We start from the raw sequence: 57,671 nt of genomic DNA, 5'->3' as shown, positions 1-57,671 counted from the left end.
GCCGGCCGAGGGAGCGCTCAATGAGGTAGCGCTCCACCTCCTCCAGCGTCATCTCCTCCAACCGAGCCTGGCCCTCGCGACCGCCCCCCGCGCGCCGCAAGAGGAAGTCCTCCGCCGTCACCTCGTCCGTGCCGGCCATGAGCAGCGCACGCTCCACCGCGTGCTCCAACTCGCGCACATTGCCGGGCCATGAATAGGCCATCAGCGCGTCCAGCGCGGACGGCGACAGCTTCAGGCCCGAGCGCCCGTAACGATGCCCGTGAACGCTGAGGAAGTGCGCGGCCAGCAGGGCGATGTCCTCGCGGCGCTCCCTCAACGGCGGCAAGTGGACCTCCACCGTGTTGAGCCGATAGAGCAGGTCCTCGCGGAAGCGGCCCTCTTCCACCGCCTTGGACAGGTCCACGTTCGTCGCGGAGACGACGCGCACCGACACCCGGCGCACCTTGGAGGAGCCCACCGGGTGCAGCTCGCCCGTCTGGAGCACGCGCAGCAGCTTGGCCTGCTGCGTGAGCGGCATGTTGCCAATCTCATCCAGGAAGAGCGTTCCCCCGTCGGCCAGCTCGAAGCAGCCGATGCGGTCCGTCTTCGCGTCGGTGAAGGCGCCCTTCACGTGGCCGAACAGCTCACTCTCGAAGATGCCCTCGGACAGGCCTCCCGAGTTGACGGCGACGAAGGGCCGCTCGGGACGGCCCGAGGCCGCGTGGACCCACCGCGCCACCACTTCCTTGCCCGTGCCGTGCTCGCCGGTGATGAGGACGTTGGCCCCCGAGGGTGCCACGCGCTCCACCATGCGGCGGATGGGCTGCATCGCCCGCGACTCGCCGACGAAGGTCGGACGCTCCCCACCCTTGCGCAGGTGGGTGTTCTCCTCCTCCAACCGGCGGGAGCGGCGCAGCGCCCGGCCCAGCTCGAGCTGAGTGCGCAGCGTGGCCAGCAGCCGCGTGTTGTCCCAGGGCTTCTGCACGTAGTCGCGCGCCCCGCCGCGCATGGCCTCCACCGCGCCCTCCACGCTGCCCCACGCCGTCATCACCACCACCGGCAGCGAGGGGTCCAACTGGCGCACGCGCGCGAGCAGATCCAACCCCTCGCGCCCGGACGTGGTGTCCCGCGCGTAGTTGAGATCCATCAGCAGCACATCCACATCCTCGGACTCCAACGTGGCCAGGACGCCGGCCGGGGACTGGGCGGAGTGGAGGGCGTACCCATCGCGCTTGAGCAGGAAGCGCAACGCCTCCAGCACGTCGGCCTGGTCATCGGCAATGAGGATGCGCGGCTGCGGCGCGCTGGCTGGGGCGGGCTCGGACACGGCGGATACCTGGGAGGAAGAGACTCTGCCAGAAGCAGCGGGCAGGAGGGAAAACGGAGTGGTCCGGCGCGCGCGCGGCCCCGGTCTGGGAGGGAAAGTGAGGGAGCGGGCAGGTGCAGACCCTCCCTCCTGAAGGGCTCGCGAGTGCACCGCCTGGCCATCCAGGAAGTACTGGCCCTGCCACTCGGCGTCGAGCATGCCCAGGATGGACAGCAGCGTGGACTTGCCCGCGCCGGAGGGGCCCCTCAGCGTGACGAACTCACCGGGCTGGATGTCCAGCTCGATGCGTCGCAACACCCACGTCCGGCCTCCCGGCAGGGGATAGGACTTCTCGACGTCGCGAAGGGAGATGAGGGGTTCGGGCATGGTGTTCGTTGCTCCAGCTCAATCGGCGCGAAGCGTCTGAGCGGGGTCGACCTGCACCGCGCGTTGCGCCGGCACCCAGCTCGCGAGCACGGCCACCCCGGCGAGCACCACCGCCGTCGCGCCGAACGTCAGCGGATCCGTCGCCTCCACCCCTTGCAGCAGACTACCGAGCAGCCGGGTGAGAATGCCCGCGGCCACCGCGCCCAGGAGCACGCCAATCCCCGCCAGGCGCACGCCGTAGCCCACCACCAGGCGTACGACGTCCATCTGCCGGGCCCCGAGCGCCATGCGGATGCCCATCTCGCGCGTCCGCAGCGCCACCGTGTACGACATGACGCTGTAGATGCCGATGCTCGCGAGCACCAGGGCCAGCGCGGCGAACAGGACCACCAGCCCGAGGACGAACTGGCGCTGCTCCAGCGCTCCCTCCACCTGCGAGTCCATGGACTCCACCGCGGCCAGGGCCTGATCCGGATCGATCGACTTGAACTCCTGCCGCACCAGGGGCACCAGCGCATCCGCGCGCCCATCACCGCGGACGGCCACCGTCAGCGAGCGTCCGACGAGCGGGAGGATGTTGTCCGGGAGCTGCTGATAGGGAACGTAGAACTGGAAGGGCGCTGGCTCCTTCTCTCCGGGGCCATAGGCCGCGGTGTGCTTCGCCACCCCGACGATCTCGAAGACCTGATCGCCACCGAAGCTGATCCGCTCGCCCACCGCGCTGCGGCCGGGGAAGAAACGCCGGGCCAGCGCCTCGTCCACCACCACCACCTGGGGGCTCCCCTTGCGATCACCCGACTGGAACCCGCGTCCCTCGAGGATCGGCGTGCCCATGGCCTCGAAGTAGTTGGAGGCGGTGATGAAGTAGGCCGCCAGCGGCGCATCTCCCGGAGCAGGCTCCGGCTGACCCACGATCCTGAAACTCGTCTCGGAGAAACCGACCACGGGCATCCCGTTGGAATACGTCGCCGCGCGCACGCCGGGCAGCGACTGCAGCCGCTCGAGCACCTGCTCGGGAAAGGTCCGCAGCGCGTCCGCTCCGGGGAAGCGGCTCTCCGGCGCGGACATGCGCAGGGTCAGCAGCCCCTCGGGCCGGATGCCCAGATCCACGCGGCTGATCTGCACGAACGTCCGCGCCAGCAGCCCTGCCCCCACCAGCAGCATCAGGGCCAACGCCACCTCGGCCACCACGAGCGCATCGCGCGCGCGCCCCCGGAACCGCGAGGCCCCGACCCCCGTGTCCTTGAGCGTCTCCACCAGCGACACCTGGCTGGCCCGGAGCGCCGGGAAGATGCCGAGCAGCACTCCCACTCCGAGCGACAGCGCCAGGGTGAAGCCGAGCACCCACCCATCCACCGAGAAGCTCGTGGCCTCGGGGATGCTGGCCGGCCGTGAGGCCGCGAGCAGGTCCACGCCCCACAGCGCGAGCACCAGTCCGAGCCCGCCACCCACCAGCGACAACAACGCGGACTCCACCAGCATCTGGCGGATCAACCGGCCCCGCCCGGCCCCGAGCGAGGCGCGGATGACCAGCTCGCGCTGGCGCGCCGTGCTCCGGGCGAGCAGCAGGTTCACCACGTTGATGGCGGCGATCAGCAGCACGAAGCCCACCGCGGCCATGAGGGCCAGCAGGCTCGGACGCAGGTCCTCCACCAGGTTCTCGTGGAGGAGCTGGGCCCGCGGCAGCACCTTGCCGTTGGAGCTCGGATAGGCCTCCTGCAGCGCGCGGCCGATGCCCTCGAGGTCTGCCCGGGCCTGATCCACCGTCACCCCGGGCTTGAGCCGCCCCAGCACGTAGAGCCCCGGGTGGCTGCCCCGCTGCTCGAAGAACTGGGCGTCCGAGCGGGACAGGGGCACCCAGATGTCCCGCTCCGAGGAGAAGCGGAAGCCGGCCGGCAGCACCCCCACCACGGTGTGGGGCACGCCGTTGAGGGTCAGGGTCTTGCCGACGATGCCCGGGTCCTGGCCGAAGCGCCGCACCCAGAAGCCATGGTTGAGCAGGGCCACGGGCGGTCCCCCGCGCGTGTCCTCCTCGGGAAGGAAGTTGCGCCCCAGCGCGGGCTGCACCCCCAGCATCGGAAACAGTGAGGCGCTCACCAGCCGGGCGGTGACACGCTCGGGGATGTCCACCCCGGTGAGGTCATACCCCCCGGATCGGAAGCCGGCCAGGTCCGTGAAGCTCTTCTGGCGCTCCCTCCAGTCCTGGAAGTTGGGAAGGCTGACGCTCATCTCCGGGAAGGTGGGAGTGCCCTCCCAGATGAAGACGAGCTTCTCCGGATCTTGGAACGGCAGAGGCCGCAGCAGCACGCCATTCACCACGCTGAAGATGGCGGTGTTGGCACCGATACCGAGCGCCAGCGTGAGCACCGCAGCCACCGTGAAGGCCGGGCTCTTGCGGAGCAGCCGCAGCGCGAAGCGAGCGTCCTGGAGGAAGGTTTCCATAAGGGGTTCCCGGGGAGGGACTTCGGGGGGCACCGCGGCTCAGCGGAGGCGCTCGTCCTGGACGACGCGGCCGTCGAAGAGGCTCACCATGCGCGTGCCGAGCCGCGCCTGGTTCGGATCGTGCGTCACCATGATGAGGGTGGCACCGCCCTTGTGGAGCTCGGAGAGCAGCTGCATCACCTGCTCGCCATTCTTGGAGTCGAGGTTACCGGTGGGCTCGTCGGCCAGGAGGATGAGCGGATCCCCCGCCACGGCGCGCGCCACGGCCACGCGCTGCTGCTGACCGCCGGAGAGCTGCCCCGGCATGTGTCGCGCCCGGTGGCCCATGCCCACCCGCTCCAGCGCCCGCTCCACCCGCTGGCGGCGCTCGTCCGCCGCCATGCCGCGGTAGGTGAGAGGCAGCTCTACGTTCTCGTAGACGGACAGATCGCCAATGAGGTTGAAGCTCTGGAAGATGAAGCCGATGTGCTGGTTGCGCACCAGCGCCCGCTCGGCCGGGGACAGGTCCAACACCGACCGGCCATCCAGCAGGTAGGTGCCCTTGGAGGCCGTGTCCAGCAGCCCCAGCAGCGCCAGCAGCGTCGTCTTCCCCGAGCCCGAGGGCCCCACGATGGAGACCCACTCGCCGGGCCGCACCATGAAGTGGACGTCGGAGAGCGCGTGCGTCTCCACCTCCTCCGTCTCGAAGACCTTCGTAATGCCCTCGAGCTGCAGGAGGGCCTTCTGCTGAGCCATCGAAGGGGTTTCCACCGGGGCCGTCTCCTGAACTTGAGCCGAAGTCACCGTCATCATCGCAGCCTCACTCGCTCCACCGCGTCCCATGCGGTCATGTCCGAGAGCACCACCTGGTCTCCCTCGGCGAGGCCCTGAACGACCTCGATGGAATTCACTGAGCCCCGGCCGAGCTGCACCGGAACTCGCACCGCCTCGTCACTGCCCGGCACCAGCTTGAAGAGCGACACCGTGGCGTTGGGCTGAGCGCCCGCGGGCCGGCCCATGGAGAGCACCTGGCCCAGCCGCTCCAGCTCCACCGTGCCCTCCACGGTGAGATCCGGCCGCGCGCCCTTGGGCAGCTCACCCGTGAGCGACACCTCCACGCGCACCGTGCCCTGACTGGCCGCCGGGGCGATGCGCGCCACCACGCCCTCCACCACCCCGTTGCGCGTGTCCACCTCGGCGCGCTGGCCCACCTGGATGTCCCGAGCCTGCGTCTCCGCGATGCGCAGCTCCGCCTTCAGCCGCTCGGGCTTCACCACCTTGGCCAGTACGGTGCCCGGCGTCACCCATTGCCCCAGCTCCAGCGGCAGCTCCGACAGCACTCCACCCTCCCCCGCCTTCACCTGCATGGACTCCACCTGCGTCCGCCGGAAGCGCGCCACCGCCTTCAGCCGCTCGATCTGCCCCCGCTGCGCCGCGAGCTGCTCGCCCGTGCTCGACTGGAGCACCGCGAGGCGCTGGCGCTCCAGGTTCAGCCGCGTGGTCATCTCGCCCGCCTTGCCCTTCACCTGCTGGACCTCCAGCTTCGGCACGAAGGAGCGATCCATCAGCGCCACGGTGGCCTGAGCCTGGCTCTCGGCGTTGGTGGCCTCGGTCTCCAGGGTGGCGATGGTGGCCGCCTGGGAGATGCGCTGCGTCTCCAGGTTGGTGCGCAGGGAGATGAGCTCGGCCTCCGCACTGGCGAGCTGGCGCTCGGCCTCCAGGGCCTGGAGTTGGACGTCCGGGTTGGACAGCTCGAGCAGCAGCGTCCCCGGTTCCACGGGTGTACCGGGCCGGACGTGGATGCGCTCGACGCGGCCCGCGGTGTCGGCGGTGAGCCAGCGGATGTGCTCGGGAACCAGCGTGCCCGCGCCCTTGACCTGGCGGATCATCGGCCCGCGCTTCACCGTGTCGAGCCACACGGTGCCGCGCTCCACCGAGGGCGCGGCGGCCCGGAGCCGGGACAGGCCCATCGTCACTCCAATGAGCACGAGTGCGCCGAGGCCCGCGAGGACCCAGGGCTTGCGACGGGACTTGGGTTTCTTGGGAATGTCCACGTCCGGGCCCTTGAGCGAAGGTCGTGCCAGGACCCGGCGCGCTCACAAGCCCTTGAAATCATTCGGACGACCGGGGGGCTCCCTAGGGGGGCTGCCCGGTTGTGGAAAGCGCCGTCCCAGGAACGAACACCGCGGGAGCACCCTCACCGTCCGGCCGGGCCCGCGTGATGAAACGATGATGAAGAGCGGAGCCCCGCATGAGGCACCATGCGGGCCGCATCTGGATGATGGGTTGCGTCTCCCGTTGTCCGAGGTGGCCCCGACGATGAAGCACGTCCTGAGAAGTGCCCTCTGCTGTGTCCTGCTGCTGCTCTCCGCGCCGGCCCTGGCCGATAGCGTCATCATCGGCACGGTCTCCTCCGCCGAAACGAAGAAGCCCATCCCGGACGTGGTGGTCACCGCGAACTCCCCCAACCTCCAGGGCGAGCAGGTCGCCGTGACGGACGCGCAGGGCAACTACCGCATCCCCCAGCTTCCACCGGGCGTCTACACCCTGCGGTTCTACAGGGAGATGTACCGCCCATTCGCGCGCGCGGACATCAAGCTGCCCCTGGATCGCACCATCCGCGTGAACGTGGAACTCCTGCCCGAAAGCTTCTCCGAGGAGATCGTGGTGACGGGCGGCAGTCCACCGCTGCTCGACTTCGGCGCCATCGGGAGGGGCATCAGCGACTTCTTCGGAGGCCGCAGGAACTCCAACCCGCCTCCGCCTCCCAGTACCCCGCCCTCCACCAGCGCCTCCCCGGCGGCTCCACCCACCGAGCGCACCACGTCGCTGCCCCAGCAGCCCTTCTCGGACATGTACTTCAAGAGCTACGGGGTGAATCCGACCATCGATACCGAGGAGGAGCGCTTCTCCACCTTCTCCGTGGACGTGGACCGGGCGTCCTATGCACTGGCGCGCGGATACCTGGAGCGGGGGGCGATGCCCGACGAGCAGGCGGTGCGGGTGGAGGAGTTCGTCAACAGCTTTGACTACGGCTACCGGAGCGACCCGGAGTCCCCCTTCAGCGTGCACGTGGAGGGCTTCCCCTCGCCCAACCGCAAGGGCTACCACGTGGTGCACATCGGGCTGAAGGCGCGCGAGGTGAGCCGCCAGCAGCGCAAGCCCACCCACCTCGTCTTCGTCATCGACGTGTCCGGCTCCATGAACATCGAGAACCGGCTCGGGCTGGTGAAGCAGGCGCTGCGGCTGCTGGTGAACGAGCTCGACGAGCGTGACCGGGTGTCCATCGCCGTCTACGGCTCCACCGCGCACCTGGTGATCGGTCCCACGAGCGCCGCCGAGAAGCACAAGCTGATGGAGGCCATCGACGAGTTCTACTCCGACGGCTCCACCAACGCCCAGGCGGGCATCGAGCTGGGTTATTCGATCGCCTCGGAGCACGTCCTCAAGGGTGGCATCAACCGCGTCATCCTGTGCTCGGACGGGGTCGCCAACAACGGCATCACCGACGCAGACGGTATCTGGGAGCGGGTGCGTGCGCAGGCCGCGAAGGGCATCACCCTGACCACCATCGGCTTCGGCATGGGCAACTACAATGACGTGCTGATGGAGCGGCTGGCCCAGGTGGGCGAAGGCAACTACGCGTACGTGGACCAGCTGGAAGAGGCGCGCCGCATCTTCGTGCAGAACCTCACCGGCACCCTCCAGGTGGTGGCCAAGGACGTGAAGCTCCAGCTCGAGTTCGACCGCAAGGCCGTGGCTCGCTACCGGCTGGTGGGCTACGAGAACCGGATGCTCACCAAGGAGCAGTTCGCCGATGACCGGGTGGACGCGGGCGAGGTGGGCGCGGGCCATAGCGTCACCGCCATCTACGAGGTGAAGCTGCGCGAGCCCACCGACACCTTCGCCGCCCTGCGCATCCGGTACAAGGAGCCGGAGGGGGGCGACTCCCGGGAGCTGGAGAAGCAGTTGCCCTCCAGCGTCCTGCGGCCGGCCTATGGCCGCACCGCGCCCCCCACGCGCCTGTCCTATGTGGCGGCCGCCTTCGCCGAGAAGCTGCGCGGCTCCTACTGGATTCGCACGCTCTCCTGGGAGCAGCTCCACGCCCTGTGGGAGGCGCTCGACGAGCCCTTGCGCGACCGGCCGGATGTGAAGGAGCTCGGCGCACTCATCCGCAAGGCCCAGGGACTCGACCGGCGCACGGATCGCTTCGAGCAGCTCACGCCGGTGGTCTCCATGGACTTCGACCGCGTCCCGGTCATCAAGTAAAGAGCCCCCATGTTCCGCAGGCTGCTTCCCACCCTCTCCGCGCTCGTGCTCGGCCTCGCCGGGCTCGGGTGGGGCCTGTGGCAGCTCCAGCGCATCTTCGCCACCGAGCGCGAGGATGCCCGGGCCTCGCTCCATTCCCGGCGCGAGGCCCTCGAGCAATACGCCCTCGTCTCCCTGCGCCAGACGCTGAGGGAGAAGCTGGAGGAGGCACGGCCCGCCCTGGAGCTCGCCGCGGCCGACCCGCTCGCCCCTGCCCAGGGTCTCTACCTGCGCGAGCGCGGGGAGCAGCTTCTGCCGCGGCTGGCCCTCCATGACCCGGCGGAGGACTCCCCCGCCCGCGACCGGTACACGCGGCTGCGCGCGGGCAAGGAGGTCCCCGAGGAGGAGGACGAGCCCTGGACGGAGCGGCTCGCCCTGATGGGCACATTGGAGAGAGCACTCGAGCGCCGGGACGTGCGAAGCACCACCGATGCACTCGTGGCCTACCTCCAGCACCGCGTCCGATACGTGCTGGCTTCTACGCGGGACGTGCCCAGCTTCCTGGTGGTGCTCGAAGCCCTCGCGGAGCGGGCAACCCCGGAGCATCTCCTCATGCAGTCCCTGCTCCATCATGGAATGGAGGACGGCCAGGGCCACCGGATGGAGGGGCTGCAACGGCTGTTGCTCCTCAAGCGCTCGCGCTTCACCCGTGCCGACTTCTACTTCTTGCACGAGCGCGTGGTGGAGCTGTCCAGGCGGACGGGGACGCCGGTGATCGAATTCGAGGCGCGCACCGCGGAGCTGGCCGCCACGCCCCTGCCCCTGCCCGGCTCGCTCCCCGGCCCGGTGCTGGTGCGCTCCGGCTGGTACCTGGAGCCGAAGGACAAGGACCATGTCCGGGGCGTGGCCGTGGCTCCCGCGGCCCTCCTGGACATCCTCACCCAGGAGATGCGCGAGCGCGGGCTGCTCGGCCCCGAGGGACATGTGAGTCTGCTCGGAACGGAGGAGGTGCTGCCGCTGGCGAACCTGCCCCTCGGGGTGGAGACGCCGCTGTGGGAGGAGGAGGAGAAGGCCCTGGAGCAGCGCTACCGGTTGAAGACAGGCATGGTGGTGCTGTGCGCGGCGCTGGCGTTGACCATCGCCGGGCTCTCCTTCGTGGCCCAGCACCGCAAGTACCGCTTCGTGGAGCTCAAGAGCGACTTCGTGGCCACCGTGTCGCACGAGCTGCGCACCCCGTTGGCCTCCATCCGGCTGCTCGCCGAGACGCTCGAGTGGCGGCTCGCGCAGGGGGCCGAGACGAAGGACTACCCCGCGCGCATCATCCACGAGGCGGACGGGCTGGGATTCCTGGTGGAGAACCTGCTGTCCTTCAATCGGATCGACAAGGGCCGGTGGGTGCCGCACCTGTCCGTGGTGCGGCTGGACGAGCTGGTGGCCACGCTGCGCAGGGACCTGGAGGCCTGGGCGCGGGTGCCGGTGGAGCTGACGGCCGACGTGGGAGAGCGCGAGCTGCTCGCGGACCCGCAGTTGATGAGGCTGCTGCTGGCGAACCTGGCGCGCAACGCATGTGCCTACAACACGCGCAACCCCGTGTGCCTGCGCGTGGAGTCGCTCGCGGATGGGCGGGTGCGCTTCTCGGACAACGGCGTGGGCATTCCCGAGGCCGAGTGGGAGCGCATCTTCGGCGAGTTCTACCGGCTGCGCGGCCAGGGACGGGAGGTGCCCGGCAGCGGCCTCGGCCTGGCGCTGTGCCGGCGAATTCTGCGGCTGCACGGGGGAGACCTCCGCGTGGCAGCCTCCAGTCCCGAGGGAACCACCTTTGAGCTCACCTTTGCGGAGCGGCGCTGAATGAACTCCCCTACTCCCGCCATCCTCCTGGTGGAGGACGATCTCAACCTGCGGCTCGCGCTGCGCGACAACCTGGAGAACCAGGGGGGCTACAGCGTGGAGGAGGCCACCACCGTGGCCGAGGCTCGCGCGCGCCTGGGCCGGCGCACCTTCCAGCTCATCCTGCTCGACGTGATGCTGCCGGATGGGGACGGCTACACGCTGTGCCGGACGCTTCGCCAGGAGGGGGTGACGACGCCGGTGCTGATGCTCACCGCGCGCACGCTCGAGGACGACGTGGTGCGGGGCTTCGAGGCGGGGGCGCAGGACTACCTGGGCAAGCCCTACCGCCTGCGCGAGCTGCTGGCGCGAGTGGGGGCGCTGGTGCGGCGAGGCGGCGGCGTGCCCGTGCAGATGCTGCGCTTCGCGGGCTACCGGATGGACCTGGACCGGCGAAAGGTGGAGAGCCCCGAGGGGAAGACGGTGGAGCTGACGCGCACCGAGTTCGACCTGCTCGCCTTCTTCGTGCGCGAGCGCGAGCGCGTGCTGCGCCGGGATGAGATCCTCGACGCGGTGTGGGGCCGCGACGTGGTGGTGGACCCGCACACGGTGGACAACTTCGTCTCCAGCCTCAAGCGCAAGCTGGGGTGGAACAGCGCCTCGCGCTTCGCCCTCCAGACCGTGCGCGGCGTGGGCTACCGCATGGAGATCGAGGGCTCCTGAAGTCCTCGTGAATCTGAGAGTGACCAGGACCACTCAAGGCAGGTTGCCAGGCTCACTCGTGAAGAGGGCATGGAAGAGCGTCGTATGCGGAGGCTCCTTCCACTCCACAAAGAGCGGAACGGGGGTTTCGGCGATTTCGCGAGGGAGCGCGCTGACACCGAAGGTTGCTTCGATCTTCCTCGCCATGATGTCAGCCGGAAATCGCATACCGGGCGGGAGCGGCTCGAAATCTATCCGTGGATGACGTCGCGCCCCTCCAATGCGTTCGTACTCTACGCCGTAGATGATGTAGACAGGTGCCACGATGCTGACGCAACCAACCACGACCTGGTTGGAAGGCGGCAGGTGAGTTCCTGTTACTGGGTACGCGACACAACGCAAGCTGGCATCGGCCGTTGTAACGACATTTCCGATAGTGAATCCAGGAAGCGCTTGCTGGAGGTCAGACAAGAATGCCTTCCAGCGCTCCACCTTCCCAAGTTCCTGCTCCCATAGAGCCTGAAGCCTTTCGGTCTCAGGGCTGTTCTCTTGCCTGAGATAATAGTCCTTATCCGAACGCCAGTAGCGTCGCGCAATATCGAGGAGTTGGTCCGCTGAAAGAGGCATCGGCTCAGGGGCTGAACTCACCAAATATAACAGGCTTCGTCTTCTTGTCGCACACTCTCGTAACCCGAGCCCCTCCGATGGCAGCATTCAGCGGTACGCCATAGGCCGTCTTGAATTGTTCGCACAAAATGCCGAGCGGAGGATCTGGCTCTCTTGTTGCCACGCCCAGAACACTGAGCGCGGCTTCGTTGGCGCAATCTGCCGCGATGCGCTGCGCTAGAGGAATCGAGACAGGGCCATCTATGTTTTCGATGGGTACTTCAACACCGAATTTACAAAAAAAGAAGTCTCCCGTGGTTCCGTTCCTGATCTTCGCGTGGACACATGCAGCGCGCCAGCCATCCGGACCAGGGAGGGCCTTCTCAACAACCGTGACGAACTGAAAATGGACTGGCTGTATCCGTCCAGTAACACACCCTGAAAGGAGCGAAAGCAATAGGACCAGCACATGGGGCCGCGCGCTCTGCCCAAGCATGTTCAAGGCTTCGCCCTCCGATACACACGATGGACTCCGAGATCTGAGGCACGGCGGTAACAGCCATCGGCATCAGCCAGAATCAGTCATCACGCATGGCAGGGTACGACGCCTCTCGGCGCGAGGATAAGCCAACTCCTCACGACGTTGAGGTTGTCAACACAAGCTACCCCGAACGCAGTGCCGTCACCGAATCCACTGAGGTGGCGCGCCGTGCGGGCAGCTCGCTGGCCAGCAGCGCACCCATGCCCACCACCCCCCCAGGCCGCGCGCACATCCCGACCCCAGAACCGCAGATACCGCCTTCACCCCGCCTCTGCCGCCTTCGACATGCGGCCCCTCCCCTTGAACGTCAAGGGAAGCCCGCCGACCCGTCGGGGCGGGTAGCATGGGAAGCCGTGAGCACGGCTGGCACCCTCCTCTTCCTGTTCCTGTTGGCCCTGCTCCTCGCGGGGATGCTGTCCATTGTCTTCCACACGCTGAGGACGGGCATCTCTCCCATGCCCACCTCGGGCAAGGTGCGCCGTCAGCTGCTCTCCCTCTTGCCCCAGGAGCTCGAGGGCACGCTGCTGGAGCTCGGCTCCGGTTGGGGGACGCTCGCCTTCGCGCTGGCGGACCACTGTCCTCGCGCCCGAGTGGTGGCCTTCGAGTCGTCCCCTCTTCCGTATGCCTTCTCGCGGCTGCGCCAGCGCTTCTCCCCGCGCACCAACCTCCAGCTCGTGCGCGAGGACTTCTTCCAAACCTCCTTCTCGGAGGCCTCAGCTGTCGTCTGCTACCTCTACCCTGGAGCCATGAGCCGCCTGGCGCCCAAGCTGTCCGCGGAGCTCGCTCCCGGCACGCGCATCCTCAGTCACACCTTCGCGCTCCGCGGGTGGAAGCCCCTGCGCACGCTCGTCGTCGACGACCTGTACCGCACTCCCATCTACCTCTACGAAGTGCCGGCCCGGGAAGGTTGAGCCCCCCTTCCTTTCCTCGGAAGTCATGCCGCCGACCCGCCCTGTCCGGTCCTCCGCTCCAGTCAGACCCACCGGATACGATTCCCTCCATCGCCGCAAGACAACCGCGGCGCGCAAAGGGAGGGACTCGTGGCGGACATCGCGGACGGCGCCCAGCTCGAGGTGCAGGGCTCTGGTTCCAAGCCGTACATCCTGAAGAACACCGGTGGCGTGTACTCGTGCTCGTGCCCGGCGTGGCGCAACCAGTCCATCGCCATCGAGCGGCGGACGTGCAAGCACCTGCGCAAGGTCCGGGGGGATGCGGCGGAGGACGCTCGGGTGGGCGCCGCGGGTGACACCAACGCTCCGGCCCGGCCGGCGGCTCGCAACGTCCGCCCGAAGTCCGGCGCGAACGCGAGCGCGGAGTCCGACGCCGTCACCACCCCGGCGCTGCTGCTGGCCCACTCGTGGGAGAACGATGTCGACCTGACGGGCTGGTGGATGAGTGAGAAGCTCGACGGCGTACGCGCCTATTGGGACGGCAAGCAGTTCTACTCCCGCCAGGGCAATCCGTTCCTCGCCCCCGACTGGTTCACCGCGAAGCTGCCGGACCATCCACTCGACGGAGAGCTGTTCGGCGGGCGCAAGAAGTTCCAGCGCACGGTGAGCATCGTGCGGCGGCAGGATCGGAGTGATGACTGGAAGGAGGTGGCCTTCGTCATCTTCGACGCGCCGAAGCTGGCCGCGCCCTTCGAGGAGCGGCTCGCGCACTGCCAGCAGTTCGTAGAGGACGTGGCGCCCCCATACGCCGAGTGGCTGCAACACGAGCCCTGCAAGGGAGTGACGCACCTGCGCGAGGAGCTGGCGCGGGTGGAAGGCCTGGGGGGCGAGGGCCTGATGCTGCGCAAGCCGGGCTCGCGCTACGAGGCGGGCCGCTCTCACACGCTGCTGAAGGTCAAGAGCTTCAAGGACGACGAGGCGCGCGTCATAGGGCACGCGGCGGGAGCGGGCAGGCACAAGGGCCGGCTGGGAGCGCTGGAGGTGGAGCTGCGTGACGGCACCCGCTTCTCCGTGGGCACCGGCCTCTCGGACCAGGAGCGGGAGAATCCGCCCTCGGTAGGCACCATCATCACCTTCCGCTACCAGGAGCTGTCCAACGACGGCGTCCCGCGCTTCCCCTCGTACGTGGGGGTGCGCATCGACGCCGCGCCCTTCGAGCCCACGACTCGGCGCAAGCGCGCCTGAGCCGGATTTAACCATCCGCCGGCTCCGGGGTTCTCAGGGGCAGATGACGCCGGGAAGCAGTCCCGGCGCGTCACCCCAAGGAGAACTCCGCCATGCGTCTGAAGCTCGCCCTGTCCGCTGCCGTTGCCTCGCTGCTGTTCGCCGCTCCCGTGCTCGCCGAGGAGCCCGCGAACACGGGCAACAAGGAGCACAAGCACAAGAACAAGGATGAGCGGATGCTCCGCAAGCTCGAGCGCATGGAGCGCCGGCTCAACCGCGCCGTCGAGCGCGGCAGTCTCACGCGCGAGCAGGCGGACACGTTCCTCGCCGAGGCCCGGCAGCTCCGCGACGAGGCCCAGGCGCAGCTCCAGGCCGGCGGGGGCCAGCTCACCGAGCAGCAGAAGCAGCAGCTCCGGGAGCGCAAGCAGGCCCTGCACGAGAAGGTGCGCGCGGCCATGAAGCCCCCCCAGCCCCAGGGCACGTAGTCCACCCGGGCTGCTTCAGGGACCCGGCGGCCTCCAGGCGGGAAGTACCCGCTGGAGCCGCCAGGCCCGCGGACTCAGGAGCGCGAGCTACTTCGCGTCCTCGGCCGTGCGGTTCTTCATCAAGGTGGGGTCACTGATGAAGCCGGAGTACATCAGTCGGTTGGGCGAGCACCTGCCCGCGTCGGCCACCTTGCCAGGCGTGGAGTTCTCGACGAGCAGCGAGGTGACGGTGGCGGGAGTGGCGGCGGGGATGCGCTCCAGGAGGAGCGCGGCGAGCCCCGCGACGTGCGGCGAGGCCATCGACGTTCCGCTGAGGGGACGCGTGGCGGCGTCATCGGAGATCCACGCCGAGGTGATCTTGTCGCCCGGAGCGAAGACATCCACGCAGCTTCCCCAGTTGGAGAAGGAAGCGCGCTTGTCCCCGTCGGTGGTGGCGCCCACGGTGATGGCGGTGGGGCTGCGAGCCGGAGAGCGGGAGCAGGCATTCTGGCTCTCGTTGCCCGCCGCGACGACGAAGGTGATACCCGCGGCGACGGCCCTGGCCACCGCCTCATCGAGCGCATCGCTCTTGCCGCCACCCAGGCTCATGTTGGCCACGGCGGGGAGCAGCCTGTTGTTGGCCACCCAGTCCACGCCGGCGATCACCCCGGCGGTCGAGCCGGAGCCGCTGCAGTTGAGCACGCGCACCGCATGGAGCTGGACGTTCTTGGCGACGCCGTAGACCTGGCCTCCCACGGTGGCGGCCACGTGCGTGCCATGGCCATTGCAGTCGTTACCCTTCTGCCCATCCGTGAAAGTGTCGAAGGCGATCTGCGCGCGCCCGCCGAACTCGGCGTGCGAGATGCGGATGCCGGTGTCGATGATGTAGGCGTTCACGCCCTTGCCGTTGGCGCTGTAGAGGTAGGTCTTGTCCAGGGGCAGTTCGCGCTGATCCACGCGGTCGATGCCCCAGGTGGCGTCGGGCTGGCGCTCACCGATGGCGCGCATCACGCCGTTCTCCTCCACGTACTCGACCGAGGGATCAGCGGACATCGCCCGGGCCTGCTCTGGAGTCATCCGGCTGGCGAACCCGCGCAGCGCATGCTCGTACGTGAGGAAGGAGGTACCGCCGTAGCGCGCCGAGAGGCTCTCCGCGGCCACGGAAGGAGCGAGCGTCTTCTCTCCCGGACGAGGCGCCTTGAGGACGACGATGTACTCGCCCTGCACCGGCTGGGCGGCGGTGATGAACTTCCCCTCGCGAGCCTCCAGGCTGGAGGCCGTGGGGCACGGCTCCTCAGGGGCCGGCGTGGGTGGCTTGGGAATGCTCCCGGACGGGCACCCCAGCAGCAAGGACACGGACACAGCAGAAACGGCCATCCACGATACGTTGCGAAGACGCATCAATTCCCCCTGTTGCGTGGTAATAAAAGACTACCTGTTTCAGTTTAATGTGACGTCTGACGCCTCATTTCCTGTCCACTCCATCTTCAATCCTGTTCAAAAACAGACAGATGGGCGGCGCCGGTTGGATGTATTCAATTCGCCGCTACTTCTGGGGCGGAGGCTCCACCGTCCTGGGAGGCTCGGAGGAGGGCTCGCGCTTGAAGGGACTCCAGGATACGACCACCTCCTGGCCCGTTGCGTCATGGCCATACAGGAAGTCGAGGAGCTGTTTGAGCTCCGACGAGGTCTCTGAAGCGCGCACCATGACGTAGCCGCGGAAGCCGCCGCGCCCGAGCTCTTCCTCTACCTGAAGCACCTCGCGCCAGGGCCGCATGGCGGTGTCCGCCTGCCCATCCCAATGAAGGGAGATGCGCTCGAGGCGCTCCCAGGTGACGACCGTCCCTTCCGGAACGCGGACCACCACGTCGCTGCGCCAACCTCCTTCGGGGAGTGGGCGCCAGCGGGAGACCCGTAGATCGACAGGAGGCGGAGTGTCCGAGGGCGGCTGCCCGCGCGTAAGAGCGAACGCAGTCGCCTCCAGGGGCCCTCCTCGATCGAGACGGGCCTGGAGCCGTACGGTGAAGCTCTTGATCTCCTGGGCACCGAGGCTCTGAAGCGAATAGGAGTGCTCGACGCGAGGCTCGGAGGTGGTCGAGGTGGTGCCATCACCGAAGTCCCACGCGTACGCCGTGACGCGCGCATCACCTTGGTAGAGGGCTTCAAACGCGAAGCTCCCCTGCCCTCGCTGGCTGACCGCGACACGGAGGGGCTCATTGCGCTGAGTCTCCTGCTCGCCGCACCGGCGCACGTCGAGCTCGACCTCGCGCTCGGCCAGCACGCCGACGCGCCGCCCTCCGAGGTCCGTGCACACCTGGAAGCGAACCCGGTACCGGCCAGCCGTCTCCGGAGCCCGCCACTGGAGCGTCGAGCCGGGGTGCAGCTCCGCGCTGTTCCCCGCCACGGGCCAGACCCACCGGTAGACCGCACCTGGCTCCGGCTCCCCTCCGAGACGGGCGGACAGGCCCATCGACTCACCTGCGCACACCCATGACCGGTCCGTGTCGATGCCCTCGACGACAACGCTGGACGTCAGGGACACCCGCTCCTCATTGAGGGCCACGGAGAGCGCCTCCCCGGAGGCCGACAGCAAAGCAGGCACGGGCTGCGCGGGAGAAGGAAGCGCAGGAGCGGGAGGCGTCGGAGGCCGTACCGCTGGAGCCGTGGCAGGGCGCTCCACGACAGGGGGAGACCGGGGAGGTGGCTCACTGTCGGACCGAGGCCAAGACGCGATGGCGAGCGCGAGCAGCAGCGCCGTGGCCGCGAGCCCCACGACGACGCGAGCACGCGCCCTGGCGCCAGGACGCTCCGGAGTTCCGGGTGGCACGGGAGCGTTGAGCACGGAGGACTAGAATCCGAAGTCGTTCAGATGACGGCGGTAGCCCTGCGAGTTGGGCCGGTACCACTGGTCATCCCAGCCCTTGAACTCCACATCATCGAGCAGACGCTCAGTCTTGCCATTGAGGATGACAGAGTTGATGAGCTGAACGGCCGTGGAGCCCACGTTCCGGGAGACGAGCCGGTTCGAGGTGGCGGTATCGAGGTATTGATAAGTCGTGCGGCTGCAGTAGTCCTGGAGGAAGCAGCCACTGTCGCAGGTGCTCAGATTGTTATAGGTGGCGTGTTTGTCTTCAGCGACGTAGAGCGTGGGCCAGCCGCGAGAGGAATTGCGAGAGTCGATTGCGGTGTCATACTCGAGCTGGTCATACGAATACCAGGCGGACGAGTCACAGCTGCTCTTGCGATGAGCGGACAGATAGGCCCAGTCGAGGTACCACTTGCCGCCGGAGTAATGGACCTCGAGGAGCTGGAACTCGGGATCTCCGTCATGGCCGGTGGTGATGCCGGTGTCCTCGAAGAAGGTGTCCATGTAGAAGATCTGGAGTGTGCGGGTGGAGAAGCTGGTGCTCTTCACCGCGAAGTAGGGACGCCGGGCATGGCCGCTCTCTCCGCTGTCGAACCAGAAGAGGGGCATGAACCAGAAGGCGACCTGGTACTCACAGTCGTCGTTGAGCCCGTCGCGATCAGCATCCGTGCCGGTGCCCCAGCAGTTGTCGCCATAGGGGATGGTGGCAAGACCATCGGCGCGGGCCGAGCCCTGCATGGCAAGGAACAACCCCAACGACACGACTGCGATTCGGGCGAAGCGGTCCATTCGAGCCTCGGGGGAAAGAGGGACGCGCATGGTACACGTCCCCAGACCCCGACGCCCAAGCTGCGACGACGCTTCGCGATGCCAGGGCCCGCTATCCCTGGCGCAGCACGAGCAGCCGCAGCTCGGTCATGTCCTCGATGGCGTACTTCACGCCCTCTCGCCCCAGCCCCGAGCCCTTCACGCCGCCGTAGGGCATCGTGTCGACGCGGAAGCTCGGCACGTCGCCCACGACGACGCCCCCTACCTCCAGCTCGTCCCACGCCTGCATCGCCCGCGACAGGTCGTTGGTGAAAAGGCCTGCTTGCAGCCCATAACGCCCGTTGTTCACCTCACGCAGCGCGTCATCGAACGAGCGGAATGACTGGAGCAACACAACCGGCCCGAACGCCTCCTCCGCGCACAGCGGCTCGTCCGCGGGCACGCCCTCCAACACAGTGGCCTCGAGCAGGGCACCACGCCGCCCTCCCCCAGTCAGCACGCGCGCCCCACGCCCCACCGCGCGCTCGATCCAGCCCTCCAGCCGCCGCGCAGCGGCCTCGTCAATCATGGGGCCGAGGGTGGTGGCCTCATCCCTGGGGTTCCCTGCACGCAACGCCCGAGCCCTCGCAACGAGCCGCTCGCGCAGCGCGTCGTACAGCTCCTCGTGCACGAGCACGCGCTGCACCGAGATGCAGCTCTGCCCCGCCTGGAAGAAGGCGCCGTGAGCCACTCGGTCCGCGACGAAGTCCAGACGCTCGCCCTGATCGCGGTCCACCACGCAGGCCGCGTTACCGCCGAGCTCCAGGACCACCTTCTTGCGCCCAGCGCGAGCCTTGAGCTCCCATCCCACCTTCTCCGAACCGGTAAACGAGAGCAGCTTCAGCCGGTCATCCTCGATGAACGGCCCCACGTCCTCGAGGCGGGTCGTGAGAACCGAGAAGGCCCCCTCGGGGAGCTCCGTCTCGGCGAGCACCTCGGCCATGATCGCCGCGCTCACGGGTGTTCGGTCCGACGGCTTGAGGACGAACGGGCAGCCCGCGGCGATGGCGGGCGCCACCTTGTGAGCCACCAGGTTGAGCGGGAAGTTGAAGGGTGTGATGAACGAGCACGGACCTACCGGGACGCGCTGGGTGAAGCCCCGGTAGCCCGCAGCGCGCGGCGACACCTCCAGGTTCAGCACCTCTCCTCCACCGCGAACGGCCTCCTCGGCCGCCGCCTTGAAGGTGTCGATCAGCCGGGCGACCTCGCCCCGCGCATCGCGGAGGGGCTTGCCTGCCTCGATGCAAAGTGCAAACGCCAGTTCCTCAGCCCGCTCGCGGAAGCGGCGTACACAGTGCTCAAGTACCTCCTGGCGCGCGTATGGCGCCAGTCGTCGCATCGGGCCGGCCGCGCGCACCGCCGCGGCGATGGCCTCCTCCACGGCGCTCGCGTCCGCAATCGCGACGTGCGTCACGACCTCGCCTGAATACTTGTCGGTCACAGCCAGGTCCGCATTGGGCTGCCGCGGACGGTTGGCCAGGTAGTACGGGTAGCGTTCAGCCAACATGGTGCTCCTCACTTTCTCTCTCATGTTCGTGGCTCAGCGTGCGGCGCCGTCCTCGTCACCGGCACCGAGCGCACGAGCGTTGTCCGAGTAGTCGATGGGCAGGTCGATGACGTGTACCCCGCCCGACTCCAGGCAGCGAGCGAGCGTGGACCCAAACTCCGCAGCACTCGTTGGGCGGTGCCCGCGCGCGCCATACGCCTCCGCGTAGCGGACGAAGTCCGGGTTGCCCAGCTCCATCCCGAAGTCCGGGAGCCCCATCTCCCCCTGCTTCCAGCGAATCATCCCGTAGCCGTCGTCACGCACCACGACCACGGTGAGATCCAGCTTCAGGCGCACCGCCGTCTCGAGCTCCTGCGAGTTCATCATGAACCCGCCATCGCCACAGACCGCGAGCACCTTGCGGCGAGGGTGAACCATCTTGGCCGCGATGGCGGACGGGAGCCCCGCCCCCATGGTCGCGAGCGCGTTGTCGAGCAGCAGCGTGTTGGGCCGGCGGCAGCGGTAGTAACGAGCGAACCAGAGCTTGTACATGCCGTTGTCCAGACACACGATTCCGTCGTCTGGCATCGCGCGTCGCACCTCGGCCACGAGCCGCGCGGGGTAGATGGGGAAGCGATCGTCACTGATGCTTTGGGAGAGCTGCGAGTCGAGTCCCGCGCGGGCGCGCTCGAAGGGGGCGAAGTCCCAGTGCGTGCGTGGGCCAACGCCCTCCGCGATGCGCCACACCGCGTTGGCGATGTCGCCGGTCACCTGCACCTGGGGGAAGTACACAGGGTCCACCTCGGCCGAAGAGAAATTCAGGTGAACGACCGTGCGGCGGTTGTCGCGCATGACGAACGGTGGCTTCTCGACGACGTCGTGGCCGACGTTGACGATGCAGTCCGAGGCTTCGATGGCACGGTGGACGAAGTCCCCGTCGGAGAGCGCGGCCGTGCCCATCCAGAGCGGATGCGTCTCATCCACCACGCCCTTGCCCATCTGGGTGCTGAAGAAGGGCATTCCCACCCGGTCCACGAAGACGCGGAGCATCTCCGAGGTGAGCTTGCGGTTGGCTCCCGCGCCAATCATGAGCAACGGGCGACGAGCAGACGCGATGGCCTCGACGGCCAGGGCGATGGAAGCCTCATCCGCGACGGGCCGGCGGTGGGCGCCGGGTGCGAGTGGCACAGCCTCCGTGGACTCGCGCGCCACGTCCTCGGGTAGCTCCAGGTGTGTCGCGCCGGGGCGCTCCTCCTCCGCGCGACGGAACGCCTCACGCACTGCCGAGGGGACGTGCTCCGCGGAGACGAGCGTCCGGGTGGACTTGGTGAGCGGCCGCATCATCCCCACCACGTCGACGATCTGGAAATGGCCCTGCTTGCTGGCCTTGATCGGCTTCTGGCCGGTGAGCATCACCATGGGCATGGCGCCGAGCTGGGCGTATGCGGCAGCCGTGACGAGGTTGGTCGCACCAGGACCCAGCGTCGAGAGGCACACGCCCGCGCGTCCCGTGAGCCGGCCCCACGTGGCGGCCATGAAGCCCGCGGCCTGCTCGTGACGCGTGACGATGAGGCGCATGCCCGAAGCGCGCATCGACTCGAGCAGGTCGAGGTTCTCCTCACCGGGAAGTCCAAAGACGCAACGCACGCCCTCCGCTTCGAGTGCTTTGACGAACAGGTCTGATGCCTTCATGGGATCCCTCCTTCGGGATACGGAGAGAATTAAGCGCGGCCTTCGATTCGTACATTCGTTTGTTCCCATGGACCCGATAGGCATTGCCTATGATGCTGGAATGGAGCTCCGCCACCTCCGCTACTTCTCCGCCGTTGCCGACACCCTCCACTTCGGACGCGCCGCGCGGCGCATCCACGTCTCACAGCCCACGCTGTCGCAGCAGATCCGCCAGCTCGAGGAGGAGCTCGGCTCGCCGCTCTTCGAGCGCGCACGCAGCGGTGTGCGGCTGACGCAGGCGGGGGAGCTGTTCCGCACCTATGCCTCACGTGCGCTGGAGGACGTAGACGCCGGCCGGGTGGCGGTGAGCGCGCTGCGAGGGATGACCTCGGGAGCGCTGCGCGTGGGCTACCCGCCCAGCATGCGGAGCGTCGTGGTGCCCGCCCTGGCCGCTGTGCTGCGCAAGCACCCGGGCCTCGCACTGAGCGCCGAGGAGGCACTCGTGCGGAGGGTCGAGCGGCGGCTCACGGACGGCAAGCTGGACGTGGGGCTGGCGTACACACCCGCGCGCTCACCGGACCTGGATGCGGAGCCCCTCTTCGACAGCAGGCTCGTGCTCTTCGTCGCGCGGGGGCACGCGCTGGCGGGTGCGGACTCCGTGGGAATGCGGCAGCTCAAGGAGGAGCCCTTCGCGTTGCTCTCGCGGGGCTCGCGCGTGCGCACACGTGTGGACGCCTACTTCGATGCCATGCGGCTCACACCGCACATCGCGCTCGAGTCCAACGCGGTGGCCACCGTGCTGGCGATTGTGCGCGCGGGCCTCGCCGTTACGGTGCTTCCCGAGCCCCGGCTCGCCGACGCCGAGCGGCTGGTGGTGAAGCGGCTCTCCCCTGCGCCGAGATCCGAGCTCGCAGCGCTCGTGTGGCGCAAGGGTGCGCCCCGCACGCCCGCGGCGGAGCTGTTCGCGGCGGAGGTGCGGGAGCGTGCGAAGGAAGTCGGAGCCTGAGTGAGCCACGATGCGCCCGCGGCTCCGCGCTCCTCCGCGCGCTCAGCCGCCCTTCGGGAAGTTGCGGCAGGCCTCGTCGTAGTCCCGCCACCAGCCCTCCAGGGCCTTCATGTCCGTGGCCCGGGGCTCGTCCCCCGTTCCCGCCATGTTCAGGTAGGCGTGCAGCAGCGGGCGGAAGTGCGGGTGCGCGCACCGCTCGATGATGTCCATGGCGCGCCGCTTGGGCGAGCGGATGTCCATGTTGAGCGCGTAGCCGTGCTCGGTGACGACGCACTTGATGTCGTGCTCGGTATGATCGATGTGCCGCACATACGGCATCACGCAGCTCACCGTGCGCCCATCCTTCAGCTGGCGGGTGGAGGGCGTGTGCACGATGCTCAGGTAGGCGTTGCGGAAGAAGTCCCCCGAGCCGCCCAGCCCATTGACGATGCGTGAGCCGTCGATGTGCGTGGAATTGACGTGGCCGTAGATGTCCACCTCGATGGGGGTGTTCATCGCGATGACGAACAGCCGCGAGATGATCTCCGGGCTGTTGGACAACCACATGGGCCGCAGCACCAGCTTGTCCCGGCAGCGCTCGAACAACTCCATGAAGCGCCGGCGTCCCTCAGCGGAGAAGGAGACCGCGGTGGCCGAGGCGTTCTCGAACTTCGCATCGTCCTCCACGTAGCGCAGCATCCCGTCCTGGAAGACCTCGGTCCAGAAGCGGATCTTCTGGAAGGGGGACGCGTAGAGCTCGCCGATGATGGCGTTGGCCACGTTGCCCACTCCGGACTGGATGGGAGGCAGGCGCTTGCCCCAGTCGAACTGCTTCCGGCACTCGAGGAGGAAGTCGATGACGTGCTGCGCGATGCGGCGGTCTGTCTCGCTCGCGGCCTTGAAGGGCACCGGGTAGTCGGGCGTGTGGGACTCGACAACGGCCACCACCTTGCTGCGATCGAACTCGACGTAGGGCGTGCCGATACGGTCCCGCACGTTCACCAGCGGCAGCGGCCAACCCACCTTGGGGTGCACGGCGGGCAGGACGATGTCGTGGAAGCCCGTGTAGTCCGGCACCGCGGTGTTGACCTCGAGGATGACCTTGCGCGCCCGGGCGAGCGCCTCGGCGGAGACACCCACCGAGGAAGAGAGAACGACGCTGCCATCCTCGCGGATGCGAGACACCTCGACGACGGCGACGTCGATGTCGCCGTAGAACCCGTACATCAGGTTGCGCGCGAAGGCGGACAGGTGGACGTCGGTGAAGTCCATCTCCCCCGAGTGGATGAGCTTGCGGGAGGCGACCGAGGACATGTACGGCCCGCGCTTGCGGATGAAGGGGGCCATGGGCCCCTCCACGTCGTCCGAGAGTGAGGCGCCGCTCAGCAGGGTGATGCGGGAAGCGGGTGCCGTCTCAGTGAAGTGCCGAGCGAGCGCAGGGAAGAAGGTCTTCGGCTCACCCGACTTGGTGAAGCCGCTGATGGCCACGGTGCAGCCGTCAGTGACGTGCTTCACCGCCTCCTCTACCGGGACAACCTTGGCCAGCAGCTCAGTGTTCTCAATTCGATCCCGCAGTGTGCTCATGAAAGTCCTGGTCGAATGCGGCGAAGTCCAGCCCTCGCGCTGTGCCCTGTGGTGACCCATCCAACCAGGGCAAACTCATGCCCGGAAACGAAAAAGCCCCGAGTCACCACCTGAACCGTCACGGGGTGATCGCTCCAATCAGTTCCGCGAGTCTGGCTGACTGGTGCTTCCTGGACCGGAGCCATCACTCCCTCCTCATGAAGGTGACGGCGGGTGGCACCCCGGACCTGTAATTCTCGGTGGCCTCGTCTCGTCCAGCTTTAATAGAAGCTCTGCATGAGCCCGGACGTCATCGAAGCCCTCCTCCACAATCGGCAGCGCTTCCTCGCCTTCCTGGTGCCTCGCGTCGGCAGCACGGAAGTGGCCGAGGAGGTCCTCCAGTCCGCCCTCCTCAAGGGGATGGAGCGAGGAAGCGAGCTGCGCCAGGAAGAGAGCGCGGTGGCCTGGTTCTACCGGCTGCTGCGCAACGCCCTCATCGATCGCCACCGGCGCGAGGAGCGCGAAGGGCGCGCACTGCACCATCTGGCCGAGGAGAGTCCCCTGTCCACCCAGGACGTGGAGGAGCTGGAGCGCACCGTCTGTGCCTGCGTCCTGGGCCTCACCACCACGCTGAAATCGGACTACGCGGACATCCTCCGCCGGGTGGACCTCGAGGGCTGGAGCCTCGCGCGCTTCGCCAGGGAGTCCGGCATCACCCCCAACAACGCCAAGGTGCGCCTCCACCGGGCGCGGCAGGCGCTCGGCCGCCGGCTGGAGCAGTCCTGCGGCCCCTCCTGCTGCCGGCGAGGGTGTGCGGACTGCCCGTGCGAGCCCGTCTGACCCCCTGATATTCGCGGCTGTAACCTGCGCCTGGGCCGGGCGTCAGCCTCAGGTGAATGGGGCAGGACACCGGAAGAAAGGCTCGAGTCCGGCGTATTCCGTGCTCCTACAAGAACCAGGAGCGCCCTCTCATGGCCGGTCATCACCACCACGCCCACGCCGCCCCGTCGCCCGGACGGGCCTTCGCCATTGGCGTGGCCCTCAACGTGGGCTTCGTCGCTGTCGAGGCCACCTTCGGAATCCTCTCCAACTCCCTCGCGCTGCTCGCGGATGCCGGGCACAACCTGAGCGACGTGCTCGGCTTGCTGCTGGCCTGGGGGGCAACCCTCCTGGCCAGGCGGCGCCCGACTTCCCAGCGCACCTACGGGCTGCGCAGCTCGTCCATCCTGGCGGCCCTCTTCAACGCCCTCTTCCTGCTCGTCGCGGTGGGGGGCATCGCCTGGGAAGCCATCCAGCGCCTGGGAGAACCCGCCCCCATCGCCAGCACCACCGTCATGCTCGTGGCGGGCGTGGGTATCGTCATCAATACGGCCACGGCCCTGCTCTTCTGGAAGGGCCGCGAGCACGATGCCAACATCCGCGGGGCCTTCCTCCACATGGCCGCCGACGCGGGCGTGTCGTTGGGCGTCGTCCTGGCGGGCGCCCTCATCCACTTCACCGGGTGGGCGTGGATGGATCCGGTGGTGACGCTCGCCATCGCCGCCATCATCGTCCTGAGCACGTGGGGGTTGCTCAAGGAGGCGCTCGATCTCGCCCTCCACGCGGTTCCCCGAGGCATCAACCTGGAGACCGTGGAGGCGCGGCTCGCCCAGGCGCCTGGAGTCGCCAAGGTGCATGACCTGCACGTCTGGGGCATGAGCACCACCGAAACGGCGCTCACGGCCCACCTCGTGATGCCGCGAGCCCCTCACGGCGACCACTTCCTCGAGCGCCTGAAGCAGCAACTCCATGACGAGTTCGGCATCGAGCACGTCACGCTCCAGATCGAGCAGGGCGCGCTCACCGACTGCTGCCACCTCCAGGAGCCCACGCGGGCCCGCCCCACCGCTCACACCGCCTGCGAAGGCCACCACGCCTGAAGCCCTCCCCCGCATGACTCATAACCCCAGTCACCCGGTAGCAAAACCTCGCTTCGGGCGCGGGTACCCGGTGAATGCCACTGGGGCGAGCGCCGCCCCCCGGCTGTTATGGGGTGCCGGCGCGCGCGAGTTCGAGGGCTCCTACATGTCCCCTTGACTCCCTGGCACCACGGGAGGAAAGAGCGGCACAGGTACATCATGAGCCTGAGTCCCGAAGTGGTGGAGGTGCTCGTCGAGCACCACCGGAAGTTCCTGGACTTCCTCATCCCCCGCGTCGGTACGCCCGAAGCGGCCGAGGAGCTCCTCCAGGCAGCCTTCGTCAAGGGCATGAGAAGGGTGAGGCAGCTCCCGCGGGCCGCGGATGTAATGCCGTGCCGGCGCGGGCGTCAGCTTCGGTAGAAAATGAAAGGACGCGGCTCCCGGCCCGTCCCCTAGCGCCGAGGCACCTCATGGAAGTCAGCACCTTCACCCGGACAGCCCTTCCCCTCACCACCCTGGCCTTCTTCTTCCTTGCCATGGTGCTACCTTCCATCCGCCTGCGGCGGCGCACGGGCAGGCGTGCCTTCGTGCTGCACCAGGAGGCCAACCCCTTCCAGCGTGTCATCGGCGTGACCATGGGCCTCTTCATGCTGGCGGTGCTCGTCTGGAGCGTGCTGTACGCCCTCCTTGGAGACGCGGGCTTGGGAATCTGGCAGGTGCCCTCGGCCCTCCGCTGGTCCGGCTGGGCGTTGGTGGCCGGCAGCTTCCTCCTCATCGTGCTGGCGCAGATGCAGATGGGGGCCTCCTGGCGGATCGGCATCGACAGGGAGCGGACGGAGCTGGTGACGAGCGGCCTCTTCACCCTGGTGCGCAACCCGATCTTCACCGGCATGTTGGGGGTGGTGAGCGGCGTTGTCCTGGCGACTCCGAGCGCGTGGACGGTGATGGCGTGGGGCCACTACGTCCTCCTGGTTTCTCTCCAGGTGCGGCTGGAGGAGGAGCACCTCCTGCGCCTGCACGGTGACGCCTACCGGGCCTACGCCGCCCGAGTCGGCCGCTTCTTCCCGGGAGTGGGCCACCTGCACGCACGGGCACGCGAGGGACAAGTCGCCCATGCGTGAGGCCCGGCTGCTCACGCTCCTTCTTCTGGTGGTCATGTCAGGCTGCCGGGCTGAGCCACCTCCAAACTATCTCCGTGTGGAGGGGTCCGCTCCGGCCTTGCAGGGTGCCCCCGCCTCCCGCGCCACCCTCGTCGTCTTCTGGGCCTCGTGGTGCGCTCCCTGCCGGGAGGAGACGCCTCAGCTTCGAGCCCTGGCCGAGGCCCCGCCCGAGGGCCTCGCGGTCGTCGTCTTCAGCCATGACGAGGCCATGAAAGCGGTGGAGGACTTCCTCGGAGGGCCCGCGGAAGCGGCCCTGCACCTGCGCCTGGATGAGGGGGAGGCAGCCGCGCGCGCCTTCGGTGTGGACAAACTCCCGACGAGCTTCCTCGTGGTGGAAGGCCGCCTGGTGGCCCGCTTCCAGGGGCCACGGGAATGGAATTCCAGGGCCATGCGGCGCCTTCTGGAGAAGTTGATTCGCGAGCCTTCCGCTCGCCTCCCTGCTTCGGCGGATTGACTCCGCGGTACACGCCCGATAGGACCCACCGGCCGATGCAGCTCTTTCTCCGCCTCATCGCCATTCTGATCATGCTGACGACTGGGGGCGTCTTCCAGACGCTCGCCTTCGCCAGTGACGGGGTCGAGGCGTGCGCTGACGAGGAGGAGGGCGATGAGTGTGCCGACTGTGCGCTCGACTGCGGCGTGTGCCTCTGCTGTCCCCTCCGGGCTGCCCCGGCTTCGCCCGTCGTGGAGTTGCCCGCCGAAGCCTCCCTCGTGGAGCCGGTACTCGCCTCCGTGAGTGAGCACGCTCCCTCCGGAGTGGGCGTGGACATCTTCCAGCCTCCGAGAGCCTGACGCCGCCCTTCACGGGAGACGTGTACCCAGCGAGCCCCAACGCGGGCGCCGCCCGTCTCCTGCGTCCTCCAGTCCGTTCCTCCTGGTTCCCCGTGCATCCCGCGCGGGGCTTTCACCGCCGTGGGCAGCCTCCAACCAGGAGGCGCCACGGCTGGAGCTGCACTCATGCGTTCGTTGCGTTGCCTGTCCGTGGTGGTGTCCCTGCTCGTCGTCCCCGCCCTGCCCGCCCTGGCCGAGGACAAGAAGCCCGCCGAGGCCCCCAAGGCCCAGGCCGAGAAGCCCAAGTGCGAAGAGCACGGCGTGCAGAAGTCCCTCTGCACCCGCTGCAATCCCAAGCTGGCGGCCGTCTTCAAGGCCAAGGGCGACTGGTGCGCGGAGCACGAGCGGCCCGAGTCGCAGTGCTCCATCTGCCACCCGGAGTTGGCCAAGCAGGGGGTGAAGTAGATGAATGCCCGCATCGGCCTCACGGCGCTCTCGGCCCTCCTCCTCGTGGGAGCGGCCGCCTGCTCAAAGGAGTCCAAGCCCGCCGTGGCGCAGAAGTCCTCCGCGCTCTCGGCTGATGCGGGCGCAACCTATCTACCGGCCGCCAAAGCCGGGGAGGTGAAGCTGTGCGAGCACGGCGTGCCCGAGGAGCTGTGCACGAAGTGCATCCCCGAGCTCATCGAGGTCTTCAAAGCGCAGGAGGACTGGTGCGAGGAGCATGGGTTGCCCGAGTCGCAGTGCCGGCAATGCAACCCGGGCCTCACCTTCACGGCCCAGGACACCGCCCCGAAGGACTGGTGCAAGGAGCACGCGGTGCCGGAGTCCAAGTGCACCAGGTGCAACCCGAAGCTCGTGGCGAAGTTCATCGAGGCCGGGGACTACTGCCGCGATCATGGCTTCCCGGAGTCCGTCTGCCCCTACTGCCATCCGGAGTTGGTGAAGGAAGCGGGAGCCGAGCCCCCCGTCTTCCCGGAGCCTGGGACGCGCGTGCGCCTGGCCTCTGCCGAGACGGCCCGGGATGTCGGCATCCGGACGCAGCGCGTGGTGAGACGGCGCTTCGCCCGGGCGCTGGACGTCGTCGGCCGGCTCGAGTTCAACCAGAATCAGCTCGCCCTGCTCTCCGCGCGGAGTGATGCGTTGGTGGTGGAGGTGCGGGTGGACATTGGCGACGAGGTGAAGGCCGGCCAGCCCCTCGTGGTGGTGACGTCCGCCGCCGTGGGGGAGGATCAGGGGCGCCTCTCCGCCGCCCAGGCACGGGTGGAGGCCGCCCGAGCCGCACTCACCCGGGAGCAGCAGCTCGTCGAGCGTGGCATCAGCCCCCGGAAGAGCCTGGAGCAGGCGCAAGCCGACTTGACCGTTGCCGAGAGTGAGCGGGAGGCAGCCCGCGCCGCGCTCATGGCCGCGGGCGCCGCCGCCGGAAGCCAGCAGGGCACGTATGCGCTGAAGGCCCCCTTCTCGGGCACGGTGGTGGCCCGGGATGCCGTGCCCGGCAGGCACGTTACCTCCGGGCAGACGCTCCTCCAGGTGGCCAACCTCGACACCATGTGGGCCCAGTTGGAGGTGCCGGAAGCGGACGCCGGCGCCGTCCGCCCCGGCCAGCGCGTCACCCTCACCTTCGAGGGAATGGGCGGGGAGAGCCGCGAGGCCATGCTTACCCGCGTGGGCAACTCGGTGGATCCGGCCACGCGCACGGTACGGGCCCGTGTGGAGCTGCCCAACCCGGACCGTGCTCTCAAGGCGGGCGTCTTCCTCCGAGCCAAGGTGCAGGTGGCCACCGAGCACGAGGCGCTGCTCGTACCCCGCGAGGCCATCCAGCGCGCAGAAGGACGCGCCCTCGTCTTCGTGAAGAAGGAGGCGGGACTCTACCAGCCCGTCGCGGTGGAGCTGGGGAGCGGCACCCGGGAGCACGTGGAGGTGCTGAAGGGGCTCGAGCCCGGGGCGGAAGTCGTCACCACGGGCGCCTTCCTGCTCAAGACCGAAATTCTCAAGGAGTCCATCGGCGCGGGCTGCTGTGAGGAAGGGGGAGGCGAGTAGCCACCATGCTCACCCGGATCATCGACTGGTCGCTCGCGCACCGTTGGGCCGTCCTGTTGGGCACGCTGGTCCTCGTCGTCTCGGGGCTGCTCGCCTTCCGGGAGCTGCCCATGGACGCCTTCCCGGACACCACGCCCACCCAGGTGCAGGTCAACACGGTAGCGCCAGCCCTCACTCCCGTGGAGGTGGAGCGACAGCTCACCATCCCCATCGAGCAGGCGCTGGCGGGACTGCCGCACGTGGAGGAGCTGCGCTCGCTCTCCAAGTTTGGCCTCTCCCAGGTGACGCTCCAGTTCAGCGACGGCACCAATCTGTGGTTCGCCCGGCAGCAGGTGGCCGAGCGCCTCAACCGGGTGGAGGTGCCCGCGGGCATCGAGCGCCCCACGCTGGGGCCGGTGGCCACGGGCCTGGGCGAAGTCTTCCACTACCTCGTCACCAGCAGGACGCGCAGCCTCGAGGAGCTGCGCACGGTGCATGACTGGGTCATCGCCCCCCAGCTGCGCAGCGTGCCCGGTGTGGCGGAGGTGAATGCCTGGGGCGGCGAGGAGAAGCAGTGGCACGTGGTGGTGGACCCACGCCGCTTGCAGCAGTTCGAGCTCTCCCTGGGGGACATCTACCGGGCCCTGGAGGAGAACAACGCCAACGTAGGCGGAGGCGTGGTGGAGCGCGGAGGCGCCGCGAGCCTCGTGCTGGGGGTGGGCGTCCTGGAGGACGGCAAGGCGGTGGAGGACGTCGTCGTCGCCGCGCGCAGCGGCGTGCCGGTGCGCATCCGGGACGTGGCCCGCGTGGAGGTGGGCAGCGAAATCCGGCGAGGCGCCACGACGGCGGACGGCAAGGGCGAGGCCGTGTTGGGCCTGGGCTTCATGCTGGTGGGAGAGAATTCCCACACGGTGACGGAGGCGCTGGCCCGGAGGCTGGAGGAGGTGAAGCGCACCCTGCCCCAGGACATCCAGGTGGAGCCCGTCTACGAGCGCACCGAGCTGGTGGACCACGTCCTCGGCACCGTGCGCACCAACCTCTTCGAGGGGGCGCTCCTCGTCATCGCCGTCCTCTTCATCTTCCTGGGCAACTGGCGCGCGGGCCTCATCGTAGCCGCGGCCATTCCTTTGTCCCTCCTGTTCGCCTTCAACGCCATGTTGCGCTTCGGCATCGCCGGCACCCTCATGTCGCTGGGAGCCATCGACTTCGGCCTCGTGGTGGACTCGTCCGTCATCCTGGTGGAGAACGCGGAGCGGCGGCTCGCCGAGGCGAAGGAGGGCCGTAGCATCCTGGAGGTGGTGCGGGATGCCGCCATCGAGGTGCGCAAGCCCACCCTCTTTGGCGAGCTCATCATCATGGTGGTGTACCTGCCGATCCTCACCCTCACGGGTGTGGAGGGGAAGCTCTTCCGCCCCATGGCCCTCACCGTCATTTTCGCCCTCCTGGGTAGCGCCCTCCTCTCCCTCACGCTGATGCCGGTGCTGGCCTCCTTCGCGCTGAAGCGGGGGCGCAAGGAGCACCGGGAGCCGCGCCTCGTGACACTCCTCTCGCGTGGCTACCAGCCGCTCCTCAACTGGGCCCTGCGCCACACCAGGGCCGTCCTCGCCGGGGCGGCGCTCCTCGTGGTGGGCGCGGGCCTCGTGGCCACGCAGCTTGGCAGCGAATTCGTCCCCCGCCTGTCCGAGGGCACCCTCGTCATCAACACCGTGCGCCTGGCGGAGGTGTCCCTCAGCGAGTCCGTGCGCTACGGAAGCCAGCTCGAGAAGGTGCTCCTCCAGAAGTTCCCCAATGAGGTGAGGCGCGTGTGGACGCGCACCGGCACCGCGGAGGTGGCGACGGACCCCATGGGCATCGAGCTGTCCGACGTCTTCATCACCCTCGAGCCCCGGGAGGAGTGGAAGCGTGCCGGGACGCAGGAGGAGCTGGTGGCGGAGATGAAGGCGGAGCTCGCGGACATGCCCGGCATGCGCATGGCCTTCCTCCAGCCGATTGAAATGCGCGTCAACGAGATGGTGGCCGGCGTGCGCAGCGACGTAGGCATCAAGCTCTTCGGGGATGACCTGGACGTGCTCAAGGCCAAGGCACGGGAGATGGAGGCCCTGGTGCGTGCCATCCCCGGCGCCGCCGACGTCACAGTGGAGCAGGTGACGGGCCAGCCCGTGCTGCAGGTGACGGTGGATCGGGCCGCCATTGCCCGCTACGGCATTCCCGCCCGGGCCGTCCTGGACGTGGTGGCGGCCGTGGGGACGCACCTGGTGGGTGAGGTGCGCGAGGGGGAGCGGCGGTTCGACCTGGCCGTGCGCCTTCACGAGGAGTACCGGGAGGACCCGGAGAAGCTATCCACGGTGCTGGTGGCCGCGCCGAGCGGGGAGCGGGTGCCGCTGGGGCGCCTGGCCTCCATTCGGGAGGTGTCCGGCCCCACCACCATTCAGCGCGAGTGGGGCAAGCGGCGGCTCGTCGTCCAGGCCAACGTGCGCGGCCGGGACTTGGGGGGCTTCGTCGAGGAGGTGCGACACACGCTGGAGGAGAAGGTGGAGCTGCCGGCGGGCTACTACCTGCGCTTCGGCGGGCAATTCGAGAACCTGGAGAGGGCGCGGGCACGCCTCCTCCTCGTGGTGCCCATTGCCCTGGGCCTCATCTTCCTCCTGCTGTACCTCACCTACCGGCGCGTGCTGGACGCGCTCCGCATCTTCGCTGGCGTGCCCTTCGCCTTGGTGGGAGGTGTCCTGGCCCTCCTCCTGTGCGGGCTGCCCTTCTCCATTTCGGCCGCCGTGGGATTCATCGCCCTCTCCGGTGTCTCGGTGCTGGGGGACATGGTGCTCGTCTCGCGCGTGCGCCAGCTGCTCGAGCGGGGCCTTCCTCTCGGAGAGGCCATCCGCGAGGCGGCCCTCTCGCGCCTGCGGCCCGTGCTGATGACGGCCGCCGTGGCCGCCATCGGCTTCGTCCCCATGGCCCTCAACACGGGGGTGGGCGCGGAGGTGCAGCGCCCACTCGCCACCGTCGTCATTGGTGGCATCCTCTCCTCCACCGTGCTGACGCTGCTGGTGCTGCCCGTCCTCTATTCCGTCTTTGGGGCCGGGCGGAATGAGGCGCACGAGCCCCCTGCCTCCCAGCCGGGCGACAGGGCAGCCCCCGAGGAGGAGGCGGTGGCCCGTGCGGCAATGTGAAAGGGGGCGCACCGCCCGCTGTAATCCACGCGGAAACCGGGCGTCAGCACGAATCCTTGAGGCCCCCCTCGCGCAGAGGCACATACACATGATGACTCCCAAGCTACGAGAGCACTTCGAGCGAGAGCTGCGCCAGTCGGCGGAAGCAGAAGCGCGTGGAGACCTGCCCACCGCGTGGACGCTCCTCGAGCGCGCGCACATTCTCAGTCAGGCCCATGCGGGCCCTCACCTCTGGGTGCACTGGAGGATGTTCACCTTCGCGTGGCGCCGGCGGAACATGCACGAGCTGCTCGGCCAGGTGCCACGGCTGCTACTCGCCGGGCCCGGCTCCCTCCTCGGGCGCGCCCCCTTGGGCAACACGGGAGGCGCCAGCGTCGGCATCTTCACCCCCATGCCCATTCCCGAGGATCTCCAGGCCCTCCTGCGCGATTCGTAGAGAGGGGCAACCCCCAAGTGTCCGCGCACTACATGGTGGACCGCGACGGCAAGCTCTACCAGCTCGTCCGCGGCGGTGGGCTTCATCGCCCTCTTCGGCGTGGCGGTGCTCAACGGACTGGTGCTGGTGGCCTACATCCTCAAGTTGCGCCAGGACGGCCTACCTCCGGCCCAGGCGGCCCATCGTGCAGCCCATGTGCGGCTGCGGCCCGTGCTCACCACGGCGCTGGTGGCCTCGCTCGGATTCATTCCCATGGCCTTCTCAACCGGTGCGGGAGCCGAGGTGCAGAAGCCACTGGCCACTGTCGTCATCGGCGGGCTCATGACATCCACCCTCCTCACGCTGCTGGTGCTGCCCACCGTCTACACGTGGTTCGACCGGGGCAGGCCCACGGATACTCCTGCTGATTGAAGGCCTGCTTCCTGCCGCTACCTTCGGGGCCCGAGAACGATGATGGCCATTCCTGTCATGGCGACGAGCGCGCCGACGACGTCCCTGGCCGTGGGCCGCTCTCCCTCGACGAGCCACAGCCAGACAAGCGCCACTGCGATGTACACCCCTCCGTAAGCGGCGTACGTGCGGGCGGCTCCGGTGGGATGGAGCGTGAGAAGCCACGCGAACACAGCCAGGCTTACCGCCGCGGGGAGGAGCAGCAACGCCGACCTGCCCTCGCGCAGCCACAGGTAGGGCAGGTAGCAGCCGATCACCTCAGCCAGTGCCGTAAGGATGAAGAGGGCGAAGGCGCGCAGGAGCAACACGCTGCGTTATCTCTCACGGCTCCGAAGGGGGCGGCAAGCCCACCCTCTGTCCGCGGGCACGCAGCTCCGCATGCACGCGAGGGCTGCCGTATGTGCGGCGACTGCCCTGGTGCACCTGCTTCACCACCTCGGCCAGGACGCGGTCCGCCTCGTGCAGCGCGGACTCTGGACGCTCTCGCCAGGCGTCGTAGCCCGAGCGCGACACTCCCAGTTGCTCGCACATGAAGTTCACGGGGAAGAGGGCCTTCTGCGCGTCAATCAGCTCGAACTTCACGTCGAGCCCTCCTTCGCGAAGAAGGCCGCTGCTTTTTTTAGGAAGTCACGCTCCTGGGTCTTCCCACGCTTCAGCCGCGTCGCCCGCACATTCGCGGCAACCGTTCGCCTCGACGACGACAAGCCCATGACGTTCCCCGCCTACGAGCGACGGGACGCCCGGGGCCTCTTTCTGATCAGGACCGGGGGTGACCTCCTGTGGAGGATGCGCACGGCGAAGACGATGCTGGTGCAGTACCAGAGCATCGCCGGCAAGCAGGTGCTCCGCTACAGCCTCGACGGCTTCCGCTCAAAGCTCGATGAGCTCTGCTCGAAGTACCCGAAGGAGTGCGGCCCCTTCCCCGACGTAGCGGCCAACCAATGTTCCGAAGGGCGCAGGAGTCGCTCACGCGCAACCCGAGTGAGGCCCGGAAGGAAGCGCGTCATCTGGCAGAATCCGGACTGCTAGATGCGCGGACATCGGGCGCCCTGGCGAGCTGGTAAACGGGGCGAGAGCCGCAGTCGAACTATTCGGCAGCGCCGGATGGTTGCCGCACTGGGGGCGCGCGAAACTCGCCGGACTCTCGAACTTGTAAGCGCGGCTTACAGGTTGGGCATGGCGGCCCCTCTTGCCGACGAGCGCCACGAGGGCGGCCAATTGGCGCGTGTCGCGCCGAGGACGCGGGCTCGGGCAGAGCAACCAGGGCTCCGGGCTCGAGATGGAGGCTGGAGGGCAGCTCGAGCTGCACGGGACCAGCAGCGTCCGACGAGAAGTCGGACACCAGGCTAATGTCGAGCGCCCATGCCTTCGGCTCGCTCATGACGCGCACGCCTTCGTGGCGAAGGCACCGGGCCAGCCGCCGTGCTTTGCAATCACAGCGTCAACGTCATTCATGAGCTTCTGCAGCACCGTGAGGGTGTCGAGCACGAGCTGGAAGTGCTCAATATCGTGCTTGGAAAGAGACCTACCCTTCCGGTCCTTCAACCACTTCTCGCACACCTGGTATCCGCCAACCCGGGCGTCCCATGCCTCGCGAGTTACGCCCTTGAACCCCGCCGTCTTATCCTTGTCGAACCAGAGCGTTCGAGTGCGCTCGTCATAGGACGCCTTCGAGACCTCCGACTTCGTGCTTCCCACAAAGGTGATCCGGCTGGCCTGCGGCTGCGTGGACTCCAGGAGATGCAGGGAGGCGATCTCCGCTCCGAGTTTGGCGAGCGCGGAGAACAACGGTTTCCTCGGCGTCAGCGGGACACGCGGAAAGTCCTGCTTCAGGAGTTCCGCGTAGCGGCTTCGGAACGTCGGGCTGTGAAACAGGCCCACGAGATAGTTGAAGACGTCATCGGGGCTCGGCTCAGCGCCAAGCGCTGCCTTCAAGGCGGCGAGAGCCTTCGGCGTGATGTTCGAGCGACGTTGAGGATTGCCCCCGGAAAGAAGATCGGCCTCAGTGACGTAAAGCGGCGCGAAGTAATCTTGTCCCTTGTTGCCGAGGTAGAACGTCCCGTGGCAGATCGGGATGCGCGAGACGCCAAAAGTAGAGACGCTGTCTCCCACGACCTGCCGGTTGAAGATCAGGCCGACATTCTCTGCTCCGATGATGTGTTGCATCACCTCCCGACGCGGGTAGGCGAGGAATCCCTTCGTCCGGCCGGTCCAGTAGGTGAACCGCACGTCGAACGGACGGTACAGAATGGGCGTCAAGTGACTCTGGCGCGGCCCAGAGTCAGCGATGTCTTTCTTGGCCAGGGTCACCGTCCAGTCGCGACCGTCCTCGCCGAGATCAAAGTCAGCGCGCGCGTGCTTCGCGTCCGCCTCATGAAAGCGACGCACGACGTCCCACATCTCGCTGCGGGTGAATTGGATGCAAAGCCCGTCTCGCTTGGTCTGAATTCCAGACGAGTACAGAGCGAAAACCTCGTTCAGCGCAGGCCACGCGCGGTACTCCGACTCAACAGACTCGGTTGCGGCATCGCGGAACGGGACCCAGCGGAAGTACGGCTCGGTCGGCACATGCGGCGACAGGAGTGCGTCAACCTTCGCGGGCTCCGAGAGGAGCGCGTACTTCTCCTGCCTCGAGCCGACGATCGACGCGAAGCGGTGGCCTTGGGTGCGACCGCCGTGGCAGGCGACCGTGACGCAGACGCCCTGGATGATGTCGAAGACGTTCTCGTCGACGATGTTGCCTTTGACGTCACCGTTGAGGTCCACCACCACGCGCGCCGGGTACGTTGCCTGAAGGCTCTCCCTCATGCGGCGCTTGGCGATTCCGTCGAGGAAGTCGCGGTTGACGATGTAGCCCCAGATGAAGCACGGCACGCGCTCAGCAAGGAGCTGCGCGAACCGAACGAACTTCCACTCCTCGCGATTGAGGTCGATCTTCGTCTCGTTGAGCCCCTCCTTCCAGAGCTCGAGCTCGCGCACGAGCCAAGGAGGATCGGACACCGAGGACGAGTACGGCGGGTTCCCCATGAGCACCGTGAACCGCATGTTCCGCTTGATGCTGTCGACCTCGCGTGCCTGCTCCGCGAGGGTCACGAACAGACCGGCGAGCTTCGGGTTGGCGGACGCCGAGGGCTCGTCGAGCGTGTTGGTCAGGTGGACGTGGAGGCGATCGGAGCTGCCGAAGTGGTAGCCCGTCTCGCCCAGCTTGAAGGACAGCTTCAGATGGCAGATAGCGTACGACGCCATCATCAGCTCGAAGCCGTAGAGGCGCGGCAGAAGGTGCTTCGGGACGTACTCATTCCAGCGAGTGACGACCTTCTCGTCGGCCCACGAATCGACCTTCAGTTCGCGGCACCAGCGGTCCTTCATCGTTTGCTCGATGACGCCGATGCACTCGTAGATGAACGTGCCCGTGCCGGTTGCCGGGTCGAGGACACGGACGAACGAGTCGGTGGGCTTGGTGCCCTCGGGGAGCTTGAGTCCGTCGATGCGCTTCGCGACGTCGCCCCACGTGTCGGTGGATGCGAGGCCGTCTTCTAGTCCGAACTCCTTCTGAAGCATCTCGTGGACGGTTCGCACGATGTACGCGACCACCGGGCGAGGCGTGAAGAAGACGCCGCGTTGGATCTTCTGCTTACTGTCGTACGCCGCGAGGAACGGCTCGTAGAAGTGGATGACGGGGTCGGTGGCCGCGTCCGAACCCTTGTCGCCCGCGCCGAAGACGTAGGTGACGTCGATACGGTCAAGGAGATCGGCGACGTCATCGACGAGCCAGAGCAGCCGTCCGCGCTGGTCGTCGAGCTTCACGGAGAGTGCCGACTTGAAGAGGTCGTTGAGGAAGGGGCTCGCGGCCGGGAGGTACTTGAGAGCGCTCTGCCGCGTGAAGCGTTCGCCCGTCGTCGCGAGCTGATCATTGCCGAGCCAGCGCGCGGTCAAGAGGCCGTAGGTGATGGTCTGCGCGAAGGCGTCCGCGAACTCGTCCTCCTTCTGGTCATGCACGAGAGCGACCTTGAAGGCGTCGTACAGGTTGCGGAGCGGCCCCTTCTCGGGCTCGTCCTCGAGCTGCTTGATCACGAGGCGCCGCAAGTAACGCGCGCGGTACGCGAGCTCTTGCGCGAGTTCCGCCGGGTTGCGCACCTTCGCCTTGCTGACGACGAAGAAGCGAGAGAGCAGGTTCACGACGTCGGCGGCGTCCTTGTGGCTCTGGCCCTTGCGCAGCTTCCCGGTGAGCTGCTCGCGCCCCTGCCACAGCTCGATGCTGGCCTGGTTCGTGTCGGGGTAGACGACGAGCACGTTGTGGAAGCGATTGTGCTTCTCGAGGTGCTGCCGCAGCTTTTCCGCGTCGGCCTTCGTCTTGAGCGGGTAGACGATGTAGCCGAGCAGACGGCTGTGGTCGTCACGGAGCGTGACGCCGCTGAACGGGTTGGTGCCGCCGTACTTGTTCTCGCGCTCCTCGGAGTCGATGCCGATGTCGTGCTCTCCCGGCAGCGGGAATGCGCGCAAGCGCCGCTCGGCGTCGGCCTTCTTCCGAAGGCCGAATCCACGCGCGATGGTGTCGAGCAGGTCGAGGATCGACTCCTGCACGTCTTTCTCCGCGACGTTCTTCTTCGTGCAGACCTCAAGCAGCTTCTCAGCCTGCTTGCGCTCGTCGGTCGTCGTGAACGCCTCCTGCCACGAGGCCTCGCCGAGCTTCTTGAACTGCCTCTCGTAGATGAGGCCCAAGCGTTCGCGTGCGTCGGCACGGTCCCACGTGCGTGCGTGCTCGGTCAGGAAGAACGTCTCGAGACCTGCGGTCTTGGCGTTGAACGTGCCGAAGCACGCGAGGCGACCGGCGTGCCCCTCGCGCTCGTCGATGATCGACACCACGCACAGGGTCTCGTGCTTCTGGCCCTTCAAGGCCGAGGCGTCGAGCCCTTCGGCACCACGCTGAAAGCCCTCCAGCGCCTCTGCGACCAGACGAGCAACGGCGTCTTCTGCGATGTCGAGGTGGGCGAGCTGGCGCGACTTGAACGCCGGGATGGCCAGCAGCTCGCGGTGCGTCAGGTTCGCTTCGATCAGCAGCGTGTGGTGCGGCCGCGACGGCGTCTTTGGCCAGTAGCGCACCTCGTCGGGGATGTAGCGCGCGACGGCATCCGTGCTCCGAATCACCGTCGAGCGCGGGATGCCCTGACCATCGCTGAACCCTGCCTGGAGCAGCGGCGTCACGAATCGCGTGTCTTCGGTCGCTTCCGAGTCCGGCGCGTCGTCGGCGAAGTCGAAGCCCTCGATGTGGCCCGTGTCCTTCTTCGTCGCGCGCGCTTTCGTGCGAGGGGCTTCGCCAAGAATGTGGCGGATGAAGTCGTCCTTGGTCAGCATGATTCCTCGCTCGGTCTCACGGTGGCAGGCGCTGCGTCGACGTGGCGCACCTGAAGGATTCGGAATCCTCGGATCTGAATGGCGCGGCGGTCCTCTTCGCTGAAGACGCCCGCTGCAACGGCCGACGCGCCTTGCTGGAAGGGGCGGCCTACCTCGCGTCCAAGCTCTTCGAGGACGATCTCACCGTCGACGACACGGCGCGAGGCGGTCAGGAGATCTTCGGCAGCCACGGGGCGCGAGGCATCTTCAGAGAAGCCGAGGCCCTTGCGCGTTGCTGCGGGGTGCGTGTTGCTGTCGAGGACGAGCCAGAAGTTCTTGCTCCACTCCACGGGCTTCTCTGCCGTCCACAGCCAGTGCGGAACGTCGCCGACGAGGCGCGGTTGGAGCTGTCGCGTGTACTCCTTGGCGTCGCCTCCCTTACGCCCCAGGTTCGCCCACGCGATGATGCAGTCGTCCGGGCGACCACCAACCTCGCGAAGCCAGCCATTCCAGGCGGCGAGCCACTCAGCTTCGATGCCGCGCTCGGACAGCAGGCGGCGCAGGCGTTGCTGGTAGCCCGCGATCTGCTCGATGGCGCGGTCGCCTTGCCAGGCGTTGAGCGCCGAGATGCCCTGGTAGCGGTACTCGGCCATCCAGTCGGCCTCGGCGCCGGTGCCCTGTTCGAGCCCGAGAGTGAAGTCGATGGCAAGCGTCTTATTGGCGATGCGCTCGCGGAGCTGCAGCTCGGCCTCGAGCTCGTCGGGCAAGAGCAGGTTCACCGTAACGGGCGCGGCACCAGTGTGCGCGTGCCACCAGTAGCGCGGCGGCTCGACGCCGAGGTCACGCGCGAGGGCTTCGAGGTCGGGGAAGCTCGTGGCCTCCTCGATGGCGGGGTTCAAGCGGCGATCGATGCGGCCCGCGCGCTGGATCATGCGCACCGGGTTCCAGTGCACATCGAAGTTGATGAGCAGCGCCGCGTCCTGGAGGTTCACGCCTTCGGCGAGCACGTCAGTGGCGAAGAGGACGTCGATGGGCTGCTTTAGCGCCTGCGTCCATCCGTTGCTCCACAGCGCGTCGAGCTGCTGCTGTTCGATCGTCGATGCGCCGGGCAGGCGCGGGCGTGATGGACCGAGCCGGTAGAAGGGCGCGAAGGCGTGGATGACAGCGTCTCGCTCCTCGGTCTCGCCGCTGACGACCGCAATGCGCCCGATGAGGTCCAGCACTTCGTCCTTCGACACGATGTGGCCCGCGCCGGCAGACAGCTCCCGCAGCACCGTCTTCCACTCGTTGCGTTCAAGCACGGGTGCGGCTCGCAGCACCGAGTCCAAGTATGCGAGCGTATCGGTGAACTGCGAGAAGACGATGACCTTCTGTCCGTCCTTACGCGCGCGCAACAAGCGGGACACGAGGCGCTGCAGCTTGGCGTCGGTCACGATGCGCATCGCCCACGCCGCCGACGTCGGCCAGTCGACCTGCTGACCACCGTTGATGAAGCGATGGGGCCAATCGGACTGCGCGAAGCGGCCGAAGACGATGTCAGCGAGGCTGGGCGCGGTGCTGAGGAGTGTCGCGAGATCGCGCGCGAGGTTCTCGCGAAGGCTCCAGAGACGATCAAGCTGCTCGCGGCGCTCCGTCGTCTTCTCGTCTTCGCCAAACAGGTCGAGCTGAGGCGGCAGCGGATCGTCGGTGTCGGCCGCAGCCTTCGCGCTCATGTGCGCGTTGCTCCACCGTTCGAGGAGATCGCCATCGCGCGCCTTCGCCGTGCCACCTGTGAGCAGCGCGTCGATGCGCTCACGATCCACGGGCGAGACCTGTGCGATGAGGCTGGCGAGCTCGGCGGCGAGCGCGCTCTCGCGCTTCTTGTCTCCGACCTCACGACACAGCGCCGCGAGCTGCTTGAGGCGATGCGCATGCAACGCGAGCAGCCGGAGCAGCGTGATGAGGAACGCGACCGGCGACGACTCGAGGCGCTTGAGCACCAGCACGCGCTGCAGGCCGACGACCGACGATACCTCGCCCGCGTCGCTGATGCCGTCGCGAACGTCGGCCCACATGTAGACCTTGAGCGAAAGCGGTGGCACCTCCTTCGGTGCCGCTTCGTCCTCGGTCTCGAAGAGCGGAAGGAAGCGCGCGAGCACGTCGCGGGTGTCGTCGTAGACGTCCTCGTAAACGAGCTTCTCGGGCGTGGCAGCATCGGGCCGAAACAGGAGCCGCGCATTCGAGCCTTGCTCACGCTCGATCTGCTTGCAGAGCGCGCGCGAGCGCTGGACCACGATGCGGTCGAGCAGCTCGCCTGCGATGCGAGCCGGAGCCTCGGTGGGTGGATGTCCGCTCTGGATGGCGGCGCGCACGGCCGCCTGCTGCGCCATGAGGCGCTTCTCCTGCTCCTTGAGGTAGTCGCCAACGCGCGGCACCTGCACGCCGAACTGCACGTCGTCGCGGAAGTCGGGCGCGTAGGCGAACTTCGCAGAGGCGTCGCCGTGGATGAGCAACGCCGCGACGTCGGCAGCGCCCTTGCCCTTGGCGGCCTTCGCGACGCGCTCCTCGACGTCCTTGAAGACGCGCGCGCGGTACTTGTCGGGCGTGAGGTTGTCGTTGAAGAAGAGCGGCTTGCCGAACATCAGTGCCGCCTGCTGGCGCAGGTCTTCGAGGCTGTTGTTGACGGGCGTCGCGGTGAGCAGCAGCACCTTGCGGCGCGGCTCTTTGCGCGGCTGCAGGCGCAACAGGTCGCGCAGCACCGTCGTGCGGCGCGCGCCGACGGAGCGGAAGTTGTGGGCCTCGTCGACGACGACGAGATCCGACAGGAGCAGGTGCTCCATGTCGCTCATGCCCGAGCGGCCGCGCGTGAGGATGTCGCTGCTCGGCACGATGCGAGAGAGCTTCGAGTGCGAGAGCACGCGGATGGTGGCGAGAGGAACGCCGTGGGCGGCAAGCGGCGCGATGGCCTCGCGTTGCCAGGTGCTGACCACCGAGTTGGGCGAGAGCACCGTCACGCGGAACGGGTCGTCGGTCGCCGAGCGCCTCGCGTCCGCGAGCTGGTCGCGCCACTGGTTCGCGTAGTGAACGGCGACAGTGGTGGCGACGTAGGTCTTTCCGAGGCCGACGCCGTCGCACAGCATCGCGCCGCCGTACTCCTCGAGCTGCGCCACGAGCCGCTGCGCTGCCTGGCGCTGGTAAGCGGCGGCCTGGTAGCGCTCCGTTGCGGCGTGCAGCATGCGCGTCTGGCCGACCATGCGCCCAATGTGGTCGAGCAGGACGAGCCACGCCTTCTCGCGCGGGTTGCACTCTTCGAGCGACGAGACGCGACGCACGGGGCGGGCGAAGTGCGCGTCGACGTACGCGCGGGCTTCGCGGTCCCACTGCCGATGCGGCGTCGGCGAGAGCGAGGCCTGCGTGTCCCAATGGCCCCACGCATCGCCCGGGCGAACGTGGCCGAGCGTGAGGTGGGCGCAGAGGTGCAAGAGCATCTCGGCGACGAGCGAGGCGGGCTGCTCGAGGTCGACGGCGACGACGACGCGGTTGGCTTCGGGCACGAGTCGCGCGATGGCGCTCGCTTCTGGCTGCACGACGAAGCTGCCTTCGGGCGCGGCGGTGATGTCGAGGATCGTCCACGCGCACGGGATCTCGAACTGCGTCGCGAGGTGGGCGTGCAGCTCGGTCAGCACCTGGCGCGGGCTGCGAGTGAGCACGTCGTACTGCTCCCACCAGCCAGCCTCGGGCGTGCGCAGCTTCGGCGGCGGGGGCAGGCCGGTGACCCAGAGGGCGACCGCGCCCTCGGCTTGCGGGGCGGTGCTCCAGACGGCGTCGCGAAGCGCGCTGCGCACGGGCTGGGCGTCGTCGTGCGGCTTCGTCGTGTTCCAGGTGAGCGGATGCTCGCCAGCGAGCTCGGCGTCATGGAAACCGCCACACCGGACCGCAAGCCCGACGAGCGCGTGCACGGCGTCGATGGCGAGCCCCTCGGTAGTTGTCGGGAGCGCGAGCGCCGGGACCGGGGCTACGACGTCGGCGTCGGACTGGAGCCAGAGACGCGAAGTGACGGGGCCGTTTGTGAACGGAGCGCGAAGCGCGACGGCGCCGGGCTCGGAGGCCGGCAGCGCAAGCTCGATGTGCAGCGGGCGCTCGCCAAGCCGGAGGGCGAAGCGCAGCTTGTCGATGGCGCCACGCGAGAGCCGGTCGGCGATCTCCTCGGCGGTGAGGTCTTCGCGCGGCGCGCCTGTCGTCAGCGTCGCGGTGACCTTGGTGCTCCCGCCGAAAAGCAGGCTCGTGATCGCGCGCAGGTAGCGGGAGGCCTCAGCCGCAACGCCGAAACGCAGACGCACGTCGAACCGCTCGGCGCGCGCGATTTCACGCGGCGCGCTCGCCGGCTCGACTCGTCGATCGTCTCTGGTCTGGGCGCTCGGCATCATCGCTTGCCCTGGTCGCGTCCTCAGTCGTCTTCCTGGGCGCCTCCCGCCCGAACCCACTCGTCGACTTCGGAGAGCTTGAACTTCCAGAGCCGGCCGATGCGATGAGCCGGGAGCTTCCGCGCCTCGATCCACCGGTACACGGAGTCCTTCGCGACCCCGAGGCGCTTGGCGACGTCTTCAACCGAGGCCCAAGGCTCTGCCGTCGTCATCGCTGCGCTCCGGGTAGAGGAGGACCACTGTGCACCCGAGCACGGTACCCAGCTCTGGATTACCCAACAAGAGTCGGGCGGACGGGGCGGACCGGGACAAGCTCGCCTGGGTCACGCACGGGCCGAAGGGGGACATCGTGAGCCTCTACACGACGCTCCCCTGGGAGTCGCTCTGCGCGGAGGTGGCGAAGCTGAAGCTACAGTCAGGAGCAGCAAACGAAAAAGCCCCCGAGTCACTTGGACTCGGAGGCTCTTTCGGAGTGCCCAGGGCGGGATTCGAACCCGGCAAATCACGTTCCGTCCGGTGCAACCAAGTCGAATGCTGCCAGGAAAATCAGGCACTTACATACCCAGGTCGTCATCGAGTCGAGTCTCGTCGAAGAAGGATGTAGCGGTGTAGCTCCCGCTCACGACCCATCTCCGGGCCCCTCGCCCCCTGTCGTCCCCCCAACCGGCTCGATGACACGGCCCCTACCTACCCGCCCGCGCTCGTCCCCGGCGGCTGCGTGCTCGCCAGCCATCCCCCGCCGAGCGCTTTGTAGAGGTTGACGAGGTTGGACAGGCGGGAGAGCCGCGCGTCGATGAGCATCTGCTGGGCGTTGTAGAGGTCTCGCTGAGCCGACAACAGTGTGATGTAGCTGTCCACGCCCGCCCGGTAGCGCTGTTCGGACAAGCGGAAGCGCTGCTCCTCGGCCGCCACCCGCTCCGTCTGCTCCTTGAGCTGTTCCTCGAGGGAGGCGCGCGCAACGAGGGCATCCGCCACCTCGCGGAATGCCGTCTGGATGGTGGCCTCATAGCGGGCAATCTCGATGGACTTGGAGACCTCCGCCACCTCGAGGTTCGCCCGGAGCCGGCCGCCGGTGAAGATGGGCACGCGAATCTGGGGCACGAAGCTCCAGACGCCCGCACCGCCGGAGAAGAGCCCGACGAGCTCAGTGCTGGAGAGGCCACCGGACCCCGTCAGGGTGATGGACGGGAAGAACGCGGCACGCGCCGCCCCGATGTTCGCGTTGGCCGCCTTGAGCTGGTGCTCGGCCTGGAGAATGTCGGGCCTGCGCTTCAACAGGTCCGACGGCAGTCCCTCGGGCAGGTCCGCGAGGAGCTGCAGGGTGGACAGAGGCCGCGGCGCGGGAAGCTCGGCGGGCAGGGGGCGGCCAATGAGGAGCACCAGGGCGTTCTCCGCCTGCGCGTACTGGCGCTTGTAGAACTCCAGGGTGAAACGGCTGGCGTGGACCTGGGTCTCCGCCGTGCGCAGGTCCAGTTCAGAAGCCCGACCGAGCTCATAGCTGCGCCGGGTGATGTCGAAGGAAGCCTGCACCGTCTCGAGTGTCTGGCGGGCAAGGGCCAACTGTTCGTCGAGCGCGCGCTGGGTGAGGTAGGCCCGGGCGACCTCCGCCACGAGAGACAGGTGCGCGCTGCGCTGCGCCTCGCCCAGTGCGAGGTACTGCTCCAGTGCCTGGTTGTTGAGGCTGCGCACCCGGCCGAAGAAGTCGAGCTCGTAGGCCGTCACGCCCACGCCCACGCTGTAGGCGTTGAGGGTCATGGCCTCCCCCGTCGGGCTCTGGAAGGCGGGCAGCCTCTGGAGGGCGTCGCTGGCGGTGGCGTTGACCGTGGGGAAGAGATCCGCGCGCTGAATCTGGTACTGCGCGCGGGCGCGCTCCACGTTCAGCGCGGCGATGCGCAGGCTGCGGTTGTTCTCGAGGGCCAGGGAGATGAGCTCCCGCAGGCGCGCATCCCCGAAGACGTCCCGCCAGCCAATGTCTGCCGCGTGCACGCCCGTCTGCCCCTTGCCGCCCTCCCCTCCTGGAAACGCGGAGGCAACGGGTGCCTCGGGACGCTGGTACTTCGGCGCGAGCGTGCAGCTCACCAGTAGGGCCGCGCTCGCGGCGACCAGCAGAGAAAGCCTAACCATGGACCGAACCTCCGGCGGTGGCAGGCGCCTGGGGCGCCGCGGTGGGCACCCGCGAGAACCTGCGAAGAATGACGACGAAGAACACGGGGACGAGGAAGACGGCCAGCACCGTGCCGGAGACCATGCCGCCAATCACGCCGATGCCGATGGCATTCTGACTGCCCGAACCCGCTCCGCTTGCGAGCGCCAGCGGCAGCACTCCGAGGATGAACGCGAGCGATGTCATGATGATGGGGCGAAGGCGCATGCGCACCGCCTCCAGCGCCGCGTCCTTGAGACTTCGGCCCTGCTCGTACAGCTCCTTGGCGAACTCGATGATGAGAATCGCGTTCTTGGCGGACAGACCAATCGTGGTGAGCAGGCCCACCTGGAAGTACACGTCGTTGCTGAGCCCGCCCATCAGCGCCGCCACCAAGGCGCCAATGACACCAAGAGGCACCACCAGCATGACGGACACGGGGATGGACCAGCTCTCGTAGAGCGCCGCGAGGCAGAGGAACACGACGAGCAACGAGATGGCGTAGAGCGCCGGGGCCTGGGAGCCCGACAGCCGCTCCTCGTAGGACATGCCCGTCCACTCGTAGCCGATGCCCGGCGGGAGCTGCTGGACGAGCTCCTCCATGGCCTTCATCGCCTCGCCGGAGCTGTGGCCCGGCGCGGGCTCGCCGAGAATCTCCACGGAGGGCAGGCCGTTGAAGCGCTCGAGCTTCGGCGAGCCGTAGGTCCACTCGCCCGTGGCGAAGGCCGAGAACGGCACCATCTCCCCGAGCGCGTTGCGCACGTACCAGCGGTTGATGTCCTCCGGCTGCATCCGGTAGGGCGCATCCGCCTGCAGGAAGACCTTCTTCACGCGGCCGCGGTCGATGAAGTCGTTCACGTACGAGCCGCCCCACGCCGAGGACAGGGTGCCGTTGATGTCCGCCAGCGACAGGCGCAGCGCCGCCGCCTTCTCCTGGTCGATGTTGACGCGGTACTGGGGAGCGTCATCGAGGCCGTTGGGGCGAACCTTCGCCAGCGCCGGGTGCCGCGCGGCGAGCCCGAGGAGCTGATTGCGCGCCGCGATGAGCTTCTCGTGGCCGAGCCCGCCCCGATCCTGGAGCTGGAGGTCGAAGCCCGTCGCGTTGCCGAGCTCCGTGACGGCCGGGGGAATGAAGGCGAAGACCATGCCCTCCTTGATCTGGGAGAAGGCGCCCATCGCCCGGCCCGCCAGCGCCTTGGCCTTCAGCGCGGGCGACTCGCGCTTGCTCCAGTCCTTGAGCCTCACGAAGGCCATGCCGGTGTTCTGCCCGCGGCCGCCGAAGCTGAATCCGCCGATGGCCATCACCGACTCGACGGCGTCCTTCTCCTGGGTGAGGTAGTGGTCCGACACCTTCTGGAGGACCGCGGTGGTCTTCTCCAGCGTGGCATTGGGCGGCAGCTGGACCAGCGTGAAGACGGAGCCCTGGTCCTCGTCCGGAAGGAAGGCGCTGGGCATGCGGACGAGCAGCAGGCTCATGACGCCGACAATCGCCACGTAGACGGCCATGGAGCGGCCCGTGCGTCCCAGCAGCACGCCCACGAGCCCCTGGTACTTGTAGCTGCCGCGCTCGTAGGTGCGGTTGAACCAGCCGAAGAAGCCGCGCCGCTCGTGGCCATGGCCGGCGGCCACCGGCTTGAGAATCGTGGCACAGAGGGCCGGCGTGAGCGTCATCGCCACGAGGACCGAGAGCACCATGGAGGAGACGATGGTGATGGAGAACTGCCGGTAGATGACGCCCACCGAGCCGCCGAAGAAGGCCATGGGCACGAACACGGCCGACAGCACCGAGGTGACGCCGACGAGGGCGCCGGTAATCTGCCCCATGGACTTGCGGGTGGCCTCCTTCGGGGACAGGCCCTCCTCGCTCATGACGCGCTCGACGTTCTCCACGACCACGATGGCGTCGTCCACCAGCAGGCCGATGGCCAGCACCACGCCGAACATCGTCAGCGTGTTGATGCTGTAGCCGGCCGCCGCGAGCACGCCGAACGTGCCGAGCAGCACCACTGGCGCCGCGATGGTGGGAATCAGCGTGGCACGGAAGTTCTGCAGGAAGAGGTACATCACGAGGAACACGAGGATGATGGCCTCGATGAGCGTCTTGACGACCTCCTCGATGGACAGCCGCACGAAGGGCGTGGTGTCCATGGGGTACACCACCTGCATTCCGGCCGGGAAGAACCGCGCGAGCTCGTCGAGGCGGGCGCGCACCCCCGCGGCCACGTCCAGCGCGTTGGCGCCCGTGGCCAGCTTGATGGCCAGTGCCGTGGCGGGCTTGCCATTGTAGAAGCTGGTGGCCTCGAACGACTCACCCGTCAGCTCCACGCGCGCCACGTCGCGCAGCCGCACCTGCGAGCCGTCCGGGTTGACGCGCAGGAGGATGTCTCGGAACTGCTCCGGCGTCTGCAGGCGGCTCTGCGCCGTCACGGTGGCGTTGAGCTGCTGGCCCTCGATGGACGGGGCGCCGCCGAGCTGGCCTGCGGAGACCTGCGCGTTCTGCGCCTGGATGGCGACGCTCACGTCGGTGGGCGTGAGCTTGTAGCTCATGAGCTTGCCCGGATTGAGCCAGATGCGCATGGCGTACTGGCCGCCGAAGAGCTGCACCTCGCCCACGCCGGGTACGCGGCTGAGCTGGTCCTGCACGTTGGACGCCACGTAGTCGCCCAGGTCGTAGCGGTTCATGCTCCCGTCCGCGGAGATGAAGCCGACGATCATCAGGAAGTTGTTGACGGCCTTGTTGACGCGCAGGCCCTGCTTCTGCACCTCCTGCGGCAGCAGGGCCATGGCCGTCTGCAGCTTGTTCTGCACCTGCACCTGGGCGATGTCCGGGTTCGTGCCGGCGTCGAAGGTCAGGCTGATGGTCACGCTACCCGTCGAGTCGCTCGACGAGGCCATGTAGCGCAGATGATCGAGCCCGTTCATCTTCTGCTCGATGACCTGCGTGACGGTGTCCTCGAGCGTCTTGGCCGAGGCACCGGGGTAGAAGGCGCTGATGCTCACGATGGGCGGAGCAATGGCGGGGTACTGGGCGACGGGCAGGCCCAGAATCGCCAGCGCGCCCCCCAGCATGATGATGATGGCAATGACCCACGCGAAGATGGGTCGGTCAATGAAGAATCTGGCCACGGAAGTTCTCGCTGATGCGGTGAGCGGCTGGGCTCAGCGCGTGGATTGAGTGATGGGGGCACTCCCGGCGGCGGGCACGGCGCGCACCTCGCTGCCCGGCCGCACCTTCTGCAGGCCGTCGACGATGACGCGGTCCCCCGCCGCCAGCCCCTCGGTGACGAGCCACTTGTCCCCCACGCTCCGCTCCGCCACGAGCGTGCGCGGCTCGACCTTGTTCTCCGCGCCGACGACGAGCGCCATCGCCTGGCCCTTGGAGTCGCGCGTGACGGCCGCCTGGGGCACGAGCAGCGCGTCCGGGTCCACGCCCTCCTCCAACCGCGCGCGGATGAACATGCCCGGCAGCAGCCGCTGCTCGGGGTTGGGCACGAGCGCCCGCAGGGTGATGGAGCCCGTGGACGGATCCACCGTCACGTCGGAGAACTGCAGCGTGCCCGGCTCCGGGTACTCGGTGCCGTCCTCCAGGAGGAGCTTCACCTTCGCGCGCGTGGCGTCCGCACGCTGAAGCCGCCCGCTCTCCAGTTCCCGTCGGAGCCGCAGCACCTCGGCGCTCGACTCGGAGATGTCCATGTAGAGCGGGTCGAGCTGCTGCACGGTGGCCATGAGGGTGGCCTGGCCCTGCTGGACGTAGGCGCCCTCGGTCACCGTCGCGCGGCCGATGCGGCCCGACACGGGGGCAGTGACGCGGGTGTAGCCCAGGTTGATTTGCGCCGTCTGGACGGCGGCCTTCGCCGCAGCGACATCCGCGAGGGATACCTTGTGCGCCGCGGTGACGTTCTCGTACTCCTGCTTGCTGATGGCCCGCTCCGCCAGCAGCTCCGTGTAGCGCTCCGCCTGGAGGCGGTTCTGCTCCAGGTTCGCCTCGGCCCGCGCGAGCGTGGCCTTGGCGCTGTCGAGCGCCGCCTGGTAGGGCTGGGGATCGATCTGGAAGAGCACCTGTCCCTCCTTGACGTCGCTGCCCTCGGTGAAGAGCCGCTTGAGCACGATGCCGTTGACGCGGGCGCGCACCTCGGCCACCCGGTACGCGGAGGTCCGGCCCGGCAGCTCCTTGGCGAGCGCCACGGGCGCCGCGGCCAGCTGCACCACCCCCACCTCCACGGGACCCGAGGGACCCGGGCCAGCTGGAGCGCTCGGCTTGTCGCCACACGCGCCAAGAAGCAGGGCTCCGAGGGCGACCACGCCCAAGCCCCTGACGCGCGGGGTGGGAAAAGGCCAGCGGGCACATTCCTGCTCGGCAGCTCTCATCAGGACGGATTCTGTCTTCACCATCTCTCCCTCGGCCTCGGTCGGAGGGCCCCGTTGGGGGGGCATCCACGAGGCAATCCGAACAGAACTAAACCGTTCAGTTCAACGTTGCGGAGCAATACGGCCGGGGGTATTTCATGTCAAGACTAAACCGTTCAGTACACCCCACGGAAAGGGGTGACAGGCGGGACAGGGCGAGCGAGAAAGGCGGGACATGAGGAAGACACCAGCGGAGCTCTCGCCAACCAAGCGTGCACAGATTCTCAGTGGCGCGTCCGCGGTCTTCAGTGACCTGGGGTACGAGCGGGCGAGCGTCGATGCGATTGCCGCCCGCGCCGGGGTCTCCAAGGCGACGATCTACAACCACTTCGAGGACAAGAAAGCGCTGTTCGTCGCATGCCTCTCCGAGGAGACGCGCGCGGTGGAGGAGCGTCTGCGCGAGGTGCTGGACACGCCGTCGGGCGATCTGGAGCGTGACCTCCAGCTGATTGGGGAGGCATTGATGCGCCTGCTCCTCTCACCTGCCATCCTCAAGCGGTACCGCATCTTCGCGGCACAAGTGGACCGCTTTCCGGAGCTCGGGGTGGCGCTGTTCGAGCAGGGTACGAGTGCCACGCAACTGCGGATGACCCTCTACCTGGAGCGAGCCAGCGCGGCGGGGGCCTTGAGATTGGAGGACCCCGCCCAGGCCGCCCTGGACTTCCTGGCCCTCTGCCATGGCGACATCCCCATCCGGGCACAGCTCGGAGTCCTCAAGAGCCTCACGGACGAGCAGATTCGAGCCAGGGTCGCTCACGCGGTGCGTGTCTTCCTCTGTAGCTACCGCCCGTGAGGGGCGAGGGCGGACGGAGTTTCAGTCGTGGGAAGAGGGCGCGGCGAAGCGCACCTGCATAGCTCGCGCGAAAGTCGCGCCCCCCTGCGAGCCTCGGCTGATGATGTCGAAGCCGTGGTAGGCCCCGAACACCACGACGATCTACAGTCCAGAGCGGCAAATAAAAAAGCCCCCGAGTCACTTGGACTCGGAGGCTTCTTTCGGAGTGCCCAGGGCGGGATTCGAACCCGGTACGGGGGGATGGAAAACCTCAGGCAGGACGCGCCTTTACCCGCCATCCCCTTGATTTTACTCGGTTTCGCCGTCCCGCCCTGTCCCCCCCTGTGCCACCTCGTCCCCCCTGAATCCGCGCTGGAGGGGCACATTGGGGGCACATGGCAGCGGCCCTTGTGCCACAGGGGCTTTCGCGTCCCGCCCTGATGGATGCGGCCCTTTACGGTTCGTCCCTTATGAGTCCGGGGAAGAGCGTCGGCTGCTCTCGGATGGCCCGGAGGGCCTGCCGGAAAGCGTCCCACACCTCGTTGTCAGGCCGTCCGAAGTCGACCACGCCCATCACCCGTCCCTTGGGGTCCTTCGCTTTTGCCGGGTTGCGCTGGAGGACCGCCCGATGTTGGAGCGAGAAGCGGCTGAGGTCGACCTTGGGACGCTTGGTGTGCGCGATGTACAGCCGACGGTGTGTGTCTCGCAGGTGCGCCGGGTCCATGCACCGCGACCACGACCCCTGGTGCTCGATGACAAGACCGGCCTCCTGAACGGCTCGAAGCAGTTCCTCTCGCGTGATCGGCATGCATCCTCCTCGGGGCCCGCTCAGCCCGCACAAGTTCGAGAAGTACAACGGGAGCTCGCTGGTGGCGAGCCCGCCGGTGGCAGCGATGGGGCGGAGCCGAAGAAGGAGCGGACGCCAGCCCCCTACCCTCTCCATCTTCCGAAATCCGAGGGCGCCGATGGGTATCAGCTCCTGAGCCTGGGAATTCATCCCGGCCACACCAGGAGTCCCTCATGGTCTTCCTCCCCATCATCGCCAACAACCTGGGCAAGATCGCTGCCGCGGCTGCAACCACCTTGGGCATCGTGGGTTACGTCAACCGTGACCGGATCGGCCGCTGGCTCTCGGACGAAGAGCCCGACCCCAAGGAGCGGAAGCAGGGGCACCTCCAGGATGCAGCGGGCGTGCTCGAGACGGCCGAGTCGATCAAGAACCTCCACGGCCAGCTGGCCCCGGACGAGCTGGACAGGAAGCACACGGAGCTCTTGGAGAAGCTCACCGCAATGAACACCAAGACGATGAGCGACTTCAGGGTGCTCATCAACGAGGCGCAGTCGGAGGTCATCACCTCCATGGCCGAGCTCGAGGGCCAGCTCGACGCCCAGCGCAGCGAGACGCGGGCGCTCGGCGAGGAGCTGCGCGAGGCCGTGGCGGACCTATCGCGCCGCCAGGACGCGGTGGAGCAATTTCTCCACGGGAAGGACCGGGGAGAGGTCTTCGCCGTGCCCGGGCGCCAGCGCACCGCCGCCGAGACTCCGCGCCGGCAGGAGGAGACCGGCAAGAAGTCCACCCCCAGCAACAGGCGCAAGGGCAACGGGAGCACCGCGCCCGAGACACGCGCGCCTTGACGCACTCCCCGTTCGCTCGCAGCTGCATGCCGTGGTGGCCCACGAGTCCCCCGGCATTTTTTGGCCTCCGCAGCCCTTGCAGCTGCGGTGCCGCGCAGCATCACCAGCCCAGAGCTACATCACGCACCGCACCGCCGAGCACGAAACAGGTGCGCCGCGCCGCTCTCCGTGAACCGGCACACCAGTTCGTCGCGGCCCTTCTTCCCGTGCGCCACGGGGGTCTGCTGCTCCGCCGACAACAGCGCCTTGACAGTGACGAGCTGCACCTCTCCGATAGCATGGTGAGGTGCCGCAATGACGGGCGCGACTCCACGCCTCGCCCTACAAGATGGCCCATTACAGTGTGTCGCGGTTGAAGCTAGCCACGGGGTGCCATATCAGGCCGTCTCGACCGTAGAAGAACAGGATGAGACAGAAGGGACTGCCCGGCGGTTCATCTGGATGGGGCGTCCAAGCCAATCGGAGGCCATCCAGAACCTTTGGGCCCAGGTCCGGAGAGTAGCCTCGGCACTCCGCTGCGAGCGCGTCCGTCGGGTCGAGTCGCCGGAGATCCCGCCACTCACCGGCTTGACTGGAGAGGAGTGTCCTCAGCACGTCCTGGTGGCGCTTCATGCTGACGATGTCACCAGAGATGAGTTCCAGCAACACCTCCAAACTCATGGGCTCCACATCACCTCCCGAAGAGGGACTTGAACGCATTGAACTCGTCCTCGGTGACCAGCCGTAGAATACCACTCTGGATTCTATTCCTGTGCGCAGCCGCGCTGCGTCCATCTACAGTCGTAACGAGCGTACCGTTTTGCTCGAAGATGTGCTCTCGGCCGTTGGGACCCCGAACGACGAATCTGCCGTCCTCCGACTGAATGAAGACGTCGGCAGGTCGTGCGTTCCTCGCGTCGTTGAACGCTGTCCCGACAGGCCGGCCCTCCATCTGTCGCTGCCGGGCATGCTCGGACTTCGATGGCCCGTTCACCGTCATGGCCACGACATTGGCGGGCAGGACGACACTGAAGGTGCCCTCGGCCACGGCGACCTTCACCTTGTCCGCTTCCTGCGCGGCCGTCAGCACGTTTCGGATGCCGGCATGGGACTCGAGCGCACCGGCGGCTTTCGCGAAGCCCGGCAGCTTCGGGGCCTTGGACACGAGCGCCGCCGTCTCCCCCACCGCCGCCGTGCCCAGCAGGAGGAGAATCCGCACGCTGTTGGGCCCGATGACCTTGCCGAAGCGGTCTCCCGCCTCGCGCAGCTCCGCGAACGTGCTGGCCTCCGCCGCCTCCTCCCAGAGCTTGAAGTAGGCCCGCACCAGGTCGAAGAGCTCCCAGCCCAAGTAGCCCCACATGAGCAGGGCCAACGCGGCGGCCACGCCTTTAGAAACGGGCTCGGGTGCCGAAACCAAGGCGAGGTATCCAATGATGGTGAGGCTCAGCGACATCCAGAGCTGCGTCGTGGAGAACATGGAGCGCAGTTCCGCGTCCCGGGCCTCCAGCGCCGCATTCACGGAGAGCGCCAGGGCGATGTCGCGCTTGTCCTCGCCGTCCAGTCCCGGCCCGTTATTGAACAACTCGAGGCAGTCGCCCGGCGTGCCTTGCCGCTCGCAGAAGCTCCCGTAGGACCGCGCCAAGGGCGTGCGCCACTCCTCGCCCGTGAGCGAGAAGGAGGCCAGCGCCAGCTTCCGGTGGAGGTAGAGCGGGAAACGGGAGCCGGCCACCCGCAGCGGCATGTTCAGCACCAGGGTGGTGAGGGCTTCGTTGAGCTCGAAGTCGCTCACCTGCACGGCCCCGAATCGGGTGGGCAGGGAGAGGCGAACCAGCCCGTCCGCGACCTCGCCCTCCTCCTCCTCGACCTCCGTTTCAGCCGTGGAAGGCCGGGCATCCTCATGGAAACGGTGTGTCGGTGGCCGGTAGGACGACCCCACCAGCAAGCCGCCCCGAGGAACGCCCGTGGCGCATGCTGCATGGAGGAAGAGGACAATGAGGGCCCAAGCACCCAACCAGGAGCGCTGCCACGTGCCTGCCGGGCGCGAACCAACAAGACGGGTGGACACGCCGCACCTCCGATTAAGGTGACTGGCCCCAGGATTACAGGAGGGTCCGACAGGCACGTCAATCCATCAGGTGGGTGAAGGTATTGACGACGTGGAGGATAGGCCCCGCGCCATAACATGAGTCGAGCGAGATGGGCGTCGACAGCCCCACCACCACTCACGGCTGTGTGCCGGGATTCACCACTGCCGGGAGTCGCTCGTCGCGCTCCCCTCCTCTTTCCGGTAGACGAACACCATGGACGAAAAGCTGCGACACGCGCTGGGGGGACGCGGCCCGAGCTGCTCGCCTGCGGCTGGGCCTCACGCAGGCGGAAGTAGCCAAGAAGGTTCGCCTGAAGTCCGGGGTCTATGGCCGGGTCGAGCGCGGGATGATGGTCCCCAGCGTGCCGACACTTCGGCGGATCTGCGAGACCCTGGGCATCTCCTCAGACGTGCTCCTGTCCCTGGGTACTCGAGCCCACGAGATGACGACACCGGCCCCTCCGCCCGCGGCTGGCGAGCACCCGGTGCATATTCCGGCCATTGCGATCACTTGTTCCGGGCGAAGCCGATCACCGATTCCGGCTCAAGCCGAGCACCAGTTCCGGGCGAAGCCGATCATCGGAGCGGAGCGACGCTGGTGCCTCTCACTTCTCCGGCTTCGGCTCGGTCGTCAACTTTCCATCCCGCTTGCGGATGGACTCGCCCAGCAGCTTGATGCGGTGGGCGTTGTGGACCACCCGGTCGAGGATGGCGTCGGCGACGGTCGCATCACCGATGAGCGCGTGCCACTGCTTGGGGTCGAGCTGGGAGGTGATGACGGTGGAAGCAGTTCCACACCGGTCCTCCAAGACTTCGAGCAGGTCCTTTCGCTCGCTGGCCGTCAGTGGCTCCAGACCGAAGTCGTCGAGGATGAAGACATGCGCCTTGGACAAGCGCTGCAGCACCGTGCGCCAGGTGCCATCGGCGCGTGCCTGGGCCAGCTCGTCGTAGAGCCGGGAGGCCCTGCGGTACACCACCGTGTAGCCCTCGCGGCACGCCTTGTTGCCCAGCGCGCACGCCAGGTAGCTCTTGCCCATTCCCGTCGGCCCGGTGAGCAGGACGTTCTGGTGGGCGGCCACCCAGCGGCACGAGGCCAGCTCCACCACCTGGGCTCTCGTCAGCCCACGAGCGTGGGCGTAGTCGATGTCCTCCACGCACGCCGGTTGCCGCAGCTTCGCGTTCTTCAACCGCAGGGAGAGCTTGCGGTTCTCTCGCTGCATCCACTCGGCGTCCACCAGGAGCCCCACCAGCTCGGACGCACTGACGTCCTGAGTGGAAGGTGTTTCCAGCCACCTCTCCAGGTAGCTGGCCATCCCCAGCAGCTTCATCGCCTTGAGCTTCTCGGAAGGCGTCCCCGGTGAATACCCGCCGGGGCGCCGAGCAGTACGAGCGGGAGCTGCGTCAGGCCCTCCTCCACAGCACCTTCGGAAAGGAGAAGAAGGAGGTCCCCACCCTGGAGCAGTTCCAGGAGCGGTTCCTCGATCATGCACGGACGAACAACAAGGTCTCCACCGCGAAGACCAAGGCCGACATCCTGCGCAGGCACCTGGTCCCCGCGTTCGGTCGGTTGAAGCTGGACCAGATTGACACGGCCAAGCTTGAGGCATTCAAGGCCCAGAAGGTGAAGGAGGGGCTCTCCAAGAAGAGCGTCAACAACCTGTTGACCGTGCTGCGCAAGCTCCTGGCCCTCGCCCAGGAGTTCGGCGAGCTCGACGTGGTGCCCAAGGTGGATTGGCTCAAGGCGCCCAAGCCCGAGATCGACTTCCTCTCCTTCGAGGAGGCCGAGCAGTTGGAGTCGCTCGCGGAGCCCGGCCGGTGGAAGGCGATGATCTCCCTGGCCCTTAACACGGGCCTGCGCATCGGGGAGCTGGCGGCCCTGTCCTGGGACTGCGTGGACATGACGGCCGGTCGCCTCATCGTGAAGCGCAACGTCTTCCGAGGGCACCTGGGCACGCCGAAAGGTGGACGCGAGCGAGAGGTGCCGCTCAACGAGCGGGCGCTGAAGGCCCTACGGGACTACCCCCGGCGGATCGACTCGCCGTGGGTCTTCCCCCAGCGGGATGGCGGCTTCATCCGCAATCCCCAGCACACCTGCTCGGAGGCCATCCTCCGGAACGCGGAGCGGACGGGCCTGCGTCCCATCGGCTGGCATACGCTGCGCCACACCTTCGCCAGCCACCTCGTCATGCGCGGGGTGCCGCTCAAGGCCGTGCAGGAGCTGATGGGGCACGCCACCATCGAGATGACGATGCGCTATGCCCACCTCAGCCCGAACGTGAAGAAGGACGCGGTGCGGGCCCTGGACGTCGTGCGCCCGAGGGGCACATTGGGGGCACATGACCAGGAGGGCATCGCGTAGAAATGAAAAAGCCCCCAAGTCTCAAGGACTTGGAGGCTCTTTCGGAGTGCCCAGGGCGGGATTCGAACCCGCACACCTTTCGGCGCCACCCCCTCAAGATGGTGTGTCTACCAGTTCCACCACCTGGGCATTTCCGGTGCGGTCTCGACTGAGTGAGTCGCCCCGGAAACAACGCGGCCTCTAGTACCACGAACCGCGCTGTCTGCAACAACGATTTTTGCCACCCGCTTTCTTCCGCCGGGTGGCTACCCGCCTACTGAGCGGGCGCCGGAGCCGGGGCCGGAGCCTCGGCGGGGCGCGGCTGCTCCACACTGCCCGGAGCGGCCGGAGCCGTCTGCTCCGCCGGAGCCGAACCCGAGGGAGGCGCCGCCTCCTGAGGATTGGCCGCGGGCACCTGGCCCGCCGGAGGAGCGCCAGCACCCGGCTGCGCCGGCTGCGTCGCCGCCGGCTTGTTGGCCAGCGAGCCCGCCACCGACGTGCGCATGCCCACGAAGGACAGGCCGAGCGACGTGATGAAGAACATCGCCGCGCAGATGCCGGTGATCTTGGTCAGGAAGGTCGTGGCACCGCGGCCACCGAAGGCGCTCGTCGCGGCGCCGCCACCCAGGGCCGAACCCATGCCGGCGTCCTTCCCGGGCTGCAACAGGATGACGAAGATCATGAACACGCACAGGAGGACGTG

46 protein-coding genes, 1 tRNA gene and 3 pseudogenes (2 of these 50 cut by a window edge) are annotated in these 57,671 nt (G+C 67.9%); 23 read left to right on the top strand and 27 right to left on the bottom strand.

Annotated features, from left to right (window positions below; all coding sequences use genetic code 11):
* The 4 genes in view from OV287_RS20545 to OV287_RS20530 are tightly spaced (at most 53 nt apart) and all read right to left on the bottom strand, a layout consistent with a single transcriptional unit that may run on beyond the window.
* Nucleotides 1-1,672: the 5' portion of a sigma 54-interacting transcriptional regulator gene (locus tag OV287_RS20545; RefSeq protein WP_267535733.1), read on the bottom strand. Its footprint begins 98 nt before the window's first position; only the first 1,672 of its 1,770 coding nucleotides appear in the window; it begins with the start codon at nucleotides 1,670-1,672; its stop codon lies beyond the left edge, outside the window.
* 18 nt (nucleotides 1,673-1,690) lie between these two features.
* Complete coding sequence (locus tag OV287_RS20540; RefSeq protein WP_267535732.1) at nucleotides 1,691-4,114, bottom strand: ABC transporter permease; 2,424 nt, start codon at nucleotides 4,112-4,114, stop codon at nucleotides 1,691-1,693.
* A 39-nt stretch (nucleotides 4,115-4,153) separates the two neighbouring features.
* The gene (locus tag OV287_RS20535; protein WP_267535731.1) at nucleotides 4,154-4,849 is read right to left on the bottom strand and encodes an ABC transporter ATP-binding protein; all 696 of its coding nucleotides are present in this window, start codon (nucleotides 4,847-4,849) and stop codon (nucleotides 4,154-4,156) included.
* A gap of 53 nt (nucleotides 4,850-4,902) precedes the next feature.
* Nucleotides 4,903-6,147, bottom strand: coding sequence for an HlyD family secretion protein (locus OV287_RS20530; protein ID WP_267535730.1), 1,245 nt, complete (start codon nucleotides 6,145-6,147; stop codon nucleotides 4,903-4,905).
* A 265-nt stretch (nucleotides 6,148-6,412) separates the two neighbouring features.
* Between OV287_RS20530 and OV287_RS20525 the strand changes: the two genes are divergently transcribed.
* Genes OV287_RS20525 through OV287_RS20515 form a run of 3 tightly spaced genes read left to right on the top strand, consistent with a single transcriptional unit; the run spans nucleotide 6,413 to nucleotide 10,891 of the window.
* Nucleotides 6,413-8,362, top strand: coding sequence for a YfbK domain-containing protein (locus tag OV287_RS20525; protein WP_267535729.1), 1,950 nt, complete (start codon nucleotides 6,413-6,415; stop codon nucleotides 8,360-8,362).
* A 9-nt stretch (nucleotides 8,363-8,371) separates the two neighbouring features.
* Nucleotides 8,372-10,189, top strand: a complete 1,818-nt coding sequence (locus tag OV287_RS20520) for a sensor histidine kinase (protein WP_267535728.1) — start codon at nucleotides 8,372-8,374, stop codon at nucleotides 10,187-10,189.
* Nucleotides 10,190-10,891: a response regulator transcription factor gene (locus OV287_RS20515; RefSeq protein WP_267535727.1), complete on the top strand. Its 702-nt coding sequence runs from the start codon at nucleotides 10,190-10,192 to the stop codon at nucleotides 10,889-10,891. It begins immediately after the preceding gene.
* 33 nt (nucleotides 10,892-10,924) lie between these two features.
* Here OV287_RS20515 and OV287_RS20510 read toward each other — a convergent pair whose 3' ends face one another.
* Together OV287_RS20510 and OV287_RS20505 are read right to left on the bottom strand one after the other, a co-directional pair.
* Nucleotides 10,925-11,362, bottom strand: a complete 438-nt coding sequence (locus tag OV287_RS20510) for a hypothetical protein (protein WP_267535726.1) — start codon at nucleotides 11,360-11,362, stop codon at nucleotides 10,925-10,927.
* Between the two features lie 139 nt (nucleotides 11,363-11,501).
* Nucleotides 11,502-11,978 (bottom strand): hypothetical protein, encoded by a 477-nt coding sequence (locus OV287_RS20505; RefSeq protein ID WP_267535725.1) that lies wholly within the window; start codon nucleotides 11,976-11,978, stop codon nucleotides 11,502-11,504.
* Nucleotides 11,979-12,370: 392 nt separating this feature from the next.
* On the opposite strand from OV287_RS20505, the gene OV287_RS20500 reads away from it, so the two are divergent.
* From OV287_RS20500 to OV287_RS20490, 3 genes are all read left to right on the top strand, one after another.
* Complete coding sequence (locus OV287_RS20500; RefSeq protein WP_267535724.1) at nucleotides 12,371-12,928, top strand: class I SAM-dependent methyltransferase; 558 nt, start codon at nucleotides 12,371-12,373, stop codon at nucleotides 12,926-12,928.
* Nucleotides 12,929-13,057: 129 nt separating this feature from the next.
* Nucleotides 13,058-14,152, top strand: coding sequence for a DNA ligase (locus OV287_RS20495; RefSeq protein WP_267535723.1), 1,095 nt, complete (start codon nucleotides 13,058-13,060; stop codon nucleotides 14,150-14,152).
* A 92-nt stretch (nucleotides 14,153-14,244) separates the two neighbouring features.
* The gene (locus OV287_RS20490) at nucleotides 14,245-14,616 is read left to right on the top strand and encodes a DUF6076 domain-containing protein (RefSeq protein WP_267535722.1); all 372 of its coding nucleotides are present in this window, start codon (nucleotides 14,245-14,247) and stop codon (nucleotides 14,614-14,616) included.
* 87 nt (nucleotides 14,617-14,703) lie between these two features.
* On the opposite strand, the gene OV287_RS20485 is transcribed toward OV287_RS20490, so the two are convergent.
* From OV287_RS20485 to OV287_RS20465, 5 genes are all read right to left on the bottom strand, one after another.
* On the bottom strand, nucleotides 14,704-15,996 hold the full coding sequence (locus tag OV287_RS20485; RefSeq protein ID WP_267535721.1) for a S8 family peptidase: 1,293 nt from the start codon (nucleotides 15,994-15,996) through the stop codon (nucleotides 14,704-14,706).
* A gap of 145 nt (nucleotides 15,997-16,141) precedes the next feature.
* Nucleotides 16,142-17,158, bottom strand: a complete 1,017-nt coding sequence (locus OV287_RS20480) for a PKD domain-containing protein (protein ID WP_267535720.1) — start codon at nucleotides 17,156-17,158, stop codon at nucleotides 16,142-16,144.
* Between the two features lie 285 nt (nucleotides 17,159-17,443).
* Entirely contained in the window at nucleotides 17,444-18,280 is an 837-nt protein-coding gene (locus OV287_RS20475; protein WP_267535719.1) for a hypothetical protein, read from the bottom strand.
* Between the two features lie 61 nt (nucleotides 18,281-18,341).
* A complete protein-coding gene (locus OV287_RS20470; protein ID WP_267535718.1) occupies nucleotides 18,342-19,775 on the bottom strand; it encodes an aldehyde dehydrogenase family protein in 1,434 nt (477 codons plus the stop codon).
* 33 nt (nucleotides 19,776-19,808) lie between these two features.
* On the bottom strand, nucleotides 19,809-21,446 hold the full coding sequence (locus OV287_RS20465) for an acetolactate synthase large subunit (RefSeq protein ID WP_267535717.1): 1,638 nt from the start codon (nucleotides 21,444-21,446) through the stop codon (nucleotides 19,809-19,811).
* Between the two features lie 100 nt (nucleotides 21,447-21,546).
* Between OV287_RS20465 and OV287_RS20460 the strand changes: the two genes are divergently transcribed.
* Nucleotides 21,547-22,431 (top strand): LysR substrate-binding domain-containing protein, encoded by an 885-nt coding sequence (locus OV287_RS20460; RefSeq protein ID WP_267535716.1) that lies wholly within the window; start codon nucleotides 21,547-21,549, stop codon nucleotides 22,429-22,431.
* 42 nt (nucleotides 22,432-22,473) lie between these two features.
* Here the strand turns inward: OV287_RS20460 and OV287_RS20455 are convergent, their stop codons facing one another.
* Nucleotides 22,474-23,994 carry an acetyl-CoA hydrolase/transferase C-terminal domain-containing protein gene (locus OV287_RS20455; protein WP_267535715.1) on the bottom strand — a complete coding sequence of 507 codons (1,521 nt, stop codon included), beginning with the start codon at nucleotides 23,992-23,994 and terminating at the stop codon, nucleotides 22,474-22,476.
* Between the two features lie 276 nt (nucleotides 23,995-24,270).
* On the opposite strand from OV287_RS20455, the gene OV287_RS20450 reads away from it, so the two are divergent.
* The 11 genes and pseudogenes from OV287_RS20450 to OV287_RS20400 all read left to right on the top strand — a co-directional run.
* Nucleotides 24,271-24,813, top strand: a complete 543-nt coding sequence (locus OV287_RS20450) for an RNA polymerase sigma factor (protein WP_267535714.1) — start codon at nucleotides 24,271-24,273, stop codon at nucleotides 24,811-24,813.
* A gap of 131 nt (nucleotides 24,814-24,944) precedes the next feature.
* Entirely contained in the window at nucleotides 24,945-25,892 is a 948-nt protein-coding gene (locus OV287_RS20445) for a cation diffusion facilitator family transporter (protein WP_267535713.1), read from the top strand.
* Between the two features lie 198 nt (nucleotides 25,893-26,090).
* Nucleotides 26,091-26,291, top strand: coding sequence for a hypothetical protein (locus tag OV287_RS20440; protein WP_267535712.1), 201 nt, complete (start codon nucleotides 26,091-26,093; stop codon nucleotides 26,289-26,291).
* Between the two features lie 50 nt (nucleotides 26,292-26,341).
* Complete coding sequence (locus tag OV287_RS20435; RefSeq protein ID WP_267535711.1) at nucleotides 26,342-26,992, top strand: methyltransferase family protein; 651 nt, start codon at nucleotides 26,342-26,344, stop codon at nucleotides 26,990-26,992.
* 97 nt (nucleotides 26,993-27,089) lie between these two features.
* A complete protein-coding gene (locus OV287_RS20430; protein WP_267535710.1) occupies nucleotides 27,090-27,485 on the top strand; it encodes a TlpA family protein disulfide reductase in 396 nt (131 codons plus the stop codon).
* Between the two features lie 35 nt (nucleotides 27,486-27,520).
* A complete protein-coding gene (locus OV287_RS20425) occupies nucleotides 27,521-27,823 on the top strand; it encodes a hypothetical protein (RefSeq protein ID WP_267535709.1) in 303 nt (100 codons plus the stop codon).
* A gap of 165 nt (nucleotides 27,824-27,988) precedes the next feature.
* Nucleotides 27,989-28,267, top strand: a complete 279-nt coding sequence (locus OV287_RS20420) for a hypothetical protein (protein ID WP_267535708.1) — start codon at nucleotides 27,989-27,991, stop codon at nucleotides 28,265-28,267.
* A complete protein-coding gene (locus OV287_RS20415; RefSeq protein WP_267535707.1) occupies nucleotides 28,268-29,839 on the top strand; it encodes an efflux RND transporter periplasmic adaptor subunit in 1,572 nt (523 codons plus the stop codon).
* Nucleotides 29,840-29,844: 5 nt separating this feature from the next.
* Nucleotides 29,845-32,985: an efflux RND transporter permease subunit gene (locus OV287_RS20410; protein WP_267535706.1), complete on the top strand. Its 3,141-nt coding sequence runs from the start codon at nucleotides 29,845-29,847 to the stop codon at nucleotides 32,983-32,985.
* Between the two features lie 88 nt (nucleotides 32,986-33,073).
* Entirely contained in the window at nucleotides 33,074-33,421 is a 348-nt protein-coding gene (locus OV287_RS20405; protein WP_267535705.1) for a DUF3703 domain-containing protein, read from the top strand.
* 60 nt (nucleotides 33,422-33,481) lie between these two features.
* A pseudogene (locus tag OV287_RS20400) lies at nucleotides 33,482-33,832 on the top strand (efflux RND transporter permease subunit); the annotation flags it as partial.
* 17 nt (nucleotides 33,833-33,849) lie between these two features.
* On the opposite strand, the gene OV287_RS20395 reads toward OV287_RS20400, so the two are convergent.
* Both OV287_RS20395 and OV287_RS20390 read right to left on the bottom strand, forming a co-directional pair.
* Nucleotides 33,850-34,179 (bottom strand): YnfA family protein, encoded by a 330-nt coding sequence (locus OV287_RS20395; RefSeq protein WP_267535704.1) that lies wholly within the window; start codon nucleotides 34,177-34,179, stop codon nucleotides 33,850-33,852.
* Between the two features lie 40 nt (nucleotides 34,180-34,219).
* A pseudogene (locus OV287_RS20390) lies at nucleotides 34,220-34,575 on the bottom strand (IS3 family transposase); the annotation flags it as partial.
* A gap of 4 nt (nucleotides 34,576-34,579) precedes the next feature.
* Between OV287_RS20390 and OV287_RS20385 the strand changes: the two are divergent.
* Nucleotides 34,580-34,900: a hypothetical protein gene (locus tag OV287_RS20385; RefSeq protein WP_267535703.1), complete on the top strand. Its 321-nt coding sequence runs from the start codon at nucleotides 34,580-34,582 to the stop codon at nucleotides 34,898-34,900.
* A gap of 348 nt (nucleotides 34,901-35,248) precedes the next feature.
* Here the strand turns inward: OV287_RS20385 and OV287_RS20380 are convergent, their stop codons facing one another.
* The 6 genes from OV287_RS20380 to OV287_RS20355 form a co-directional block, all read right to left on the bottom strand.
* Entirely contained in the window at nucleotides 35,249-39,226 is a 3,978-nt protein-coding gene (locus OV287_RS20380) for a type ISP restriction/modification enzyme (protein ID WP_267535702.1), read from the bottom strand.
* Nucleotides 39,220-43,611, bottom strand: a complete 4,392-nt coding sequence (locus OV287_RS20375) for a DEAD/DEAH box helicase (protein ID WP_267535701.1) — start codon at nucleotides 43,609-43,611, stop codon at nucleotides 39,220-39,222. The genes OV287_RS20380 and OV287_RS20375 overlap by 7 nt, the downstream gene beginning before the upstream one ends.
* Nucleotides 43,612-43,631: 20 nt before the next feature.
* The gene (locus OV287_RS20370) at nucleotides 43,632-43,820 is read right to left on the bottom strand and encodes a helix-turn-helix domain-containing protein (protein WP_267535700.1); all 189 of its coding nucleotides are present in this window, start codon (nucleotides 43,818-43,820) and stop codon (nucleotides 43,632-43,634) included.
* Between the two features lie 475 nt (nucleotides 43,821-44,295).
* Complete coding sequence (locus OV287_RS20365; protein WP_267535699.1) at nucleotides 44,296-45,732, bottom strand: efflux transporter outer membrane subunit; 1,437 nt, start codon at nucleotides 45,730-45,732, stop codon at nucleotides 44,296-44,298.
* Nucleotides 45,725-48,877, bottom strand: coding sequence for an efflux RND transporter permease subunit (locus OV287_RS20360; RefSeq protein ID WP_267535698.1), 3,153 nt, complete (start codon nucleotides 48,875-48,877; stop codon nucleotides 45,725-45,727). The genes OV287_RS20365 and OV287_RS20360 overlap by 8 nt, the downstream gene beginning before the upstream one ends.
* Nucleotides 48,878-48,910: 33 nt before the next feature.
* On the bottom strand, nucleotides 48,911-50,053 hold the full coding sequence (locus OV287_RS20355; protein WP_308809644.1) for an efflux RND transporter periplasmic adaptor subunit: 1,143 nt from the start codon (nucleotides 50,051-50,053) through the stop codon (nucleotides 48,911-48,913).
* A gap of 280 nt (nucleotides 50,054-50,333) precedes the next feature.
* Between OV287_RS20355 and OV287_RS20350 the strand changes: the two genes are divergently transcribed.
* The gene (locus tag OV287_RS20350; protein ID WP_267535697.1) at nucleotides 50,334-50,951 is read left to right on the top strand and encodes a TetR/AcrR family transcriptional regulator; all 618 of its coding nucleotides are present in this window, start codon (nucleotides 50,334-50,336) and stop codon (nucleotides 50,949-50,951) included.
* A 433-nt stretch (nucleotides 50,952-51,384) separates the two neighbouring features.
* Here the strand turns inward: OV287_RS20350 and OV287_RS20345 are convergent, their stop codons facing one another.
* Complete coding sequence (locus OV287_RS20345; protein ID WP_267535696.1) at nucleotides 51,385-51,738, bottom strand: hypothetical protein; 354 nt, start codon at nucleotides 51,736-51,738, stop codon at nucleotides 51,385-51,387.
* 212 nt (nucleotides 51,739-51,950) lie between these two features.
* Here OV287_RS20345 and OV287_RS20340 point away from each other — a divergent pair, with 212 nt between their 5' ends.
* A complete protein-coding gene (locus tag OV287_RS20340; protein ID WP_267535695.1) occupies nucleotides 51,951-52,565 on the top strand; it encodes a hypothetical protein in 615 nt (204 codons plus the stop codon).
* 119 nt (nucleotides 52,566-52,684) lie between these two features.
* Here OV287_RS20340 and OV287_RS20335 read toward each other — a convergent pair whose 3' ends face one another.
* The 3 genes from OV287_RS20335 to sitA5 form a co-directional block, all read right to left on the bottom strand.
* Complete coding sequence (locus OV287_RS20335; RefSeq protein ID WP_267535694.1) at nucleotides 52,685-52,831, bottom strand: hypothetical protein; 147 nt, start codon at nucleotides 52,829-52,831, stop codon at nucleotides 52,685-52,687.
* A 70-nt stretch (nucleotides 52,832-52,901) separates the two neighbouring features.
* Nucleotides 52,902-53,225 carry a hypothetical protein gene (locus OV287_RS20330; RefSeq protein WP_267535693.1) on the bottom strand — a complete coding sequence of 108 codons (324 nt, stop codon included), beginning with the start codon at nucleotides 53,223-53,225 and terminating at the stop codon, nucleotides 52,902-52,904.
* A 10-nt stretch (nucleotides 53,226-53,235) separates the two neighbouring features.
* Nucleotides 53,236-54,609: a SitA5 family polymorphic toxin gene (gene sitA5, locus OV287_RS20325; protein ID WP_267535692.1), complete on the bottom strand. Its 1,374-nt coding sequence runs from the start codon at nucleotides 54,607-54,609 to the stop codon at nucleotides 53,236-53,238.
* A gap of 131 nt (nucleotides 54,610-54,740) precedes the next feature.
* Between sitA5 and OV287_RS20320 the strand changes: the two are divergent.
* A pseudogene (locus OV287_RS20320) lies at nucleotides 54,741-55,034 on the top strand (helix-turn-helix domain-containing protein); the annotation flags it as partial.
* A 201-nt stretch (nucleotides 55,035-55,235) separates the two neighbouring features.
* On the opposite strand, the gene istB reads toward OV287_RS20320, so the two are convergent.
* Entirely contained in the window at nucleotides 55,236-55,958 is a 723-nt protein-coding gene (gene istB / locus OV287_RS20315; RefSeq protein ID WP_267535691.1) for an IS21-like element helper ATPase IstB, read from the bottom strand.
* A 29-nt stretch (nucleotides 55,959-55,987) separates the two neighbouring features.
* On the opposite strand from istB, the gene OV287_RS20310 reads away from it, so the two are divergent.
* Nucleotides 55,988-56,989, top strand: coding sequence for a tyrosine-type recombinase/integrase (locus tag OV287_RS20310; protein WP_267535690.1), 1,002 nt, complete (start codon nucleotides 55,988-55,990; stop codon nucleotides 56,987-56,989).
* A 47-nt stretch (nucleotides 56,990-57,036) separates the two neighbouring features.
* On the opposite strand, the gene OV287_RS20305 is transcribed toward OV287_RS20310, so the two are convergent.
* A tRNA-Leu gene (locus tag OV287_RS20305) sits at nucleotides 57,037-57,118 on the bottom strand.
* A gap of 124 nt (nucleotides 57,119-57,242) precedes the next feature.
* A protein-coding gene (gene secG, locus OV287_RS20300) for a preprotein translocase subunit SecG (protein ID WP_267535689.1) crosses the window boundary here: on the bottom strand, nucleotides 57,243-57,671 show its 3' portion. The gene runs 24 nt beyond the window's last position; 429 of the gene's 453 nt are visible here — the last part of the coding sequence; its start codon lies off the right edge, out of view; the stop codon is at nucleotides 57,243-57,245.

The sequence above is a fragment of the Archangium lansingense genome (genome assembly GCF_026626635.1).
Classification (GTDB): domain Bacteria; phylum Myxococcota; class Myxococcia; order Myxococcales; family Myxococcaceae; genus Archangium; species Archangium lansingense.
The sequence above is the reverse complement of the archived record's forward strand: the minus strand, read 5'-3'. Positions and strand labels throughout refer to the sequence as shown.

Coding starts and splice junctions, on each gene's coding strand:
- OV287_RS20540 (WP_267535732.1), bottom strand. CDS start 4,114: ATGGAAACCTTCCTCCAGGACGCTCGCTTCGCGCTGCGGCTGCTCCGC.
- OV287_RS20535 (WP_267535731.1), bottom strand. CDS start 4,849: ATGGCTCAGCAGAAGGCCCTCCTGCAGCTCGAGGGCATTACGAAGGTC.
- OV287_RS20525 (WP_267535729.1), top strand. CDS start 6,413: ATGAAGCACGTCCTGAGAAGTGCCCTCTGCTGTGTCCTGCTGCTGCTC.
- OV287_RS20520 (WP_267535728.1), top strand. CDS start 8,372: ATGTTCCGCAGGCTGCTTCCCACCCTCTCCGCGCTCGTGCTCGGCCTC.
- OV287_RS20515 (WP_267535727.1), top strand. CDS start 10,190: ATGAACTCCCCTACTCCCGCCATCCTCCTGGTGGAGGACGATCTCAAC.
- OV287_RS20490 (WP_267535722.1), top strand. CDS start 14,245: ATGCGTCTGAAGCTCGCCCTGTCCGCTGCCGTTGCCTCGCTGCTGTTC.
- OV287_RS20485 (WP_267535721.1), bottom strand. CDS start 15,996: ATGCGTCTTCGCAACGTATCGTGGATGGCCGTTTCTGCTGTGTCCGTG.
- OV287_RS20475 (WP_267535719.1), bottom strand. CDS start 18,280: ATGCGCGTCCCTCTTTCCCCCGAGGCTCGAATGGACCGCTTCGCCCGA.
- OV287_RS20470 (WP_267535718.1), bottom strand. CDS start 19,775: ATGTTGGCTGAACGCTACCCGTACTACCTGGCCAACCGTCCGCGGCAG.
- OV287_RS20465 (WP_267535717.1), bottom strand. CDS start 21,446: ATGAAGGCATCAGACCTGTTCGTCAAAGCACTCGAAGCGGAGGGCGTG.
- OV287_RS20460 (WP_267535716.1), top strand. CDS start 21,547: ATGGAGCTCCGCCACCTCCGCTACTTCTCCGCCGTTGCCGACACCCTC.
- OV287_RS20455 (WP_267535715.1), bottom strand. CDS start 23,994: ATGAGCACACTGCGGGATCGAATTGAGAACACTGAGCTGCTGGCCAAG.
- OV287_RS20450 (WP_267535714.1), top strand. CDS start 24,271: ATGAGCCCGGACGTCATCGAAGCCCTCCTCCACAATCGGCAGCGCTTC.
- OV287_RS20445 (WP_267535713.1), top strand. CDS start 24,945: ATGGCCGGTCATCACCACCACGCCCACGCCGCCCCGTCGCCCGGACGG.
- OV287_RS20440 (WP_267535712.1), top strand. CDS start 26,091: ATGAGCCTGAGTCCCGAAGTGGTGGAGGTGCTCGTCGAGCACCACCGG.
- OV287_RS20435 (WP_267535711.1), top strand. CDS start 26,342: ATGGAAGTCAGCACCTTCACCCGGACAGCCCTTCCCCTCACCACCCTG.
- OV287_RS20425 (WP_267535709.1), top strand. CDS start 27,521: ATGCAGCTCTTTCTCCGCCTCATCGCCATTCTGATCATGCTGACGACT.
- OV287_RS20420 (WP_267535708.1), top strand. CDS start 27,989: ATGCGTTCGTTGCGTTGCCTGTCCGTGGTGGTGTCCCTGCTCGTCGTC.
- OV287_RS20415 (WP_267535707.1), top strand. CDS start 28,268: ATGAATGCCCGCATCGGCCTCACGGCGCTCTCGGCCCTCCTCCTCGTG.
- OV287_RS20410 (WP_267535706.1), top strand. CDS start 29,845: ATGCTCACCCGGATCATCGACTGGTCGCTCGCGCACCGTTGGGCCGTC.
- OV287_RS20405 (WP_267535705.1), top strand. CDS start 33,074: ATGATGACTCCCAAGCTACGAGAGCACTTCGAGCGAGAGCTGCGCCAG.
- OV287_RS20385 (WP_267535703.1), top strand. CDS start 34,580: ATGACGTTCCCCGCCTACGAGCGACGGGACGCCCGGGGCCTCTTTCTG.
- OV287_RS20380 (WP_267535702.1), bottom strand. CDS start 39,226: ATGCTGACCAAGGACGACTTCATCCGCCACATTCTTGGCGAAGCCCCT.
- OV287_RS20375 (WP_267535701.1), bottom strand. CDS start 43,611: ATGATGCCGAGCGCCCAGACCAGAGACGATCGACGAGTCGAGCCGGCG.
- OV287_RS20370 (WP_267535700.1), bottom strand. CDS start 43,820: ATGACGACGGCAGAGCCTTGGGCCTCGGTTGAAGACGTCGCCAAGCGC.
- OV287_RS20365 (WP_267535699.1), bottom strand. CDS start 45,732: ATGGTTAGGCTTTCTCTGCTGGTCGCCGCGAGCGCGGCCCTACTGGTG.
- OV287_RS20350 (WP_267535697.1), top strand. CDS start 50,334: ATGAGGAAGACACCAGCGGAGCTCTCGCCAACCAAGCGTGCACAGATT.
- OV287_RS20345 (WP_267535696.1), bottom strand. CDS start 51,738: ATGCCGATCACGCGAGAGGAACTGCTTCGAGCCGTTCAGGAGGCCGGT.
- OV287_RS20340 (WP_267535695.1), top strand. CDS start 51,951: ATGGTCTTCCTCCCCATCATCGCCAACAACCTGGGCAAGATCGCTGCC.
- OV287_RS20330 (WP_267535693.1), bottom strand. CDS start 53,225: ATGAGTTTGGAGGTGTTGCTGGAACTCATCTCTGGTGACATCGTCAGC.
- istB (WP_267535691.1), bottom strand. CDS start 55,958: ATGAAGCTGCTGGGGATGGCCAGCTACCTGGAGAGGTGGCTGGAAACA.